Raw genomic sequence first — 55670 nt, forward strand, 5'->3', positions numbered from 1 at the left:
CGCCCGGACTGCTCAGGCTCTTGAATACGCTGCGGGTCTTGTGGGCCGGTAGCGGGTAGGGCGTTGGCTGCGCGGGGTTGTTCAGGCAACCGACGATCAACGGGTGATCCGGGTCGCCTTCCAGAAAGGTCACCAGCACTTCCATGCCGACCCGGGGCAGGCTGACGGCACCGTGACCCGGGCCGGCCCAGCCGGATGCCACTCGCAACCAGCAACTGCTGTGGGCAGCGGTTTCGTCCGAGCGGTCCCAGTGGAACTTGACCTTCACCCGACCATATTCGTCGCAGTGGATTTCTTCGCCGGGCGGGCCGCTGACGATGGCGGTCTGGGCATTCAGGCGACGGGATGCGCGTGCTTGCCGCGGCGGACGAAAGAACACATCCCACGGCGTGGCGAGAAAGCTATTGCGATAACCCTGGCGGAAGTCGCTGTCGGTACTGTTCGGGCTCGCCGCCGACTCTTCCAGCACCTGCGGCTGCTGGCCTTCGTGGACAAGCCGGGTCAACAGCCAGAGCGCGTTCCAGTCCGACTGCGGATGGTCGATCAGGGGCAGGAAATGTCCACTGGCCAGCCGTGGTTCATCGCTTTTGCCCGAGGCCTGGCGGTAGTCGCTTCGATGGCTTTCCAACCGGCGCCGGTTGTGCTGTCGACCATATTCGTCGCGCTTGTAGCGACCGGGGTAGTGGTAATCCTCAAGGTCTGGTTGCGGCAGGGAGTGGAACGTGCAGGCGCTGTTTTCCAGGCGCGCGCCGGGGTGTTCGAAGTCGTAGTCGCGCAAGGTCGCCCGGGTGCTGCGGGTTTCCAGGCGCAGGTCAAAGGCCTTGATGCTCGGAGTCGCGGCCACGGCGCCGCTGTCCGGCACATAGGGCACCGCATCGGGCAGTCGGCGAAAGAAGCTCTGGTCATCACCGAAGGCCAGGTGATGGCCCTGCGGATGGTGTTGGAAGTGATAGTGCAGACCGTCTTCGGCACACAGCCGCTGGATGAAATCCAGGTCGGACTCGTTGTACTGCACACAGTATTCGCGAGCGGGTAAGGGCTGGGCGAGGTTGAAGCTGAAGGCGTTGTCGAGAATGCCATGGTCCTTGAGCACCTGGGCGATGATCTGCGGCACGCTGCGGTTCTGGAAGATGCGCTGGTTGAAGCGATGGCTCAGATAGGTCAGCCGGGGTACGAGGGTGAGTTGATAATGCGTCCAGCGCTGGTCGGTATCGCCCTGGCCGATGCCATGGACCTGGCCGTGAATACCCGCGTTGCCGGCATCGAAGGCGAGAAAGCCCTGTTTGTGCAGCAACTCCTCAAGGTTCAGGTCCGGGTGCCGGCTGACCAGTTCCAGTTCGAAGCGGTAAGGTTGGCTGATGGCCTCCGTGCCCTTGAACGCCAGGACTTCCAGCTCCTGTTCGAAGCCTGGAAGGGTGAAGGTGAAGCGCGATTGATTCGCCGAGGTGAACATCCGTTGTTCCTCCTGCAAGGGGAAAATACGGAGTTTGGACCTGTTGGTAGTAGTGTTGAATGCTCGAAAAGAAAATCAGAATCAGGCTACAAGGTCTTATATTTGAGGGCTGTAGGGTGACGTAGGGGCAAAGGAGAAGGGCTTGAAGGAAGGCTGATCAGTTAAAAGGTAAAAGCTAGGCTGCTGGTAAACAGCTCTCTTCTGTCTGCCAAGAAAAAAGCTTCTCGATTCTGTTACAAGAAATTTCGAGCCGAGTACTTCTGGGTTGCAGTGCGTCCTACAAAAAAGATCCCCATCTAGAGCCGTTGTTATCAACGGTAGACTGCAAACATTGTGTGAACTATCTTACACGTAGAGTATTTTTGAAGAGCTAAAGTTCTTCAGTGCGTAACCCTCCTCGCGTTAAGAGGTTGACAAGAATGAAATCATTTATTTAGATTGAAAAACATTCGATTGTTTTTGGGTGGGATAAAAATACCCTTAATAAGGGCAATAAGAAATTTCATTCATGGCGGACCGATGTAGCTCTTCAAAAATAAAGGCGAAATCATGAGCTCGGAATCATTGCGAAGTCATTTCCAAATATTTGAGCAAAACAAGTCAAGCAAGTCGATGCACCAGTTTGGTGAGATTTTTATTGAAGCGTTAACCAGTTATCTCGGAAATTTAAAAATACCAGGTCGAGATATATTCGGCAACTTTCAGAGGGGGCCTCTATTTGCGCAGGTTGATCAAATAGCTGAGATTCAAAATGCGATGCACGAAGTACTTTGCCATCCGAGTACTCAAGAGGCACAGACCTACGCCGAAAATGCATTTAAAGCCTTTCTCAAAAAAGACAAGACAGATGTTGGTGTTTTGAAATTTTTCAATGGGTGGAATGAAACCCACAAGACAACTAGCTTAGTCTCCGCCAAAATTATCATGCGTTTATCTGCGGACGCTCTATCCGTATCTGCCGAAAGGCGAGCTGGATACCATAACGTTATGGCACACATGCATGAGGTTGCGAAAGATGATTTCGGCCTCGGACACAAAGGACATGATGGCATGTACGATTATATGACGGCTGCCTTTGGTGCGCCTGACTGGGTAGAAAGTCAGTATAAAGTTGATGCATGTGAGCTGTTCTCTGCATTCCTCTACGCTACTGGCGTAGCGGAACATAAATCCCCCATGAATTCTATTGAGCATAAACAATCCATCATGGATGCTATGATGGTCTCCATCGCTTCAGAGCTTTGGAACGGACGAGAATATAATTTTCTCGCTCAACACATTGAGAAAAAACTTCTTTCTTTTAACCCCTTATTGAGCAGCAACGTTCAGGATCTGCGAAATGCAAAAGGATATGTATTGGGCCATGCTGGAGAAGTAGAAAACAAGCACGGCCTACATGCTTTGGCTGCAGCACAAACCTATGGTCGAACGGTAGATCTAAGATTTGAGGTTGATCGCCTAAAAGAAATAATGTTGGATTATAATCAGCGTGTTGGAAAAGCATTCAATTCTTTGCATGTGGCTTTGACCTCGACAGGCTGATGTGTTGCTGGTACTCATCTTGTGTCCTCGTATATCCAAGTCCACAGTTTTTTATGCGGCTTTAAGTATGCTGGTCGATGTAGTGATTAATTTTCGTAGCGTCCCTATAGATGGGGTTTCATAGTGACTACTCAAGAACGCAAATCCTGATTGGATACTTTATATGGACTTTGAATACTCCGTGATTGCGTTAGGCTTCTTTGCTTTTTGCGGTGGCTTGATTGATGCGGCCGTTGGCGGAGGTGGGCTTGTGCAGCTGCCAGCACTTTTCCACGCTTTACCCCAATACAGTTTGGCTACGGTTTTTGGAACCAACAAGCTATCTGTTTTGGCGGGTAGCTTCTCTTCCATATTCACCTATCTCAAAAGAATAAAAATCATATGGAGACTTATGCTTCCAACTATGATTTCAGCTTTTATCTTTGCCTTCTTTGGCGCGCTCTCTGTTTCTCTCGTTCCAAAGAGGCTTATGGAGTATGTTGCTTTCTTTGTTTTAATAGTGATGGCTATTTATATTTTTCTAAAAAAAGACTTGGGTCGAGTCGGTTCTAATATTCAGGTCGGAAGGAAAGAAGTTCTGCTGGGGATTTTTTGGGGCGGATTAATCGGTTTTTATGATGGCGTGTTCGGGCCCGGTAGCGGCAGCCTTCTACTTTTTGTTTTTGTAAGATATTTTGGGTTCGACTTTCTAAATGCCTCAGCTTCAGCAAAACTGGTTAATTTAGGAACATTTAGCGCGGCGCTAATGTTTTTTATCCCCTCTGGTAACGTTTTGTGGGCAATAGGTGGCGTCGTTGCCGTATGCAATATTGCAGGCTCCATTGCTGGGGTTTTCTTAGCGCTGCGTTATGGAAGTGGCTGTATTCGAATATTCTTTTTGATTCTGCTTGTGTTCCTCATCGGAAGGATGGGGATGTCCATATTCTTATGATTCAAGCCGTTTGCAAGTGATTTTCTGAGTCAGTAATCCTCCCCACGCTCAGTAATATCCTTCTCTATCGGTGGCGCATTGGGATCCTGACCCGCCGGGAATTTTCCTTTGAGGTTCCAGGCAAAGGCGATGATCTCGGCGATGGTCCGGTACAGCTCCTCTGGAATACTGTCGCCCAGCTCCATCCGGGCCAGCAGTTTCACCAGCTCGGCATTCTCGTAGATCGGTACTTCATAGTCGCGGGCCAGTTTCAGAATGGCTTCGGCCAGTTCCTCGTCCCCCTTGGCGGTGAGGGTCGGGGCCTGTTGGCCGTCGTACTTGAGGGCAATGGCCTGGCGTGGGGTGTTGGGATTCTTCATGCGGTTTCGTCGACCCAGCGTTGTTCCAATCGGGTTTGCTTGCCCTGGGGCGGGGTGCCCTGATGGCAATCGAGGTCGCTGACGTTCAGGCCCGAGGCGCGCAAGCGCTCGCGCAGTTCGCCCAATTGGCTGGCGATCAGGCTGGCGGTGTATGGGCGTTCGGCCCACAACTGGCTGGACAGGCTGCCGCGCAGCCACTGTGCCTGGACTTGCAGCGGCCCCAGCGGCTCGAGGTCGAAGGCCAATTCCACCCGCCACAGTTGTTCCTTCTGCTCGCGTTGTTCGCGTTTCTCTTGTTGGGGCTGTTGCTCCCTTTCCTCATGCTGGATCTTGATCTGCAAGGGCACGATGTCTTGCAGGTTGCGCATGGGAATCTCCAGCTGCCAGGTGGTTTGCAGATTGCCTTCGGGGGTACGCCCGGTCTGTTCCAGGCTCGACAACTGATGGCTTTGCAGGCGTGAGACGGCGGCCGCGGCCAGGCGCAGGAGCCCCTCCAGGTCGCCCTCGCCGGCAAGGCTTTGCAGCAGCCGCGAGGGCAATGGAAAGCTGATCGGCTTGGCCGGCTCGCCAACCTGGCCGAGGGTGCCCAGGGCGCTGCGGACAAAGCCCGGCAGCGTGCGGGCGAGCAGGCTGGCGGCGGCCCCGGGATCAAAGTTCGGGCTGCCGGGTAGTTGCGGCATGATCTGGGCGATCAGGCGCAGCAGGTTGGCCTTGAGGTCCGGTGTCAGGGCCGGGTTTTGCCCCTGCAACAGGCTGGCTTCGAGGAACAGGCCGCTGTTCTGCAGGGCCTGGGCCAGGCCTTTGGGGGTGCTCAACTGGTTGATGTCGGGCAGGTCCGTCAGCAGGGTGTTGATGGCCGCGCGCAGGTCGGCGGGCAACTCGGTGTTTCGGGGCAGGTTCTGCAAGGTGTTGATCAGGCTGTCGAGCGAACCCTGCCGGCCTTGCTGGGTGACCAGTTGCTGGGCCACCGCCAGTTGGTCCTGGCGGGCGGCAAGCGGTACCAGGCTCAGGCTCTGCGCGCCCTGCACCTGGGCGCTGAGCAGGCTGCCGAGGCGCAGCGGCTGCGGGCTGTCGAGGGTCAGGGTGGTACCGCTCAGGACCGTGTTGAGCAGGGTCACCAGCGAGCGATAGACCGCCGGCTGTCCCGGGACTTGTGGCAGTACCTGGCTGGTCATGACCTTGCCTTGCAGCAGGGTGCCGAGCGGTAGTTGCGTGGTATCCAGGCGGGTCAGGGCGGCGACGCTGGCGCTCAGGGCCTGTTGCACGGTGATCGCCAGGTTGCCGGGTGACGGTTGGGTCACGGCGATGCTGGCGCCTTGTGGCAGCGGCAGGTTGCTGCTGGCCTGCACGGTGGTCTGGCGACCGCCGTCGGTGGTGACCTTGAGCAGCAACTGGAAGGTCTGGTCGGTTTGCTTGAGGGACAGGACCTCGGCCTCGGCACTCTGCCCGGGGGCGATCAGGCCTTCCAGGGGCGGTGTCAGCTGCAGCAACTCGCCGGCCAGCAGCAGCGGGCGGCTGTTGGCCGGGATCAGCTGGGGCAGAGGGGGGATGGTAAATTCGCCTGTCATTGGGTCGCAGCCTGTCGAAATAGCCCTCTTTAGAGTAAGGCATCACATGTATAATGCGGCGCCGTCTCCGAAAGTGTGTCCAAAATAGCGCAGAAATTGACACAGCTCTGTGGGACGAGCTGCAAAAGCATTTATTCTGCTTCACTTTAACGGCTGCGCCCGTGCCGACTTGAACTGTAAAAAGGCCTCGATTATTTGACCAGCCCTCTTCTAGAAGCCTTGGCGCTCAGCTGTGAGCGTGACGGACGGATGCTCTTCGAGCACCTCGAGTTACAGCTGCGCCCTGGCGACCTGTTGCAGATCAGCGGCCCCAACGGCAGCGGCAAGACCAGCCTGCTACGCCTGCTGGCCGGCCTGATGCAGCCGACCGCCGGCGAGGTAAGGCTCCACGGGCAGCCGCTGAGTGCCCAGCGCAGCGAGCTGGCGCGCACATTGTTGTGGATTGGTCACGCCGCCGGGATCAAGGATCTGCTCACCGCCGAAGAAAACCTGCGCTGGCTGTGTGCCTTGCATCAACCGGTCGGCCGCGAGGCGATCTGGCAAGCCCTGGCGGCGGTCGGGCTGCGCGGTTTCGAAGATGTCTCGTGCCATACCCTGTCCGCCGGACAGCAACGGCGCGTGGCCCTGGCCCGATTGCACCTGGACAGCCCGCCGCTGTGGATTCTCGACGAGCCGTTCACCGCCCTGGACAAACAGGGCGTCGCCGAGCTCGAGGAACACCTGGCCGGCCATTGCGAGCGCGGGGGCATGATCGTGCTGACCACTCACCACACCCTGACCCGCGTGCCGGCCGGCTACCGTGATATCGACCTGGGGCGGTGGACCGCATGAGTGTGTTCGGCCTGTTGTTCGCCCGCGAGGCGCGCCTGTTGTTTCGCCGTCCGGCGGAACTGGCCAATCCGCTGGTGTTCTTCGCCATTGTGATCGCGCTGTTCCCCTTGGCGGTCGGTCCCGAGACTAATATGTTGCAAACCTTGTCTCCGGGACTGGTCTGGGTGGCGGCCCTGTTGTCCGTCCTGCTCTCGCTGGACGGGCTTTTCCGCGGTGATTTCGAAGATGGATCCCTGGAACAGTGGGTCCTTTCGTCGCACCCCCTGGCCCTTCTGGTTTTGGCCAAGGTACTGGCACACTGGGTGTTTTCCGGGCTGGCGCTGGTCCTGCTCGCGCCGTTGCTGGCGCTGATGCTCGGATTACCCGGCGCCTGCTTGCCGGTGCTGCTGTTATCGCTACTCTTGGGTACGCCGGTACTGAGTCTGCTCGGTGCGGTGGGCGCGGCCCTGACGGTGGGGTTGAAACGTGGTGGCCTGTTACTGGCCCTGCTGATCCTGCCACTGTACATCCCGGTCCTGATTCTCGGCAGCGGGGCCTTGCAGGCCGCGTTGCAGGGCATGCCGGCCACGGGGTACCTGCTCTGGCTGGGCAGCCTGGCCGCCCTGGCGGTGACCCTGACACCTTTTGCAATAGCGGCTGGCCTGAAGATCAGCGTCGGCGAATAATGAGGTCTGGTCAGCTGATGACCAGCGAAGATCCTTGGATGTACCGTGATGAACTGGACTTGGTTTCATAAGCTGGGCTCGCCCAAATGGTTCTATGGCATCAGCGGACGCCTGCTGCCCTGGCTGAGCGTGGCCGCCGTGCTGCTGATCGGCGTCGGCGTGGTCTGGGGCCTGGCCTTCGCGCCGCCGGACTACCAGCAGGGCAACAGCTTTCGCATCATCTACATCCACGTGCCGGCGGCGATGCTGGCCCAGTCCTGCTATGTGATGCTGGCGGTCTGCGGTGCGGTGGGGCTGGTGTGGAAGATGAAGCTGGCCGACATCGCGCTGCAATGCGCGGCGCCGATCGGCGCCTGGATGACCGCCGTGGCGCTGGTCACCGGGGCGATCTGGGGCAAGCCGACCTGGGGCGCGTGGTGGGTCTGGGATGCGCGCCTGACCTCGATGCTGATCCTGCTGTTCCTCTATTTCGGCCTGATCGCCCTGGGCAACGCCATCAGCAATCGCGACAGCGCGGCCAAGGCCTGCGCGGTGCTGGCGATTGTCGGGGTGATCAATATCCCGATCATCAAATACTCGGTGGAATGGTGGAACACCCTGCACCAGGGGGTGACTTTCAGCCTGACCGAAAAGCCCGCGATGCCTGCTGAAATGTGGCTGCCGCTGCTGCTGACGGTGCTGGGCTTCTACTGTTTCTTCGGCGCCGTGGTACTGCTGCGCATGCGCCTCGAGGTGCTCAAGCGCGAGGCCCGGACCAGTTGGGTCAAGGCGCAGATCCTGAACGAACTGGAGGTGGCTCGATGAGTTTTGCCTCCTTCGGCGATTTTCTCGCCATGGGCCATCACGGCCTGTATGTCTGGTCGGCCTATGGCATCTGCCTGGCCGTGCTGGCTTTGAACGTCGCGGCGCCGATCCTGGCCCGGCGGCGTTACCTGCAACAAGAGGCGCGTCGTCTGCGCCGGGAGAATGCCAAGTGAACCCGTTGCGCAAAAAGCGCCTGATCATCATCCTCGCCATTCTGGTCGGCGTCGGCGCGGCCGTGGGCCTGGCCTTGAGCGCGCTGCAGGAAAATATCAACCTGTTCTACACGCCGACCCAGATCGCCAATGGCGAAGCGCCCCATGACACGCGGATCCGCGCCGGCGGCATGGTGGAGAAGGGCTCGCTGCAACGTTCCGCTGACTCGTTGGACGTGAAGTTCGTGGTCACCGATTTCAACAAGTCCGTCACCATTACCTATCGCGGCATCCTCCCGGACCTGTTCCGCGAAGGACAGGGCATCGTCGCCCTCGGCAAGCTGAACGCCGACGGCGTGGTGGTGGCCGATGAAGTCCTGGCCAAGCACGATGAGAAGTACATGCCACCAGAAGTCACCAAAGCGTTGAAAGACAGCGGTCAATCCGCTCCCACACCTGCCAAGGAGGGTTGAGCGATGGCTCCTGGACTCTTTATACCGGAGCTTGGCCAGTTGGCCATGATCCTCGCGCTATGCCTCGCCCTGGTGCAGGCCATCGTCCCGCTGTTCGGTGCCTGGCGCGGCGATCGCCTGTGGATGAGCCTGGCGCGACCGGCGGCCTGGGGGCAGTTCGCCTTCCTGGCGTTCGCCTTCGGGGTGTTGACCTATGCCTTCATGACCGATGACTTTTCCGTCAGCTATGTCGCCAACAACTCCAACAGCGCCTTGCCCTGGTACTTCAAGTTCAGCGCCGTGTGGGGCGCCCACGAGGGTTCGTTGCTGCTCTGGGCCTTGATCCTTGGCGGCTGGACCTTCGCCGTATCGGTATTCTCCCGGCAATTGCCGCAGGTCATGCTGGCACGGGTGCTGGCGGTGATGGGCATGATCAGCACCGGTTTCCTGCTGTTCCTGATCCTGACCTCCAACCCGTTCTCGCGGATCCTGCCGCAGATTCCAGCGGACGGTCGCGACCTCAACCCGCTGTTGCAGGACGTCGGCCTGATCGTCCACCCACCGATGCTCTACATGGGTTATGTCGGCTTCTCGGTGGCCTTCGCCTTCGCCATCGCCGCCTTGCTCGGCGGTCGTCTCGACGCGGCCTGGGCGCGCTGGTCGCGGCCCTGGACCATCGTCGCCTGGGCATTCCTGGGGATCGGTATCACCCTCGGTTCCTGGTGGGCCTACTACGAACTCGGCTGGGGCGGCTGGTGGTTCTGGGACCCGGTGGAAAACGCCTCGTTCATGCCCTGGCTGGTGGGCACGGCGCTGATCCACTCCCTGGCGGTCACGGAAAAGCGCGGGGTGTTCAAGAGCTGGACCGTGCTCCTGGCGATCGCGGCGTTTTCCCTGAGCCTGCTGGGGACCTTCCTGGTGCGTTCCGGGGTGTTGACCTCGGTGCACGCCTTCGCCTCCGACCCGGCGCGCGGGGTGTTCATTCTGATCTTCCTGCTGTTCGTGGTCGGCGGTTCGCTGACCCTGTTCGCCCTGCGCGCGCCGGTAGTGAAAAGCCATGTCGGCTTCAACCTGTGGTCGCGGGAAACCCTGCTGCTGGGCAACAACCTGGTGCTGGTGGTGGCGGCCTCGATGATCCTGCTGGGTACCTTGTACCCGCTGGTACTCGATGCCCTCAGCGGCGCCAAGCTGTCCGTCGGCCCGCCGTACTTCAATGCCTTGTTCATTCCGCTGATGGCCCTGCTGATGGTGGTGATGGCGATCGGCGTGCTGGTGCGCTGGAAAGACACCCCGGTGAAATGGCTGCTGGGCATGTTGACCCCGGTGCTGCTGGGCAGTGTCGCCCTGGCGGTGGTGGCCGGGCTGGTCTATGGCGATTTCAACTGGGCGGTGCTGGCGACCTTCCTGCTGGCGGCCTGGGTGCTGTTGGCCGGAGTTCGCGACATCCTCGACAAAACCCGTCACAAGGGTCTGATCAAGGGCCTGTCAAGCCTGACCCGCAGCTACTGGGGCATGCAACTGGCGCACCTGGGCATCGCGGTCTGCGCCCTCGGCGTGGTGCTGTCGAGCCAGGAGAGCGCCGAGCGCGACCTGCGCATGGCGCCGGGCGAGTCCATGGAACTGGCCGGTTACCACTTCGTCTTCGAAGGTGCCAAGCATTTCGAAGGGCCGAACTTCACCTCGGACAAGGGCACGATCCGGGTGATTGAAAACGGCAAGGAAGTCGCGCTGCTGCACCCCGAGAAGCGGCTGTATACCGTGCAGCAATCGATGATGACCGAAGCCGGTATCGACGCCGGCTTCACCCGTGACCTCTACGTCGCCCTCGGCGAGCCGCTGGAAAATGGCGCCTGGGCGGTGCGGGTGCACGTCAAGCCGTTCGTCCGCTGGATCTGGTTCGGTGGCCTGCTGACCGCGTTGGGCGGTGCGTTGGCGGCGTTGGACCGGCGCTATCGGGTCAAAGTGAAAAGCCGCGTGCGTGAAGCGCTGGGCATGAGTGGAGCGACTGCATGAAGCGTTGGTTGATGGTGTTGCCGCTGGCGGCGTTCCTGGTGATGGCGGTGTTCCTCTATCGCGGCCTGTACCTGGATCCGTCCGAGCTGCCGTCGGCGATGATCGGCAAGCCGTTCCCGGCCTTCTCGCTGCCCGAGGTACAAGGCGGCAAGACCCTGACCCCAGCCGACCTGCAGGGCAAGCCGGCATTGGTGAACGTCTGGGGCACCTGGTGCGTGTCCTGCCGGGTCGAGCACCCGGTGCTGAACAAGCTGGCCCAGCAGGGCGTGGTGATCTACGGCGTCAACTACAAGGATGACAACGCCGAGGCACTGAAGTGGCTGAAGGATTTCCACAACCCCTACCAGCTGAATATCCGCGACGAGCAAGGCTCCCTGGGGCTGGACCTGGGCGTGTATGGCGCGCCGGAGACGTTCTTCATCGACGCCAAGGGGGTGATTCGCTACAAGCACGTCGGCGTGATCGACGAGACCGTCTGGCGTGAACAGCTGGCGAGCGTGTATCAGTCGCTGGTGGACGAGGTTCGGCCATGAAGCGCTGGTTAGCCGCGGCCGCCCTGGGCCTGAGTCTGGTTGGCGCGGCTCATGCCGCCATCGACACCTATGAATTCGCCAATGATGCCGAGCGTGAACGCTTTCACGACCTGACCAAGGAACTGCGTTGTCCCAAGTGTCAGAACCAGGACATCGCCGACTCCAATGCGCCGATTGCCGCCGACCTGCGCCGGGAGATTTTCCGCATGCTCGGCGAGGGCAAGGACAATCAGCAGATCATCGACTTCATGGTCGACCGCTATGGCGACTTCGTGCGCTACAAACCGGCCCTGAGCGGCAAGACCGCCTTGCTCTGGTTCGGCCCGGTCGGCCTGTTGCTGGTCGGCTTTATCGTGATCGCCGTGATCGTTCGCCGTCGTCGCACCGAGGGCGACGCTGCCCCGGACGCGCTTTCCGCCGAGGAGCGCCAGCGCCTCGACCACCTGCTGGATAAGAAAACCGAATGATTGATTTCTGGCTCGCTACAGGTCTGTTGTTACTGATCGCCCTGAGTTTCCTGTTGATTCCGATCTTGCGTGAGCGTCGCGTGCAGCGCGAAGAAGATCGTACCGCGCTGAACGTCGCCCTCTACCAGGAGCGTGTCGCCGAGTTGCAGGCGCAACAGGCCGAAGGTGTGCTTGACGCCGACCAGATGGACAGCGGACGGGCGGAAGCGGCCCGCGAGTTGCTGGCCGATACCGAAGACGTGGCGCCCGCTCGGGTCTCGCGACTGGGCAAGCCGTTGCCGCTGCTGGCGGCGCTGCTGGTGCCGGTACTGGGATTGCTGCTGTACCTGCATTTCGGCGCCAGCGACAAGGTCGAACTGACCCGTGAGTTCGCCCAGGCGCCGCAGTCCGTGGAAGAGATGACCCGCCGTCTGGAACGGGCGGTGGCGGCTCAGCCGGATTCGGCCGAAGGCCTGTATTTCCTCGGGCGTGCCTATATGGCCCAGGATCGCGCGGCCGATGCGGCGAAGATGTTCGAGCGCACGGTCAAGGTAGCCGGGCGTCAGCCCGAGTTGCTCGGGCAGTGGGCCCAGGCGCGCTACTTTGCCGATGGCAAGCAGTGGTCGGCGCAGGTCCAGGCGCTGACCGACGAAGCCCTCAAGAGCGACCCGAAAGAGGTCACCAGTCTGGGCCTGCTGGGGATCGCGGCGTTTGAAGGGCAGCGTTACCAGGAAGCCATCGACTACTGGAAACGTCTGCTGGCGCAATTACCGCCGGACGATAATTCCCGTGCCGCGTTGCAGGGCGGTATCGACCGCGCCAGTGAGAAGCTGGTGGCCAGCGGCGGCAAGGTCATCGAGGCGCCCGTGGTCAAAGGTGCGCTGTTGAAAGTGCGGGTCGAGTTGGCGGCGGCGCTGAAGGCCAAGGTGCAGCCGGGCGACAGCGTCTTCATCTTCGCCCGGGCGACCCAGGGGCCGCCCGCGCCGTTGGCGGCCAAGCGCCTGACCGTCGCCGACCTGCCAGCGACAGTGGAGTTGGGCGACAGCGACGCGATGATGCCGCAATTGAAACTGTCGAACTTTCCTGAAGTCCAACTGGTTGCACGGATTTCCCGCGCTGGCCAACCGACGGCGGGCGAGTGGGTCGGGCGCAGCCAACCCTTGGCCAGCAGCACCTCCGCGCAGCAGAACCTGACCATCGACAGCCCTGATAAATAGAGAATTCGCCATGACCGCCATCGCTCGCCTCACCCTGTTAACGCTGGTCCTGGGGTTGAGCGCTTGTGCGGTCCATCGCCCGCCGACGCCGGGCGAGCCGACCATCCCGCCTTCCGGTCCGACCACCCAGCCTTATCCACCGGCCACGCCGGGTAAACCGATCCCCGCGAACAAACCGCGTCCGAGCTTCTCACCGACTTTTGCTCCGCCACCGGGGGGTAACAGTCATTGGGACGGACGGATGGGCGTTTATGTCCTCGACAACCAGACCAATACCTTCTATCGCCAGCGTACCTACTACCGCTGGAACAACGGCTGGAGCCGCTCCATCAGCCCCAGCGGGCCGTGGGAAGACACCGATATCCATGGCGTGCCACCGGGACTGAGCAAACAGTTCGGTCAGTGAGCGAAAACGGCGATCCCGACAGGTCGCCGTTTTTTTGGGTGCGCCAGGCATGGCGCGTAGCGCCGTGACTGGCGCTGTTCGGCTCACTGTGGTGGTGAAGTCGGACGACTTGGAGGTGAAAGTCCTCTACACACCCGGCAAGGGGAAGTGTTAGCCAGAGGCAAGGGTGTCGCGGGTGACTGCGAATCTGAAGGAAGCCCGAGGCAAAATGCTGGCCTGACGAACCCAAAGGCGGCACAAGACAACTGGGCATCCCCAGCGTCGTGGACCGCTTGATCCAGCAGGCACTGCTGCAACAGCTCACGCCGATCTTTGACCCGCTGTTCTCGGACTACAGCTACGGCTTCCGTCCAAACAGAAGCGCCCACCAAGCCATCGAAACAGCCCGTGGTCATGTGGCGGCGGGTCACCGCTGTCGCCGTTGCTGTCGAATATCACGCTCAATGAATTCGACCGCGAGTTAGAGCGGCGAGGTTACCGTTTCGTGCGCTATACCGACGATGCGAACATCTATGTGCGCAGTCGCCGTGCAGGCGAACGAGTAATGGCCCGCGTCGAGCGTTTCCTGAGCCAGCGTTTGAAATTGACGCTGAATCGGGAAAAGAGCCGCGTAGCACGGCCTTGGGTCTGCGATTATTTGGGTTATGGGATGAGTTGGCACAAGCAGCCAAAATCAGGAACTTTCGATCAAAAATTATTCGTTATCAGAAATTAAATTCTCCAGATATTGTCCGTTGGAGTTTATAACGGCCTTGTAAATACTGTAAGCCTCCATGTCACAAACTTTAGCCGATGCCAAAACTCCATCATGTAAGTGCATGAGCTCGCCGTTCGGAATGAACATCATGATAGGGGAATGAGTGGCGATAATAAATTGTGAACCCTGTTTGGACAACTCAACGATTCTAAGTACCAGGCTGAGTTGGCGAGAGGGGTGCAAGGAGGCTTCGGGCTCGTCCAATATGTAAATGCCATTGGCTTTGAATCTGTTTTGGTAAAGTGACTCCATTGCTTCGCCATGAGAGAGGGTATGTAGGTCCCGCCCTCCGTAATAGGACTTTATTTCAGGGTCGAAGCTACCCGCACTGTCCAATCGCCTCACTTCTGAGCTGAAATTATAAAAAGTTTCCGCCCGATAAAAGAAAAGATCTTTCTCTTTTCGATAGCCTTTGGAAATAATAATGTGGTTGTGCAGATCTGAGTGGGTGGATTCTGTATTGAATCTGAAGTTTTTACCTCCTCCCTCAGGGTTGCAGCCCAATTTGACGGCAATGGCCTCCAGAAGTGTGGATTTTCCTGCGCCGTTATCTCCAGCGATAACGGTTATGGGATGGTTCAGATCCAACGGAAAAATACCCGCGATTGGGTTAGCCGGAAACGTGTCAGCCTTGAGTCGTATGGATTTAACGAATAGATTGTTCATGAGTATAGTTGAAAACCCTGTGTAATGAATTTTTTGTTCCGATCAACGACAGCGCGATTTGTATGGAATGGTTGGCGCCAAGTGCAAACATTCCTATATATCCTAGGTAATAAATCAAATCAGCTCCGAGTGTTTTTGGAGAGAGTGTGGAAATAAGGAATAGTGATATGGCGATGATGATAGCTATGAAAATTTCAGGGCCGCTGCTGAGATAGATACTGATTTTTTCATATCGATATTTGGTGCCGATAGCGTTCTTTAGGTGATGATTGCTCATAATCATTTTATGATTGAAGTGGCGAAGACTTTCTGAAGAAGCTTGCTTTAGCTCAATAATAGAGGTTTTATATCGTTGTTCTTGTTCGATTTCGGTTGTGTACGCGTGTGTTATTTTTTTGGAGGAATGAGTTACATGGATATATGAGAAGGCGAAGAGTGCTAATAAGGGAGGTGCCATAAAGAGATTTTCAAGAATGAGCATGGAGAATGTAATTATAGTCAGACTGCTCGCGCCTGCCAGCTCAACGATTTGTATTGCGCTTGAAGCGATGCGTTCGGAGTCTTCTTTTATAAGTGTGGCCAGTTTTCCCTGGTCAGTTGACAGTATATTATCATAAATATATTCAATTATCAGGAGTCGTATTTTTGATTTTATATATTGATTTAGCGCTTCGGAGAAGCACTGTGTAACGCTTTTTAGCGAGAAAATCGCGATCAATAGCGCTATTGTTAAAAGAATCTGGTCAGGTTTTGAGATTTCCTTAATGTTTATGCTGATAATGTAAGGTATTAGAAATTGTAGTAGTGCTGTTGTCAACGATAGCACCAAGCTTGTAATGATGAGCGCTCGACAAGCTCTTATTATTTCAGTCATATGCGCCATCTCGTTTGTGTAATAGACGCACCCTTGAGTGTCTGTAAAAAGCTTCAGGGGTTGAAAAATATATTCCAACCAGAAATCTAAGTGGTATTAATATGCGATCAATATACATGGTTGACGCGATTAGCTCGCCTAGAGTTAAAGTATTGGCCGTTATGAGTGTGCTTCCGATATATAAAATCGCAGATAGGCCAATCAGCGAAGATAATCCGGAAATTGCATTTAAAGATGATATGTTTAACTGTGTGCACCATAGTGTGTGAAGTACGAGTGCTTTATGTTTTTTGAATCTTGTAAAAAGAGGTCTGTCTTTGGTTTTTGTTCTAGATAATATTTTGCTGATGAGAGATGTGTTTTCTTCTATGTATTTTCCATAAGCCGTCTTCATTTTTTCCTGAGTCAAAAAACAAATTAAAGAGGCGAATAAAATAGCCGCAGTTGGCGCTATGGAAAGCGAGGGCTGATAGCTAAATATTGCGATGAAGGCAATGATTATTGCGGTGAGGCTCGTACTAACGTCATAATATAGGCTGTGATGCAGGTAGATGGAGTTGTCCGTGTCGTTATCAATGTACTCGATAATATCCCCCTCTGATGGGGAGTTTTTATTATGCTTAATCAGGATCTCTAGAGACTTTTGTTTTAGTTTCATTCTTGTTGAAGAATTGGTGTGCGCTAAATAAATGTTGTTGACTAATTTTAAGCTGGGCGCGAGGATAAGACCGCTGCAGGCCATTAAAAGATAGGAAAGTTGTAGTTGGTTGTGTGCGTGATAGTAGTCGATAAGTTTTCCCAAAAGAAAAGGGGTGCTCAAGTTTATGCACGCAGCGACACCGCCAAGACCGATAAAACGGAAATTTTGAATCATTATTGTAAGTAGTCCATTTGGTGGATGAGAAAAGGAAATTTAAACGATTCATTTAAAACCCCGTGAGCACCTAAAATGGCACCCGTTTTACCCACCCATAGGCCTAATGGATCGGCCGCTCTTGTGCGTAGCTCTCTTGTGTCGTGCTCTGCTAAGAGAGATATATTTAGCCAGGTGTAAACCCTTTGATCGAGCAGTGACGGAGGGTAGACGCTCTTAATAATATTGAGTAGGCCATAGGCGCCATGGCAAATCGAGTCATTGATAGGGCGCTTCCGCTGACGCAGGTTTTCGTAGCTGAAAAAGGAGCATGGTGGATTGTTTCTAATGAACTCCAATGCCTCCGGGACATGATGCTCCGAAAAATATTGGAGAATAAGATAGTTTCCTGGTAGTCCATGGCTCCAAGAGAACTCTCCATTTGTTGACTCTGATCTTCTGCGATAGTCCGGCCAGTTCTTAATATTTTTATCATATTGTTGCAACTCCCAGTCCAGAAAGTCTACAAAGGTACTGTAGGTTTTTTGATTCTTTGAAATGGTTCTGTAAAAATAAAATATTGAATAGGCGCAGCCCATGACACCATGAGAAAGCCCCGAAAGAAGTGAGTCGTTACGAGTTGTAATTGATCTGTCAAATTGTACAAGACGTTTGCCGTTTAGTAGTACTAGCTCTGAATCGATTTTTTTGTATAAGTTACATGCTAGTTCACGAAAGTCATTGTCTTTAGTTAGTTCGTATAGCTTGGTCAAAACACTAAGAGTGCCATACATTCCTGAAAGGAGGTCCGCCCCCCAAAAATACTTTTGCCACCAATCTTCTGAGATCGCACTATGGAAGTAGCTTTTGTATTGCGACAACAATTCGTCGTGCCGGTTGTCCTCGAAATATTTTAGGGTTATGATCAGCGGGAGAACTGAAGATGAGAGGCCGAAATGTGAGCCACCTAAGTGTGTGCCTCTATTTTGAAGCTTTTTGTTAACCCGATTGTATGCTTCATTCAATGTATGCAAAATGCTTTCTTTTGGAATGGGTTTGTTTTGATGTATCATTGCTAAACCATAAGCCATCCCCGATAGACCATAATACAGATCCTCTCCAAGCTCAGAGTACTCGATATATCCACCTGGTGATGCATGAAATCCATACCAGAGGCCATTATTTGAAAGCTCATATGAGATTTTTTTTATTAAGAAATCTATGTTTGAATTTTGGGCGGATCTTATATCTTCAAATTTTTCTTGAATAGAGGAACACGTATCGTTGATATTGTCTTCTTTTCTAAAAGTATACGTTGTTAGCTTGCGATCATGCTCGTACATATACCGCATGGCGGTTAGCGTGTTGCTTATTTGTGATATCTCGAAACGGTGTCTGGCCTCCGTAAAGTTTTCAATATAGCTAATGCTATTTGAAAGCCCGTCCAGATAGCTACCGGGCGGCAAGTGCCCTTTTCCTGAGTAATGGGGTTCGGAAAATGAAAGTTCCCCAACGCAGCTTTTTGCGTAAGGAATATCAATATTCAACAGTGCATTGACTTCCGCAGGTAAAAAACCCACTGCCGGCGCATTATCGTTATCAAGGATTTTCGTCAGAAAGGCTTTTCGTTTTTCCGTTGAACACATCAGGGACGCATGAAGCGAACACTGAATTGCATAATGGTAAGTGGCAGTAGGTCGGGGGACGTAGCGGCACGTAAGCCCTTTGAATGATTGAATTTTTTTTGATGACTTACGTCTGATGTTTCTTTAACGTTTCGAAGAAGCAAGTGAAACCTTCCTGGATTTCTCTTTCATATTCCCACGGGCTGACGATGCAGCCATTAAGGTATAAGACGTTTTTTCCAGGATATATTTTTACGCCGTCCGTGCCAAAACGCCCATTATCCTTATCATCTTCCAAGTGTTGATACAAGTTGAGGCTTACATATTGTTCTTTTAATCCGCCCAAAGCGCTTAAGTCTACCCCTATGCCATCTGTACCCTTCCATGTCCAATTGGGAAGAATGCTGGTTTGGGCGCTATTCCAGCGAACTTCCTTGGGAATGCTACTAATGTTCAATACGCAATAAAAAATGGTTTCTAGATCGATAGGGATAGGGTTGCTTGTATTGCAAATCAGATTGTCGCATGTAATGTCGGATGTTGTGAATGCCGTACAGTATCCTAATAAAAAACCGGCCCGTCTATAATAAGTCTGCACGTCCGCAATATCGTTGGCGGGCAATTGTGGAAAATATTTGGCCCAGCGGTGTGTTGGATGAACTATGTATAAAGGGATTTTCCATTCTGAATAGTGACTGTCAGCTTTTTTTGAAAGGTACTCCAGAAGCATTGAGGCGCGGTTTTCAATGTCAAGATTTCGCGGCTTGTAAACGACCTTGCTACCATTTGTAAATGTTAAAGTGCAGGCGGTGAGCGAGCCATTATGGGTTTCCCCCTCGGAGGGGGTGCACTCAAGGAGTAAGTGAGCGGAGCTCAAACTGGTTAAAGCTTTGAATCCAGGCTTGTCCTCTGTTAGTCGCAGGGCTAGTAGGTAAGTCTGATCGATGAAGTTATCGGTTATTTTTTGTAGAGTTCGCGTTAATTCTGGATATGACTCAAGAATATCAAGAAGGTATTCGTTGTTTTTTCTAAGTATTGCGTAATGCTCGAGTACGCCAAGTTTGTGGGGTTTAATTGTTTGATTTAATATGTCTCGTTCGACAGATAGTACATTCTGCGCGGTGTTCGTAATGCGAGTTGAGAGGTTGCCGACGTAACCATTTATAATGGCCTTGCCTTCTTCGTGATCGAGCTTCTCTATTTGAATCAGGTTTTTTTTGGTTTTCTCTACGTAGTAAGCTAGAAATGGCCAAACAGGGCAGTCAGTAGTTAGATTTTCTGCGGAGGAATTAAGCGTTAAGAAATCTATGGCTGCCGAGGCGGCAGCACCTTGAGCATCGTTCATATTGGGATACCTTAATGGTTCTGGTCGGCAGCGACAACGCCGCCGCCGACTCAACTTGACCAGCCTCAGGAATAGGTCGCATTGCAGCAGGTGTTCCAGCATTGAGTGCAACAGCTTGTGCACGGTAGGGTTCCACTGCTCGCGGCGGTTAGATTGCTATACGCTTGAATAACGAGCGCGGATATTGGCGCAATTGCTTCAAGCACTACGTTTCTATTGTTTTTAATTGTTTCAAGATCGATTTGCATGGCATGTCTCAATTAGTATGATCCAGAATACCCACTCAATCGGGTATTGCACTCCGTCCGTTGTTGATTTTCGTGGGGTGATGCTGACTGGTTGGGTAAGTGAAATTATGATGTGTCCATTTGAATAGTCCTTTTTTGTTAGGTGCGCGGTTTTTTCGCTGATTTAATAATTTCCCTCATCGCTCATTTAGTCAATTGCCTCATTTCCGGTTTTATCTGTAGTCTTTTATTTTTTGGATTGAAGGCTGATTCCTACAAAGCTTTCGTGTTCTTCAGGGGTTGTAAGTTAGGAGAGGCTTTGATGTGAGGTATTTCTTTCTAGATGTGGGGCAGGACAGTTTTAATGATTTGGTACTGCCGGCAACGCCGCCAAGATCGAGCCGATCTCCCAGGAACGAATATTTAAAGTTCTTCACGGAGTCTCGGGAAAGACACAAACAAGAACGCCGATTTGATGGATGATTTTCGTGCGAGCAAACATATCTACAAACCGGCGTTCTTATGCACGATATTAATAAGTTTCGTGCGCTATATCGACGATGCGAACATCTATGTACGCAGTTGCCGTGCAGGCGAACGAGTAATGGCCAGCGTCGAGCGTTTCCTGAGCCAGCGTTTGAAATTGACGCTGAATCGGGAAAAGAGCCGTGTAGCACGGCCTTGGGTCTGCGATTACTTAGGTTATGGGATGAGTTGGCACAAGCAGCCAAAACTGAGGGTGGCGAGCATGAGCCTGCACCGCCGTATACGGAACCGTACGTACGGTGGTGAGAGGACGGCGGCTGTGAAGCCGCCTCCTGCTCGATGGGACGTTATTTCGCGATGCCTGGAAACAGGCCCTTCGAGGGCTGGGGGAAACCGTAAGGACGATATTTCATTCGCGAATCCTGCGATCGGCGCTATAACAGTCCTGTTGAATTGAGAACCGTTCACCTCCCATCCAAGGAACCTGACGTCCCATGAATTCGATTTTCAGCAAGTTGGCCGGCCGCGGTGCGTTGGCCTCGGCGATGAGTCTGGCGGTATTGATGTCTGTCGGTATTGCGCGGGCTGCCGATGCGCCGGCCCAACGGGTTGCGGTGCGTGGCGAGATCACGGCGGTCGAGGCGGACGCGCTCAAGGTGCATACCCTCGCGAACGAAGACGTTACGGTCGGCCTGACCAAGGACGCCCAGGTCCGCGGCGTGACCCTCGCGAAGCTCTCGGATATCAAGCCCGGCAGCTACATCGGCACGGCGGCGATGCCGGGCCCGGACGGTACGCTGACGGCGATGGAAGTGCATGTCTTTCCGCCCGAGATGGCCGGCACCGGGGATGGTCACCGGCCTTTCGACCTGGCGCAGGGCAGCACCATGACCAATGGCCGCGTGGGTGAGTTGAAGGTCGCCAATGGGCGGACCCTGACCCTGAGCTACAAGGGCGGTGAGAAGACGGTCGTGGTTCCGGAGGGTGTGCCCATCGTCAACCTGGTACCCAGCGATCGCAGCTTGCTCAAGCCGGGGGTGAAGGTGGTGCTGTTTGCCCAGCAGGGGGCGGATGGCAAGCTGACGGCGGCGGGGGTTTCCGCGGGTGAGAATGGGCTCAAGCCGCCGATGTGAGAGACGGGGGCGTTATTTTGCAAACACCACCGATCCGTAGGAGCGGCCGGTCGACGTTCGGTTGCCGGCGATGAGGCCCTGGCGTCTCGCATTGATCTTGCGGGCGCCATCGCCAGCAAGCTGGCTCCTACGGGTGGGCGGTGTTTTCAATAGCGCATGGTGACGATTACTTGCCGTTATAGATCTGATCGAACACGCCACCGTCATTGAAGTGGGTCTTCTGTACCGTGCGCCAGTCGCCGAAGGTCTTCTCCACCGAGAGGAAGTCGACTTTCGGGAAACGGTCGGTGAACTTGGCCAGCACCTGCGGATCACGCGGGCGCAGGTAGTTGTTGGCGGCGATTTCCTGGCCTTCCGGTGACCACAGGTACTTCAGGTATTCCTCGGCCAGCGCCCGGCTGCCTTTCTTGTCGACCACCTTGTCCACCACGCTCACCGGCGGCTCGGCCTCGGCGGATACGCTCGGGTAGACCACTTCGAACTGGTCGCGACCGAATTCGCGGGCAATCATTTCCGCTTCGTTCTCGAAGGTCACCAGCACGTCGCCGATCTGGTTGGTCATGAATGTGGTCGTAGCGGCACGACCGCCGGTATCGAGCACCGGGGCCTGTTTGAACAGCTTGCCGACAAAGTCCTTGGCCTTGCTCTCGTCACCGCCGTTCTTGAGCACATAACCCCAGGCCGACAGGTAGGTGTAGCGGCCGTTACCCGAGGTCTTGGGGTTGGGCACGATCACCTGGACACCGTCCTTGAGCAGGTCCGGCCAGTCTTTCAGAGCCTTGGGATTGCCCTTGCGCACGATGAACACGGTGGCGGAGGTGAACGGCGCGCTGTTGTCCGGCAGGCGCGTGACCCAGTTGTCCGGCACCAGCTTGCCGTTGTCCACCAGGGCGTTGATATCGGTGGCCATGTTCATGGTGATGACGTCTGCTGGCAGGCCGTCGATGACCGAACGCGCCTGTTTGCTGGAGCCGCCGAAGGACATCTGCAAGGTGATGTTTTCATGGTGCTCGGCCTGCCAGTGCTTCTGGAATGCCACGTTGTAGTCTTTGTAGAAGTCGCGCATCACATCGTAGGACACGTTCAGCAGGGTCGGTGCAGCCTGAGCCAGGCTGGCAAAGGCCAGGCCAGCGGCGAGAAGTGAGGCGCCAAAGAGTTTTTTCACTGCGCAGTCCTTGTTTCAGCTGAGAGAGGGGCAATTTGCCGGCAACTATAACGGTGCTCACATAGTCACTTAAAGATTAAAAAATACTTTGCTTATTCTATTTTCTTGTATAACGCATTCCCGCAGCGAGCGCAGAAAGAGGCTTCCGGCTCGTGACTGTTTTTCCCGCAGACCGGGCAGTCGTGCTTGAGTGAATCGCCGCGCATGGCGCTGGCCAGTTCCGCGGTGAAAATCCCGGTGGGCACGGCGATGATCGAGTAACCGGTGATCATCACCAGGGATGAAATCACCTGGCCCAGAACGGTCTTGGGCACGATGTCGCCATAGCCCACCGTGGTGAGGGTGACGATAGCCCAGTAGATCCCCTTGGGGATGCTGGTAAAGCCATGTTCCGGGCCTTCGACCACGTACATCAGGGTGCCGAACACGGTCACCAGGGTGCAGACGCTGAGCAGGAACACCAGGATCTTCTGCTTGCTGCCGCGCAAGGCATCGAGCAGGTAATGGGCCTGTTTCAGGTAGGGGCCGAGCTTGAGTACCCGGAAGATCCGCAGCATGCGGATGATACGGATGATCAGCAGGTATTGCGCGTCGCTGTAGTACAGCGCGAGGATCCCCGGGACGATGGCCAGCAGGTCCACCAGGCCGTAGAAACTGAAGGCGTAGCGTAGCGGCCTGGGCGAGCAGTACAGGCGCACCAGGTACTCGATGGCGAAGATGAGGGTGAAGCCCCATTCGATATAGGCCAGGACATCGGCGAAGTTCTGATGGACGCTCTCGATGCTGTCGAGGATCACGATCACCAGGCTGGCGAGGATGATCAGCAGGAGGATTTTGTCGAAGCGTCTGCCGGCGACGGTGTCGGTTTGGAAAACCATGACGTAGAGCCGTTGGCGCCAGTCGTTGTTGCTGTTCATGAGGTGTTGCCCAAGCGGTCGATACGGGAAGCGTGGGGGATTGCCGAGCAATGCGCAAGCCAGCGGGCGTCGCGCGTTACAACCGGACACGATCCTTTGTAGGCGCCGGCTTGCCGGCGATAAGGCCAGTGAGGCATGCAATGTCCGTGCGGACGCCATCGCCAGCAAGCTGGCTCCTACAGTTGAGCGTGTCCAGCCCAAATCGACCGGTAAGGGGTTGTGCCCTAGCGCTCGCGAATCGAAAAATTCGCCATGTGTTCCAGGCCCTTGATCAGCGCCGAATGATCCCACTGGCTGCCGCCGATGGCCGCGCAAGTGCTGAATACCTGTTGGGCATTGGCGGTATTCGGCAGGTTGATATTCAGTTCGCGGGCACCGGCCAGGGCCAGGTTCAGGTCCTTCTGGTGCAGGCTGATACGGAAGCCCGGATCGAAGGTGCCCTTGATCATGCGCTCGCCATGCACTTCGAGGATTTTCGACGAGGCAAAGCCGCCCATCAGTGCTTCACGGACCTTGGCCGGGTCGGCGCCGTTCTTCGCGGCGAACAACAAGGCCTCGGCCACCGCCTGGATATTCAGGGCGACGATGATCTGGTTGGCCACCTTGGCGGTCTGGCCGTCACCGTTGCCGCCCACCAGGGTGATGTTCCCGCCCATGTGCTGGAACAGTGGCAGGGCGCGGGCGAAGGCCTGGGCGTCGCCGCCGACCATGATACTCAGGGTCGCGGCCTTGGCCCCGACTTCACCGCCGGACACCGGGGCGTCGAGGTACTGCGCGCCGGTTTCATTGAGACGGGCCGCGAATGCCTTGGTGGCGGTGGGGGAGATCGAGCTCATGTCGATGACGATTTTGCCCGGGCCGATGCCAGCGGCTATCCCGTCGGTACGGAACAGTACGTCCTCGACCTGCGGGGTGTCCGGCAGCATGACGATGATGAATTCGGCTTCCTGGGCGACTTCCTTCGGGTTCGCCAGGGCAATGGCCCCGGCGCTGACCAGATCGAGCGGAGCGGCGTCGTGGTGATTGGACAGGAACAGGCTGTGACCTGCCTTTTGCAGATTGGCGGCCATGGGGTGGCCCATGATGCCGGTGCCGATAAAACCGATTTTAGCCATGACCAGGTCCTCTTTTTCTTATATCGCGTTATGGGTTTGCAACCAGCCCAGCCCGGCGTCGGTGCTGGTCAGCGGCTTGTACTCGCAGCCGACCCAGCCCTGGTAACCGATGCGGTCCAGATGTTCGAACAGGAACCGGTAGTTGATTTCCCCAGTCCCCGGCTCATGCCGCCCGGGGTTGTCGGCCAGTTGCACATGGTTGATCGCGGCCAGGTGTGCGGACAGGGTCCGCGCCAGGTCACCCTCCATGATCTGCATGTGGTAGATGTCGTATTGCAGGAATAGGTTGGCGCTGCCCACCTGCTGGCGAATCGACAGGGCCTGGGCCGTGGTGTTCAGGTAGAAACCGGGAATGTCGCGGGTGTTGATCGCCTCCATCACCAAGCGGATACCGAGCGCTTCCAGCTTTCCGGCGGCGTACCTGAGATTGTCGACGAAGGTCTGTTCCAGAAAGGCCGCGTCGAAGCCTTCGGGGCGGATGCCGGCCAGGCAGTTGATCTGGGTATTACCCAACACCTGGGCATAGGCGATGGCCAGGTCGACTCCGGCGCGGAACTCCTCGACCCGGTCCGGATGGCAGGCAATTCCGCGCTCACCCTTGGCCCAGTCGCCAGCTGGCAGGTTGAACAACACCTGGGTCAGGCCGTGGGCGTCGAGTTGCGCCTTGATCTCGACCGAGCTGAAGTCATACGGGAACAGGTATTCCACACCGCTGAAACCGGCATCGGCGGCGGCCTTGAAGCGGGTCAGGAAGTCCTGTTCGGTGAACAGCATGGACAGGTTGGCGGCAAAGCGTGGCATGGGGGGCTCCTTGCGGATGGATGCGAAGCGTTTGAACCGGCTGCAGGCGCCGCGATAGTGCTGGCGGAACCGAGAGCGCCAGCACCTGGCGGTGGTGTTGCTGCCGGGGTGGATCAGTCGAGCAGCGAAATCGCCGTCGGTGCATCGTTGCCGACCAGCGCCAGGTCTTCGAATTCGTTGATGGCGTTGATCTCGGTACCCATGGAGATATTGGTCACCCGTTCGAGGATGATCTCGACGATCACCGGCACCCGGAATGCCTCGATCAGCGCCTGGGCCCGGCGCAACGCGCCCTGGATCTGCCCCGGCTCGAACACTCGCAGGGCCTTGCACCCCAGGCCCTCGGCGACGGCCACGTGGTCCACGCCATAACCGTTGAGCTCGGGCGCGTTGAGGTTGTCGAAGGACAATTGCACGCAGTAGTCCATGTCGAAGCCGCGCTGGGCCTGACGGATCAATCCCAGGTAGGCGTTGTTCACCACCACGTGGATGTACGGCAGCTTGAACTGCGCGCCCACCGCCAGTTCCTCGATCATGAACTGGAAGTCATAGTCGCCGGACAGGGCCACCACCTTACGGCTCGGGTCGGCCTTGACCACCCCCAGCGCGGCCGGAATGGTCCAGCCCAGGGGGCCGGCCTGACCGCAGTTGATCCAGTGTCGTGGCTTGTAGACGTGGAGGAACTGCGCGCCGGCAATCTGCGACAGGCCGATGGTGCTGACGTAGCAGGTGTCCTTGCCGAACACCTGGTTCATCTCTTCATAGACGCGCTGTGGCTTGACCGGCACGTTGTCGAAGTGGGTCTTGCGCTGCAGGCTGGCCTTGCGCTGCTGGCAATCCTCGAGCCAGGCGCTGCGATCCTTCAGCTTGCCGGCGGCCTGCCAGTCACGGGCCACTTCGATAAACATGTTCAGGGCCGCGGCGGCATCGGAAACGATGCCCAGGTCCGGGGTGAACACGCGACCGATCTGGGTCGGCTCGATGTCTACATGGATGAAGGTGCGACCTTCGGTGTAGACCTCCACGGAGCCGGTGTGGCGGTTGGCCCAGCGGTTGCCGATGCCCAGCACCGCATCGGATTTGAGCAGCGTGGCGTTGCCATAGCGGTGGGAGGTTTGCAGCCCGACCATGCCGGCCATCAGCGGGTGGTCGTCGGCGATCGTGCCCCAGCCCATCAGGGTCGGGATCACCGGAATGCCGGTCAGTTCGGCGAACTCCACCAACAACGCGCTGGCATCGGCATTGAGGATGCCGCCACCGGCCACCAACAACGGGCGTTCGGCCTGGTCGAGCAGGGCCAGGGCCTTTTCGACCTGGATGCGGGTGGCGCCTGGCTTGGCCAATGGCAGCGGCTGGTAAGCATCGATATCGAATTCGATCTGGGCCATCTGCACGTCGAACGGCAGGTCGATCAGTACCGGGCCGGGGCGGCCAGAGCGCATTTCATAAAAGGCTTTCTGGAAGGCGTAGGGCACCTGGCCGGGTTCGAGCACGGTGGTCGCCCACTTGGTCACCGGCTTGACGATGCTGGTGATATCCACGGCCTGGAAGTCTTCCTTGTGCAGCCGCGCCCGCGGTGCCTGGCCGGTGATGCAGAGGATCGCAATCGAATCGGCGCTGGCGCTATAGAGGCCGGTGACCATATCGGTGCCGGCCGGGCCCGAGGTGCCGATGCACACGCCGATATTGCCGGCCTTGGCGCGGCTGTAGCCCTCGGCCATGTGCGAGGCGCCTTCGACATGACGAGCGAGGACGTGATCGATACCGCCTAGCTTTTGCAACGCGCTGTACAGCGGGTTGATCGCGGCACCGGGAATGCCGAAGGCGGTGTCCACCCCTTCGCGACGCATCACCAGGACGGCGGCTTCGATTGCTCTCATTTTGCTCATTATTTTGTGCCTCTTGCGTTTTATAATTGTATACAAGTTGCTCGGTTTCGAGTGTATTCACGCTGGGCCATACTGGTCAATGCCTTTTCTGGAATGATTTCAAAATCCGTTTCAGGGCTGTTTCTTGAACGGCTCAGTTATTATTAATGGGATTTACGGTATTTTTGTATACAAAAATAATAGTTATTGTGCTCTATTTGTTTGGCGCGGAAGCTCCTGAAACGGAGCGCCAACGCTTCTTCCCTCACTCGATAAGGACGGCACCATGAGCGTTTTAACCTTGAACATCGCCGTCAGCCTGACCAGCCAGGCGATTGCTGCCGGTCGGGCCATTTCGGCGGCGCCCCTGACCATTGCGGTGCTGGATGGCGGTGGGCACCTGGTCACGTTGCAGCGTGAGGACGGGGCGAGCCTGCTGCGTCCGCAGATCGCCATCGGCAAGGCCTGGGGGGCGATCGCCCTGGGCAAGGGCTCACGCTTGCTGGCGCTGGATGCGCAGCAGCGGCCAGCGTTCGTGGCGGCGTTGAACAGCCTGGGGCAGGGCAGCGTGGTACCGGCACCGGGTGGGGTGTTGATTCGCGATCAGGCCGGGAAGGTGATCGGCGCCATTGGGATCACCGGCGATACTTCGGATATCGACGAGCAGTGTGCGATCAGTGCGGTCGAGGCATTGGGGTTGGTGGCGGATGCCGGGGTGTCAGTCTGATTTTGGTTGTTTGGGCGGACGCTTTCGCGGGCAAGCTCCGCTCCCGCAGGTTCTCGGTCGCACGCAAAGTTGAGGTGCGACGCGAATTACTGCGGGAGCGGAGCTTGCCCGCGAATGGCGCGCCGCGGTCTAGCGGTCCGGCTCGCAGCCCTTGAGCACCAGCCGCACGATGGTCTGTGCCGCCGCTTCATAGTCGACATCTTCCAGCTTGGCCTTGCCGGTGATCGAGGCAATCTGCCAGTCGAAGTCGGCATAGGTCTGGGTCGCGGCCCAGATGCTGAACATCAGGTGATGGGGATCGAGCGGGGCGATCAGGCCGCGGTCGATCCAGGTCTGGATGCAGGCGATATTGTGCCGGGCCTGGGCGTTGAGTTGTTCCACCTGCTCGGGACTCAGGTGTGGCGCGCCGTGCATGATTTCGCTGGCGAAAACCTTGGAGGCGAAAGGCAGGTCGCGGGAGATCCGGATCTTCGAGCGGATATAGCCGGCCAGCACTTCAGCGGGTACGCCCGCGGGGTTGAAGGGCGTCGAGGCCTGGAGGATCGGCTCGATGATGCTTTCCAGCACCTCGCGATAGAGGTTGTCCTTGGATTTGAAGTAGTAGTAGACGTTGGGCTTGGGCAGGCCGGCCTTGGCGGCGATATCGCTGGTCTTGGTGGCGGCGAAGCCCTTGTCGGCGAACTCTTCGCTGGCGGCGCGCAGAATCAGTTCTCGGTTGCGTTCGCGGATGGTGCTCATAAACCAGGTTTTTCCTTGCCGGCCCGGGCGGTTGGGCATGGTAGCACCGGGTTCGCGCAGCGCTCAAGAATGCCCCTTGCCCATGGGGCGTGGACAAATTGCCGGAGCGGCCAGTCAGGTCCTGGAGCCTTGCTCTGTCCCAGCGGCCGCCATCGCCAGCAAGCCAGCTCTGATAGATAAAAATATAAACTATTGATTTTTAATCTATTTTTCAGGATCGACCTGGCGCCCCAGCCAGTTCTTTGCGCGACAGCGCGCTACCGTGGCGGGGCATCTCCTACAGGCTGTGCATTCCCATGCACTGTCGGCATGCCCAACCCCGGTAGCTAGCAATAGCAGTACTCGATCCACCACCGGTCTCAGTTGGTCCGTGCTCCTTGGTTGATCCAGGCACCGATCAGATCACGCTCCTGTTGGGTCATCTGGGTGATGTTGCCCAGCGGCATGATCTGGCTGGCGACGGCCTGGGCCTGGATACGCGGGGCCAGTTGCTGGATCTGTTGCGCGGTATCGAAGATCACCCCTGCCGGTGCCGAGCTGAACAGCGGGCTGGTGGGCTGGGCCGAATGGCATACCGCGCAGCGCTCCTGGATCACGCTGTGCACCCTGTCGAAGCTGACGTCGGCGACCCTGGTTGTTGGCGTTGTCGCGGTTGGCGCTGGTGCTGGAGCGGTTGCCGCCGGGGTAACGGTGGGCGCCGTGGGGGGCGCTGGCACCGCTTCGGCTGGCTTGCCGCCCAACGCGGTTTCCGGCAGCGGCTGGTACTCGATCTTCGCCGGTGCCTTGGCTTCCGGGGGCGCGCTCGGGGTCGACGCCGGGCCGGTGACATAAGCCAGGCAAATCATCCCCAGGGCTGCGACCGGCAAGGCCCAGGCGAACTTGTGGCTGTTGTGGCGGGTGTTGAAATAGTGCCGCACCAGCACCGCCAGTACCGCGATGCCGGCCAGGATCAGCCAGTTGTACGGGCTGCCATAGGTACTCGGGAAGTGGTTGCTGATCATGATGAACAGCACCGGCAGGGTGAAGTAGTTGTTGTGCCGCGAACGCAGCAGGCCCTTGGCCGGCAGCGCCGGATCCGGCGTGCGGTGTTCGGCGATGGCCGCCACCAGGGCGCGCTGGGCCGGCATGATGATGCGGAACACGTTGCCAACCATGATGGTGCCGATGATCGCACCGACGTGCAGGTAGGCGCCGCGACCGCTGAACACCTTGCTGAAACCGTAGGCGGCGGCAATCAGCAGCACGAACAGGATGACGCCGAGCAGGGCCGGGCGCTTGCCCAGGGCCGAATCACAGAGCCAGTCGTAGACGAACCAGCCGGCAATCAGCGCGCCGATACCGATGGCCACGCCCTCGGGGCCGCTCAGGCCGCTGCCGGGGGCCACCAGGTAGAGCATGGGGTTGGAATAGAACACCACGCACAGCAGCGCGACCCCCGACAGCCAGGTGGAGTAGGCTTCCCATTTGAACCAGTGCAGGTTGTCCGGCATGGTCGGAGGGGCCAGTTTGTATTTTTCCAGGTGATAGATACCGCCGCCGTGGATCGCCCACAGGTCGCCCGCCAAACCGTCCTTGGGGTTGACCCGGTTGAGGTTGTTTTCCAGCCAGACGAAGTAGAATGACGCACCGATCCAGGCCACGCCGGTGATCATGTGAATCCAGCGCACGCTCAGGTTCAGCCATTCCATCAGATGTGCTTGCACAGTCTTTACCTCTCGCCTGTCACTCTTTTTCGGGAGTGATCAGACCTTCTCTTATTGGTGGGGGGGCGAGGATCAGGCACTCATCCTCTTTGAAGAAATGCTCATCGCAGTTGTTGCCGGAGCCACTGCGATCAACCACCAGGAAGTCATCCCGCTTTTCGATCGTCAGCACCGGGTGGTGCCAGACGCCGCGATGGTAATTGATGCCCTGCCTGCCATTGCTGACAAAGGCGCGGACCAGACCTGATAGCGGTGCATCGCCAAGGGGCGCGACCACGATCAGAAAGGGGTTGCCGAGCAGCGGGATAAACGCCTGGCTGCCCAGCGGATGGCGCTCGAGCATGCGCACGGTCAAGGGCATTTCCAGCGCGTCGGCGCGGAAGATGCTGATGATCGCCTGATCGTCCGGCGTGGCGGTTTGCACCGTCGCCAGGCGATGGAAGCGCTGGGTCGAACCGTTGTTGATCATGAAGTGATCGCTGCCGTCGGTTTCGATCACGTCACCGAAAGGGGCGAAGGCTTCTTTGCTCAGCGGTTCAATCGTCAGTGTGCGCATGCGGGTCTTCTGTTCTCGAATTCGTGAATGGCCATGCCACTATCCTGTGGGCGTGGAGCCTTTGTGGGAGCTGAGTTTGTGTGGGGACTGAGTTTGCTCCCACAAGGTTGTGCATTACCTTTATTTGGCAACCTTACCCAGTACCCGCAGGCGGCTTACGCCCCCATCCGGGAACACGTTCAGGCGGATATGGGTGATAGGCCCCAGCGCCTTGATCTGTTCGGCGAAGCTGTGTTCCTGGTGCATTTCCAGCTTCTGGCTGGGTAGCAGCTCGCGCCAGAACAGGCTTTGGGTCTCGATCTGGCTGTCGGTGCCGCCCTTGACGAAGGCGCCCTGGATCGAGCAACTGTCCGGGTAGTTGCCCTTGAAGTGCAAGGTGTCGACGATGATCTGCTCGACCACGCCCGGATGCCCCAGGGCGATGATTACCCAGTCATTGCCCGGGGTACGCCGCCGCGCGGTTTCCCAGCCGTCGCCCATGTTGACGCCACGGCCCGGGTTGAGGATGTTGCTCATGCGCCCGAAATGTTCGTCCGAGCAGGCCAGGGCCCGGCCGCCATTGAGGGCGGAGGCCAGGTCGACCTGTTCGTTGTCGCCCACCGCCGACCAGTCGCGGAACGGAATACCATGGACCCGCAAGCGTGCCACGCCACCGTCCGGATAGATGTTGAAACGCAGGTGGCTGAAGTGCTGCTCGTTGCTGATCTCGTGGTAGTGATGGCTGTTGCCTTGCAACTCGACAGCGGACAGCACTTCGACCCACTGGGTGTTTTCGTCCGGGTCGCCCTGGTTCAGGAAGCAGGCTTCCAGCGAGGCCGACGGTGGATAGTTGCCGGTGAAGAATGAGGTGTCGATGTCCACGCCCTTGATCGAACCGGGCACGCCGAGGCGGATCACCGCGCTGTCGTAGCCTTCGAAACGCTTGCGGCGCGATTCCCAGCCGTCCATCCATTTGCCGTTGTCGTCGAACACGCCTTCCTTCCATACCGCCGGGGTCGGTTGGAACAGGCGGTTGGCGTCGGCGAACCAATCGTCGGTGACCGAGATGATCCTGGTACCCAGGCGCGCGTCGGCCAGGTTGACGAACTTCTCGAAAGGTGCGGCGTAAGCTTTCATGCTTTTTGTCTGCCTTTTAATAAGTGGCTGGGGGGGGCTTGCCGGGTTCAGGCGCGGCTCGCTACAGGGTCAGTAAGCGGAACAGGGCGATCTTGTTGATCTCGGCCAGCGCGCACTGGAACTCGCTGTCCAGCGGGTTGTGGAGGCGTGCTTCGAAGGCTTTGATGATCTGATGCCGGTTGCTGCCTTTTACCGCCATGATGAAGGGAAACTTGAACTTGGCCTTATAGGCCTCGTTCAGTTCGGTGAAGCGTTGGAACTCCTCGCTCGAGCATTGGTGAATACCGGCACCGGCCTGTTCGTGGGTGCTGGCCGCGGTGAGCTGGCCCTGGACGGCGGCTTTGCCTGCCAGGTCCGGGTGGGCGTTGATCAGGGCCAACTGGCTGGCGTGATCGGCGCTCAGGAGGATCTCGCTCATGCGCTGATGCAGGCGCTCGACGTCGTCGAGACCGGCGTCCTGGCCCAGGTCGAAAGCCTTTTCGGCAACCCAGGGCGAATGTTCGTAGATATCGGCGAACGTCCGGACAAAGTCCGCACGGCTCAAGGTCGATGGCTTGAGGGTCCGGAAGGCGCTCATTTCGTGGCCCCCTGGAACGGCTGAGTCGCGTGCCAGTGGCGGGCGATGTCGACCCGGCGGCTGAACCAGACCCGCTCATGGCTCTTGGCGTACTCGATGAAACGCTGGAGGGCGGCCAGGCGCGCCGGGCGACCGATCAGGCGGCAGTGCAAGCCGATGGAGAGCATTTTCGGCGCCTCGGCGCCTTCGGCGTAGAGTACATCGAAGGCGTCCTTGAGGTACTGGTAGAAATCATCGCCGGTGTTGAACCCCTGTACCTGAGTGAAGCGCATGTCGTTGGTGTCGAGGGTGTAGGGGATCACCAGGTGCGGCTTGCCGGTGGGGGTATTGGGTTCCCAGTAGGGCAGGTCGTCGTCGTAGGTGTCCGAATCATAGAGGAAGCCACCTTCTTCCATTACCAGCTTGCGGGTGTTCGGCCCGGTGCGTCCGGTGTACCAGCCCAGCGGACGTTCGCCGCTGATTTCAGTGAGGATACGAATGGCTTCGAGCAGGTGCTCGCGTTCCTGGGCCTCGTCCATATATTGGTAATCGATCCAGCGGTAGCCGTGGCTGCAGATCTCGTGGCCGGCCTCGACCATGGCGCGGATCACCTCCGGGTGGCGCTGTGCGGCCATGGCCACGGCGAAGACGGTCAAGGGAATGTCGAAGCGCTTGAACAGCTTGAGAATCCGCCAGACGCCAGCCCGGCTGCCATACTCGTAAAGCGACTCCATGCTCATGTTGCGCGCGCCTTGCAGGGGTTGCGCGGCGACCATTTCCGAAAGGAAGGCTTCGGATTCCTGGTCGCCATGGAGGATGTTGCGTTCACTGCCTTCTTCGTAGTTGAGCACGAAGGACAGGGCGATGCGGGCGTTGTCCGGCCAGTGGGGGTGAGGCGGGTTGCTGCCGTAACCGATCAGGTCGCGTGGGTAGTCGGCGCTCACTGCAGTCTTCCTTCTTGTTCGTGATAACGGTTGCGTGGTGCCCCGTCGAAACCGGGTGGCGTCACGGCGATGGAGTGATTGTATACAACTTTATATTGGTTTTGTAAGCCCGTTTTTTTGCATCTCTCTCTGCGCCATGGCCTCACCCGTCACCCCGGGAAACCCTGCAAGAAACTTGCCTGTTCGGTCAGTTAATGCTTTGCGGATCTTTTGTCGGCAAGCGATTGGGGCACATTCACGCTCGACAGACCTGGAGTGTGCGGGTCGGGAAAAAGCTTGAATTTATTGTGTACAATATTTTTTAAAAGTGTCTTAATCATTTCCGGGTCGCGCCGGCTCGTGCTTCGCCAGGGCGCGGCTTCTCCTTTATTCACTGACTCCGGGAGGCGCGCGGCCTGATCCGCCTGATAGGCGGGCCGGCCCGTAGAATCAATGGGACGTTTGACTACACATGTTTTGGATGCCGCGCATGGCTGCCCCGGGAGCTCGATCAAGGTCGAGCTGTATCGGGTCGAAGGCGCGCGGCTGGAACTGGTCGCCAGTGCCCTGACCAACAGTGACGGGCGCTGTGATGCGCCGTTGCTGCAAGGGGCCGATTACCATTCCGGGGTCTATCAGTTGCAGTTCCAGGCGGGCGACTACTATCGGGCTCGCGGGGTGACGCTGCCGGAGCCGGCGTTCCTCGACGTGGTGGTGCTGCGTTTCGGTATCAGTGCCGAGCAGGACCACTATCACGTGCCGTTGTTGATTTCGCCCTACAGCTATTCGACCTATCGAGGCAGCTAGATTCTTCAAGCATCCGCGCAAAAGCTTCCTTGGTCATTGGCCCGCTCTCACGGCGGGCTTTTTTATGTCCCATGATTGGGGTTGCAGGCGCTACACATCTAGCGGCTCAACAACGATGCCGCGCCCGCGCCACTGAACAACCCGGCACTGATCCGATTGAACCAGCTCTGCCCCTTGCCGCTGCGCAGGTAACCGGCCGCGCCATGGGCGCCGAGACCGTAGGCCAGCTTGCACAGCAGGTCCAGCACGGTCCAGGTGGCGATCATCAGCAGCAACTGGCCGAGGAGCGGCAGGTCGGCCTTGAGAAACTGCGGCAGGAACGCGGCGAAGAACAGGATGTCCTTCGGGTTGCTCGCGCCGAGCACGAAGGCGCGCCCAAACAGGGCACGAAAGCGCGGGATCGCCGCGCTTTCGGGCACATTCGCCGCCCGCGCCGGTTGCCGCGATTGTTGCCAGCTCTGCCAGGCGAGATAGAACAGGTACAGCGCGCCGACGATCTTCAGTGCGCTGAACAACTGCTCCGAGGCCAGCAGCAAGGCGCCGAGACCCAGGGCCGAAGCGCTCAACAGGCAGATCGAGGCGCTGACACCACCGAGAAAGGCCGGGTATGAGCGACGCAATCCATAGTTCAGGCTGTTGCTGATCATCAGCAGCGACAGCGGTCCGGGGATCAGGATCACCACCAGGGCGGCACCGCTGAACAACAACCAGGTTTCCAGACTCATCAGGTTTTCTCCCTTCGTACAAAAGCCCCACCGCGATGGGGCTGGTCAGTACCACTCAAGTGCTCTTACAGGAAGATGAACTTGGCGATAAAAATGGCGCAGAGCACCCACAGGCTGACGGAAATATCCTTGAACTTGCCGGTCCCCGCCTTCAGCGCCACATAGGTGATAAAACCCAGGGCGATACCATCGGCCACCGAGAAGGTCAGCGGCATCATGATCGCGGTGACGATCGCCGGAATGCTCTCCGTGGCATCGTCCCAGCCAATATGCGCCATGCCACTCATCATCAGCATCGCCACGTAAATCAGCGCGCCGGCGGTCGCGTACGCAGGGATCGTGCCAGCCAGCGGGGCGAAGAACATGGCCGCGACAAATAGTATGCCTACAGTAACAGCGGTCAGACCAGTCCTACCACCAGAGGCGACGCCCGCGGCACTTTCCACGTAGCTGGTAACCGGCGGCACACCGACCACCGCGCCGAATACGCTGGAGATGCTGTCAGCTTTCATCGCCCGGGACAGGTTCTCGATACGCCCCTCGGCGTTTACCAGGCCGGCGCGCTGGGCGACGCCCATCAGGGTGCCGGCGGTGTCGAACATGTGCACGAAGAGGAAGGCCAGGACCACGCTGATCATGCTGACATCGAACACGCCCGTCAGGTCCATGGCCATCCAGGTCGGGGCCAGGCTCGGTGGGGTGGAAAGGATTCCGTGGTATTGCACCAGGCCCAGGCCCCAACCCGCGAGGGTCACGCTGATGATGCTGATCAGGATGGCGCCGAATACCCGGTGGTAGCTGAGGATCGCGATCATCAGGAAACAGATGGCGGCCAGTAGCGGGCCGGGCTCATGCAGGGCGCCGAGCCGGATCAGGGTGGCGGGGCTGGCGACGACGATCCCGGCGGTTTTCAGGCCGATGACCCCGAGAAACAGCCCGACCCCGGCACCCATCGCATGGCGCAGGCTGACGGGGATGCTATTGAGCAGCCATTCGCGGATTCTCGACAGGGTCAGGGCCATGAACAGGACACCGGAGATAAAGACCGCGCCGAGGGCGGTTTCCCAGTGATAGCCCAGGGTGCCGACCACTGTGTAGGTGAAGAACGCGTTCAGGCCCATGCCCGGTGCCAGGCCCACCGGCCAGTTGGCATACAGGCCCATCAGCAGGCAGCCGAGGGCGGCGGCGATGCAGGTGGCGACAAAGGCCGCGCCATGGTCGATGCCGGCGTCGGCCATGATGTTCGGGTTGACGAAGATGATATAGGCCATGGTGATGAAGGTGGTTACACCGGCGATCAGTTCGGTTTGCACCGTGGTGCCATGCAGCCTGAGCTTGAACAGGCGTTCCAGCGGACCGGAACTCGACGGCGGCGACAGGTCCAGCAAGGGGGCTTCGGATTTGCGGCTTTCCACAGCGAGTACTCCTCAAGAGTTTTATTGTTGTTGCCAGAGCCGGACGCGAGGGGGCGGGTGGCGGCTGTTTGAGGCAGTACGGGTTTGTTGACTATAAAGTCAGGAACTCGCACGAAGCGAATTATGCTTTTGTATACAAATAAAGCAAATAATGTTTTTTTGTTTGTGTGCGATAGGCGCGGTTGAAAGGTGAAAGCAGGTTGACCCTTTGTGGTGAGCGGGCTTGCCCTGACTCCTGTCAGTTAAGTAAGGAGTCTTGAAGTCAGGCGCGCTCTTGTGGTGAGCGGGCTTGCCCGCGCTGGGTTGCGAAGCGGCCCCAGAATCAGCGACTTCATTGTGTCAGGCAGAACGCAGTCACAGGATTTACGGCTGCTTCGCAGCCGAGCGCGGGCAAGCCCGCTCGCCACAGGTGGTGGTGTTCATCAAGGAGGGGGGATCAGGAAGGACGGTGTTTTCCCAGTGCCAGGTTCACCGCCAGCCAGCCGTCCACCGCGGCTTCGCCGGCCTGGGCAAAGGCTTTCTGCAATAACTTGACCTGCTCACGGCGCAACGACGCCTCCAACTGCTCACCCTCCGTCGTCAGCCGCAGCAGGCGCTTGCGCTTGTCGGTCTCGGAGGCAACGCTGCGCACCAGGTCCATTTCCGTCAACTGGCGCAACGGCATGTTCAGCGCCTGCTTGCTGACACCCAGCAAGGCCAGCAACTCCTTGATGCTCACCTCGGGATAACGCGCGATAAAAAACACGATGCGCTGGTGCACCCGGCTCAAGCCGCGTCGTTCGAGCATTTCGTCGGCCTTGGCGGTGAATGCCTGGTAACCGAAGAAGAACGCCTGCATGGCATCTTGCTGGGCATTCGAATTTTTAAGGTCAAGCATATTGACGTATTGGCTCCCGGCGTCGTAATTTCGGTCAAGCAGTTTGACGTATTTTCCGTTCATTTAGCTACCGGTGACCTCCCATGGCCTTCTCCGAACGCGTGACCCGTCTGAAAAGCTCCCTGATTCGTGAAATCCTCGCGGCCGCCCAGCGTCCGGAAGTGATGTCCTTTGCCGGCGGCCTGCCGTCCGAGGCCATGTTGCCCACGCTTGAATGGGAGGGCTTGCCGGTCGCCTTCGGCCAGTACGGCATGAGTGAGGGCGAGCCGGCGTTGCGCGAGGCCCTGGCCGCCGAGGCGCGGGCGTTGGGTATCGCCTGCCAGGCCAGCCAGGTGCTGGTGGTCAGCGGGTCCCAGCAGGCCCTGGACCTGGTCGCCAAGTTGCACATCGACAAAGGTAGCGAGATTCTTCTCGAGGGACCGACCTACCTCGCGGCCTTGCAGATCTTCCAGTTGTTCGGCGCCGATTGCCTGAGCATTCCCCTGGAGCAGGACGGCCCCGACCTGGTGCAACTGCGTGCGCGCCTGGCAAACCACCGGCCGGCCTTTGTCTACCTGATTCCGACGTTCCAGAACCCTTCCGCCGTGCGCTACAGCGAAGCCAAGCGCGAGGCCGTCGCGACCTTGCTCGACGAATTCGGCGTGACCTTGATCGAAGATGAGCCTTATCGCGAACTGACCTACGATGAAGGCCGCGCCCGGCCGATTGTCAGTCGCTTGCACAAAAGCAGCTGGATCTACACCGGCACCGTTTCCAAGACCCTCGCGCCGGGGCTGCGGGTCGGCTACCTGATCGCCAGTCCGGACCTGTTCGCGCATCTGCTCAAGCTCAAGCAGTCAGCGGACCTGCACACCAATCGCATCGGCCAGTGGCAGGCCTTGCAGTGGATCGGCACGGAAAAATACCGTCAACACCTGGCGCAACTGCGGGACTTCTACCGAGTCCGAAGAGATGCCTTTCAACAGGCGTTGGAGCGCCACTTCGCTGACCTGGCCGATTGGCAGGTGCCGCAGGGCGGTTTGTTCTTCTGGCTGACCCTCAAGCAGCCGCTGGACACCCGTACCTTGCTCGCCGAGGCGTTGAGTCGTGATGTCGCATTTATGCCCGGCGAACCTTTTTTTGCCGAACCGGAGCGTAATCCGGGTAATCTTCGTCTTAATTTCAGTCATATCGCACCGGAGCGCCTGGACGAAGGTCTCAAGCGCCTGGCCGCGGTCATCCGTCATGCACAGGCCGCACAGGCGGCTTAAGGGGAGGGCCATGTACAAGGTTTATGGCGATTACCAGTCGGGCAATTGCTACAAGATCAAGCTGATGCTGCACCTGTTGGGCCAGGAATATCGCTGGCACCCGGTGGACATCCTCAAGGGCGACACCGAGACACCGGAGTTCCTGGCGAAGAATCCCAACGGCAAGGTACCGGTGCTGGAGCTGGAAGACGGCACCTGCCTGTGGGAGTCCAACGCGATTCTCAACTTCCTCGCCGACGGCAGTGAATTCCTGCCCACCGAACCGCGTTTGCGCACCCAGGTGTTGCAGTGGCAGTTCTTCGAGCAATACAGCCATGAACCCTATATCGCGGTGGCGCGGTTTATCGAGTTCTACCTGGGCTTGCCGGAGGAGCGTCGCGAGGAATACCTCAAGCTGCAGAAACGTGGGCACAAGGCATTGAAGGTGATGGAGAAGCAGCTGCAGCAAACCCCGTACCTGGTGGGTGAGCACTATTCGATCGCCGACATCGCGTTGTATGCCTATACCCATGTTGCCCATCAGGGCGGCTTCGACCTGAGCGCCTACCCGGGCATCCAGGCCTGGTTGCAGCGGGTGGCCAGCCATCCGAAGCATGTCGGCATGCTCGATTGACGATCCGGCGCATGACGCGAGTTTCTGGATGACGAGAGTCGCCCTGTAGGAGCCAGCTGGCTGGCGATAGCGGTTTATCAGGCGACAGAGATGTCGACTGTTGGCTCGCCATCGCCAGCCAGCTGGCTCCTGCAAGAGGTACGTCATCTTATTCACCGAACAAGGAGTGCCCTATGAGTTATCCCCTGTTGGCCTTTTTGGCGCTGACTGTCCTGGGCTTGGCCACGGGCGCGCAGGCGGCCGATAACTGCGATGCCAACCAGGCGTCGATGAATGAATGTGCGGGCAAGGCGTTCAGGAAGGCCGATGACGACCTGAACCAATACTACAAGGCCCAGATGGGCTACCTGAAGACCCCGGCCAACAAGGCGGCACTCAAGGACGCCCAGCGCAAGTGGCTGGCCTTCCGCGACGCCGATTGCCTGTATCGAAATGGCAAACCGGCGGATGGCGGCTCGATCTGGCCGATGCTCGACCTGCAGTGCAAGACTGAACTGACCAGGCAGCGTGCGGCACAGTTGAAGACTTATACCGAATGTCGCGATGAAACCAGCGGTTGCCGTCAATAACGGCGATTGGCTTCAGGCAGCGGCAAAGCGCTTGTGCAGATACTCGATGATCACCTTGGATTCGTACATCCAGGTGGTCTGGCCGTTTTCTTCGATACGCAGGCACGGCACCTTGATTTTGCCGCCTTGCTCGAGCAGGGTCTGGCGATCCTGTTCGTTGTTCTTCGCGTCTCGTAGCGCCACCGGTACGTTCAGGCGGCGCAGGGTGCGGCGGGTCTTCACGCAGAATGGGCAGGCGTGGAATTGATACAGGGTCAGGTCCTTGGCGGCGGCATCGACCTTGGCCTGGTCTGGCGCGGAGCGCTTTTGTTTGCTTGGGCGGGTCAGGAAATCGATGAAGATAATGAGTTGGCCCAGGCCGACTCGAAGTGCTTTGACGAACACGGTGTATAGCCTCGCTGGTAGTAGATGAAGGAGTGCGTACCTGGCAGTGGGGGCGGTGTTTGTGTGGAGTGATGCCTGGCGGTGGGGGCGGTGCGTATGTGGAGTGATGTCTGGTATGGGGTGATGTGTATGTGGGAGCACCGCTCCCACAACCCACGCCCACAAAAACGGCACCGCTCCATCGGAGCCTTACTTGATCAGCGCCAGGAACTCGCTGCGGGTCGCCGCGTTTTCACGGAACTCACCAAGCATCACCGAGGTAATCATCGATGAATTCTGTTTCTCCACTCCGCGCATCATCATGCACATGTGCTTGGCTTCGATCACCACGGCCACGCCCAGGGCGCCCGTCACCTGCTGGACCGCATCGGCGATCTGGCGACTGAGGTTTTCCTGGATCTGCAGGCGCCGGGCATACATGTCGACGATGCGGGCGACCTTGGACAGGCCCAGCACCTTGCCGCTCGGAATGTAGGCCACGTGGGCCTTGCCGATGAAGGGCAGCAGGTGGTGTTCGCACAGCGAGTAGAGCTCGATGTCCTTGACCAGCACCATTTCGCTGTTGTCGGAGCTGAACAAGGCACCATTGGTGACTTCTTCCAGGCTCTGTTCGTAGCCGCGGCAGAGGTACTGCATGGCTTTGGCGGCGCGCTTGGGCGTGTCCAGCAGGCCCTCACGGGAGACGTCTTCGCCGAGTTGGCCGAGGATCTCGGTGTAATTCTGTTCCAGGGACATGAAGCTACCTGTGGGAGTCTACGCAAAGGAGCAAGGATACGGCGGCTGGCAGCCGCCTGCAAATTCGATGACGCACCGGTTACTCGTCGCGGCCTTCCATCATGGTGCGCTTGAGCATCACATACACCGCGCCCGCGCCGCCATGTTTCGGCTGGCAGGAGGTGAAACCCAGGACCTGGGCGTGCTGGCGCAGCCAGGTGTTGACGTGGCTCTTGATCATTGGGCGTTTGCCGTCCAGGCGCACGGCCTTGCCGTGGGTGACGCGCACGCAGCGGATCTCGAACCTGGTTGCCTCGGCGAGAAACGCCCAGAGGGTTTCCCGGGCTTTTTCCACGTTCATGCCGTGCAGGTCGAGGCTGCCCTCGAAGGGGATCTGGCCGATCTTGAGCTTGCGCATCTGGCTTTCCTGGACCCCGTCACGGGCCCAGTGCAGCTCGTCTTCCGGACCGACGTCGATGACGAACTGGTCGGACAGCCCGTCTACCGCGGTGTCCTGCACCCGCACCGTGGCCGCCTGGCGCAGCTTGGCCAGTTGCGCACGGTCGGACTTGGGCTTGCCGGTGTCGGCGCGGTCATGCTTGATCGGCTTGACACCGCGGATCTCGCTTTTGAACAGGGAAAAGTCGTCGTCTTGCATGTCAGCCTCCGCAGGGGCGGGCAGTTTACCCAAGTCCCCCGGGTGTCGTCACAGCCGATTGCGCGCAGGCGCTTGATCAATCGTGCTTTTTCATCAGGTGGGGCGCGATGTTCAGGCCGTGGCCGTGGCGCATCCGGCGTCGGCTGCGGCGCCACAGCCAGACGCCGAACCAGAGCGTCAGCAGGCCCACGCCCAAGGCCACCGCCGAGCCGACCGGCGTGGCATTCAGATCCCCCAGCGCCGGCGCGTGGCCGAGCAGGCTGGCCGCGCCGGCCATGATCAACAGCACCCCGAAGGTTGCCAACAGCGCCGCGAAGGCGGCGCTCAAACGCGAGCGCCAGTTGCTCCGGCCCTTGGGGCGCAGTCGGCGAGCGTCAAAACCATCGGATATCTTCATTCCGATTTCCTCTATGAGTATCGGGCCTTCGACCGGGAGATGGTCGGCTTGTTCCTGAGGTGTCCGGGAAATCGGAAAATGAGACGCCATGGACAGGAGTAACGGATGGGCGGTCGTCGGGATCGCCCATCGAAGCCGCTAGCCGATCAGGTCTTTGGTCTGGGCAAGGGTGGCGAAATTGTCCGCCATGATCGCCATTTCCGTGCGCTGGACCTGGGCGGCGCTGATGATTTCACCTTTGTAGGGCAGGTCGCGGGTCGCGCAGGCATCTTCCACCAGGGTGCAACGGAACCCCAGGTTCTTCGCCGCGCGCACCGTGGTGCTGACGCTGGAGTGGCTCATGAAGCCGCAGACGATCAGGTCCAGGGAGCCGAGGTCCTGCAGGTGTTTCTCCAGGCCGGTGCCATGAAAGGCGCTGGGCAACAGCTTGCCGATCAGGGTTTCGTCGCCCTGGGGCTCCAGTCCCGGAATGAACTCGCCACGCTCGCCCTGGGGGTCGAACAGGCCACCGACGGTGCCCAGGTGGCGGATGTGCACGATGGGGCGTCCGGCTTGGCGGGCGGCGGCGACCAACTGCTTGATATTGTCGACAGCGGCGCCCATGCCGGACAGGGCCAGCGGACCGCTGAGATATTCTTTCTGCGCGTCGATGATCAACAGGCTGGCATGGTTCAGATTGGCCGCTGCATAGCCACGACCGCTGAGTTGAAACATCGTCTTTGGAACAGGCATTCGGGGCTCCTTTGAGTGGGGCTTTTACCGCATTGTCCTCCGGCTGAGCGCTTATGTGAATCGCTACCCGTGCAGGCGGCGTGGTTACTGGCCTGTAGCCGTGTCAAGGATTGTTTGTCGAAGGCGGATACGGTGAACGATGATGCCTTTTTGCCTTATTTTCGCCGGGTGCCGGTTTGGCTGTTAGAATCGCCCGTCGTTTTTTCAGGAGCCTTCCCGTGATCAATTCCCGCCTGCGCACGCTGCGCGATCATATTCGTTGGGCTGTCAGCCGTTTTCATGGCGAGGATCTGTTTTTCGGTCATGGCACTGACAATGCCTGGGACGAGGCGCGCCAGTTGGTGCTGGGGGCCTTGCACCTGCCTTGGGAGATCGCCGACAGCTATCTCGACTGTCGCCTGGAAGACGATGAACTGAGTCATGTGCAGCACCTGCTCAAGCGCCGCATCGAAGACCGCGTGCCAACCGCCTACCTGCTGGGTGAGGCCTGGTTCTGCGGCTTGTCGTTCATTGTCGACGAGCGGGTGCTGATACCGCGCTCGCCGATTGGCGAGTTGATCGAAGGGCGTTTCGCGCCTTGGCTGGCGAACGAGCCGGCGCGGATTCTCGACCTGTGTACCGGTTCCGGCTGTATCGGCATCGCCTGTGCCTATGAGTTCGAGCAGGCGGAAGTGGTGTTGGCCGACCTGTCTTTCCAGGCGCTGGAGGTGGCCAACCAGAACATCGAGCGGCATGGCGTCGACGAGCGGGTGTTCACGGTCCAGGGCGATGGCTTCGATGGTCTGCCTGGCCAGCGTTTCGACCTGATCGTGTCCAACCCGCCTTATGTGGATGCCGAGGATTTTGCCGACATGCCGGACGAGTACCAGCATGAGCCCAAGCTGGGCCTGGCGTGCGGCGACGACGGCCTGAACCTGGTGCGGCGGATGCTGGCCGAGGCGGCGGATCATCTGACCGAGAAGGGCTTGCTGATTGTCGAGGTCGGCAACAGCCAGGTGCACGTCGAGGCGTTGTACCCCGAGGTGGACTTTGCCTGGCTGGACTTCGAACGTGGTGGGCACGGGGTGTTCATGCTCACGGCCGAGCAATGCCGGACGCATCAGGCGCTGTTTGCCGCGAAGATCTGAAGAGCGCACCGACCTGTAGGAGCAGGGTTTTGTGGGGTTCTGGCGATCGCGGACGCTTGCGCGATCCTTGCGAGCAGATTCCGACGAGTGAATCGTTTAAGTCGCCAGGCCCAGCCGGCAAGGAGGGCCGGAGGCAGACCTTCACTCGATTATCTGCAAAGCCCGCCATGGAGAGGCGTGCAACGGCATTTCCAGATAAATAAATCTCCCTTTTTTCGCCAATTCCGGTATAGTGCGCGCCGGCCTTTAACCGGGCCGCGTTTAGGTAATGCAATTCCCCGAAGCCAGCTTCGGCTGCTGTCCGCCCTGCGGACTATCCTTGACGATTCTTTCATTCAATCGTTTTCGCAAATCCCCGCCGACAAAGCTGCCAGGGTGACTCTCAGAGTCTTACAAGGCATGCGCAGCTTTGGAGCATGGGTCTTTGCGGATGCACTTAGAGGCAGACCCATGACCCAGGAAATCGGCGGCTTCGCCGCTTTTAATCTTAATCCGAATATTCTTGCAGCCGTCACCGCGACTGGCTACGAAGAGCCTTCGGCTATCCAGCAGCAATCGATCCCGATCATCATGGCCGGCCACGACATGATTGGCCAGGCGCAAACCGGTACGGGTAAAACCGCTGCGTTCGCCCTGCCGATCCTGCATCGTATCGATCCTGCAAAGCGCGAACCGCAAGCCCTGATCCTGGCGCCAACCCGTGAGTTGGCGTTGCAAGTAGCAACCGCTTTCGAAACCTACGCCAAGCAAATGCCCGGCGTTACCGTTGTGGCCGTTTACGGCGGCGCGCCCATGGGCCCGCAACTGAAAGCAATCCGTAATGGCGCACAGATTGTGGTCGCCACGCCGGGCCGTCTGTGCGACCACCTGCGTCGCGATGAAAAAGTCCTCGCCACCGTGAACCACCTGGTTCTCGATGAAGCGGACGAAATGCTCAAGCTCGGCTTCATGGATGACCTGGAAGTCATCTTCAAGGCCTTGCCGGCAACCCGTCAGACCGTTTTGTTCTCGGCGACCCTGCCGCAGTCGATCCGCGCCATTGCCGAACGCCACCTGCGCGATCCGCAGCACGTCAAGATCCAGACCAAGACCCAGACCGTTACCGCGATCGAACAGGCTCACCTGTTGGTTCACGCCGACCAGAAGACCTCGGCTGTGCTGAGCCTGCTGGAAGTCGAGGATTTCGACGCCCTGATCATGTTCGTGCGCACCAAGCAAGCGACCCTGGACCTGGCCAGTGCCCTGGAAGCCAAAGGCTACAAGGCTGCCGCACTGAACGGCGACATCGCCCAGAACCAGCGTGAGCGCGTGATCGACTCCCTCAAGGATGGCCGTCTGGATATCGTTGTGGCGACCGACGTGGCCGCGCGTGGCCTGGACGTTCCGCGCATCACCCACGTGTTCAACGTCGACATGCCGTACGATCCCGAGTCCTACGTGCACCGTATCGGCCGTACCGGCCGTGCCGGTCGCGAAGGTCGTGCGCTGCTGCTGGTGACTCCGCGTGAGCGCCGCATGCTGCAAGTGATCGAGCGTGTCACCGGGCAGAAGGTTGCCGAAGTCCGCCTGCCGGATGCCCAGGCTGTTCTCGATGCACGCATCAAGAAGCTGACCAACAGCCTGTCGCCACTGGTGGCCGAGGCTGAATCGACCCATGGTGACCTGTTGGATCGCCTGACCGCCGATATCGGTTGCAGCCCGCGCGCCCTGGCCGCGGCCCTGCTGTGCAAGGCCACCAATGGCCAGGCGCTGACTCTGGCGGCGATCGAGAAAGAGCGTCCGCTGGTGCCGAACAATGCGCCACGTGGTGATCGTCCGGAGCGTTCCGGCGACCGTCCTGAGCGTAGTGATCGTGAGCGTCGCGCACCGGTGCCGTTGGCTGAAGGTCGCGCCCGTTGCCGTACCGCGCTGGGTGCGCGTGACGGTATCGCCGCCAAGAACCTGCTGGGCGCCATCCTCAACGAAGGTGGCCTGGCCCGTGAAGCCATTGGTCGCATCCAGGTACGTGACAGCTTCAGCCTGGTGGAACTGCCGGAAGATGGTCTGGAGCGTCTGCTGACCAAACTGAAGGACACCCGCGTGGCTGGCAAGCAGCTCAAGCTGCGTCGCTACCGCGAAGATTGATCAACCCCCGGGTTGATTGATCGATAAAAAAATCCCCGACTGGTTCGGGGATTTTTTTTGTCTGCTGTAGGCGCGAGCTTGGTCCAGGCGGCGTTCCGACGATGGGCGTCAACGATAACGCCGGGCACCTGATGCCCTGCGGTGCCTGAGCCATCATCGCGAGCAATCGAGCCTCGACCGGCTGCTCCTGCAGGGGATTGCTGGTCGTCAGTCGAAACGATAGATGTCCATGCCCAGCGCGCCCATGGTGAACCCCTGGTGGGCGATGCTCATCTGGCCGCCGGCACCACGGGCGAAGTACAGCGGCAGCAAGTGCTCGTCACTGGGGTGGCTGCGCACGGCGTTGGGCGCCTGCTTGCGGTAGTCGTGCAGGGCGGCTTCGTCATTGGCGGCGAGCTTGTCGACCATCCAGTCGCGAAAGGCCTTGGCCCACGGCTCGATGCTGTTCGGGCCGGCATGCCAGTCCAATTCGCCGAGGTTATGGGTAATGCTGCCGGAACCGATCAGCAGGATTCCCTGTGCCCGCAGGCCGCTGAGCACATGCCCGACGCGCGTCTGCAGCGCCGGACCCTGGCGGCTCGGCAGCGACACCTGGACCACCGGGATGTCGGCTTGCGGGTACATCAGCGACAGCGGCACCCAGACACCATGGTCGAGTGGACGTTGGTCGTCGAGCCGGGCCGGCAGGCCGGCGGCGTTCAGCAGTGCGGCCACCTCGGCGGCGAGCTTCGGCTCGCCGGGGGCCGGGTACTGCACGGCGAACAGCTCCTTCGGAAAACCACCGAAGTCGTGCCAGGTTTCCGGTTGCGGGTTGCTGCTGACCCGCAGATCCTGGCTTTCCCAATGCGCCGAGACGATGACAATGGCCTTCGGGCGCGGCAGCTCCGCGGCCAGGCGTGCCAGGGCCGGGCCACTGGCGCCGGGGTCCAGGGCCAGCATGGGCGAACCGTGGGAGATGAACAGGCTGGGGAGCATAATGAAAGTCCTGGCGGCGAGTTAAGATGAGAGCATCTTCAATCAGATCATTGATCTAAATCTAATATAAGTTTTAGTGCTTTTTGATCGAATTTTTCAAGGTGAGCCTATGCAACCGGAATTTTGGCACAAGCGTTGGGAACACAATCAGATCGGCTTTCACCTGGAGCAGGTCAACCCCCATCTGCAGCGGTTCTGGCCCGACCTGGCATTGCCGGTCGGGGCGCGGGTGCTGGTGCCTTTGTGTGGCAAGAGCCTCGATCTGGCATGGCTGGCGGCTCAAGGCCTGCGGGTCCTGGGGGTGGAGTTGTCGGAGAAGGCCGTGGAGGCTTTCTTTGCCGAGCAGCAGCTCAAGCCGCTGATCCGTCAGCAGGGCGTTTTCATCATCTATGAGGCGGGCCCGCTGGAGCTCTGGTGTGGGGATTTCTTCGCCTTGACGACCGCGGATGTTGCCGATTGCGTCGGGTTGTATGACCGAGCCGCGCTGATCGCCCTGCCGCCGCCGATGCGCGAGCGTTATACGGCGCATTTGAGCGAGATACTGGCGGTCGGTACCCAGGGCCTGTTGATCACCCTCGACTACGAGCAGGCCCAGCTCGACGGACCACCGTTCGCCTTGCTCGATGGCGAGGTGCGGCGCTTGCTGGAGCCACGCTGGCAGCTTCAGGTGGAGGATGAGCAGGATGTGCTCGGTGAAAGCTGGAAGTTTCTCCAGGCCGGTGTCACCCGGCTCGCCGAGCGGGTTTACCGGCTGGAGAAGGTTTCGTAGGAAACAGCCAAGCCTGCGATGGTTAGAGCAGGAGACAGGCTGGTGATGACTCCGAAAACACCGCGCTGTTGGCTGCTGTGGGGGCGGAGCTTGCCCGCGAAGGCGTCTGTGAGGACGCCAAAAGCTTCGCGGGCAAGCTCCGCTCCCACAACAACAGAGTGGTTATCAGCCGCGCCGACGCAGGGCTTCGATACGCTCTTCCAGCGGCGGGTGGCTCATGAACATCTTCGCCAGGCCTTGTTTCAGGCCGCCGTTGATGCCGAAGGCGTTCAGGGTGTCCGGCATGTGCACCGGCAGGCCCTGTTCGGAGCGCAGGCGTTGCAGCGCACCGATCATCGCGGCGGTACCGGCCAGGCTGGCGCCGGCTTCGTCGGCGCGGAATTCACGCTTGCGCGAGAACCACATGACGATGGCGCTGGCCAGGAAACCCAGGACCAGTTCGGCGAAGATGGTCGCCACGTAGTAGGCGATGCCCTGGCCTTCTTCGTTCTTGAAGATGACCTTGTCGACGAAGTTGCCGATGATCCGCGCGAAGAACATCACGAAGGTGTTCACCACGCCCTGGATCAGCGCCAGGGTAACCATGTCACCGTTGGCGACGTGGCCGATCTCGTGGGCCAGCACGGCCTTCACTTCATCCGGCGAGAACCGCTCCAGCAGGCCCTGGCTGACCGCGACCAGCGCGTCGTTCTTGTTCCAGCCGGTGGCGAAGGCATTCGCCTCGTAGGCCGGGAAGATACCCACCTCGGGCATCTTGATCCCGGCTTCGCGGGACAGTTGCTCGACGGTCTGCAGCAGCCACTGTTCATGGCGGGTGCGAGGCTGGGTAATGAGTTGGGTGCCGGTGCTCATCTTCGCCATCCACTTGGAGATGAACAGCGAGAACAGGGAACCCGCGAAACCAAAGACCGCACAGAAGACCAGCAGCTGATTGAGGTTGAGGTCAACCCCGTTGGCCGCCATGAACCCGTTGAAGCCGAACAGGCTCAGGGTGATGCTGGCAATCAGCACGACCGCCAGGTTAGTGGCCAAGAACAGCAGGATGCGCATCATGGTTGAAAGTTTCTCCTCAGCTAAAGATGTAGCGTCATGCGGGGTATATAAGGTGCGCCTCCGACCTATTCAACCGGGTGACTATTTCAAACTGTGTCCTACAGCTTGATTCTAGACGTTTGCCAGTCATTTCCTAATAGGCCGGATCGCCTCTTGCGGCCTTACGGCCCCGCCGGCCCCTTTGAAACCGCTGTGTACGCCCGCGAAGAGGACGTTTCCCTGGTGGGCGAAATGCTGACGCAAAGACATACAAAAAGAAATGCGAGGAAAGCGCCTTCCTGCGACTCGCGGATGAGTCGCAGGAAGGTGTAGGAAATTACTGGCGGTAGGTTTTCAGGAACGAGCCGATACGCCCGATGGCCTGTTCCAGATCATCCACCCGGGGCAGGGTGACCACGCGGAAGTGATCGGGCCAAGGCCAGTTGAACGCGGTGCCCTGGACCACCAGCAGCTTTTCCGAGAGCAACAGGTCGAGGACGAACTTCTCGTCATTGTGGATCGGACAGATCTTCGGGTCGATCCGCGGGAAGGCGTAGAGCGCGCCCATGGGTTTCACGCAACTGACTCCGGGAATGTCGTTGAGCAGTTCCCAGGTGCGGCTGCGCTGCTCCAGCAGGCGACCGGGCGGCAGCACCAGGTCGTTGATGCTCTGGTAGCCGCCGAGGGCGGTCTGGATGGCGTGCTGGGCCGGCACGTTGGCGCACAGGCGCATATTGGCCAGGATATCGAGGCCTTCGATGTAGCTCTGGGCGTTGTGCTTGGGACCGGAGAGCGCCACCCAGCCGGAGCGGAAGCCCGCGACCCGATAGGACTTGGACAGGCCGTTGAAGGTCAGGCAGAGCAGGTCTGGTGCCAGCGATGCGGTGCAGATGTGCATGGCATCGTCGTAGAGGATCTTGTCGTAGATCTCGTCGGAAAAGACCACGAGATTGTGCTGGCGCGCCAGTTCCAGCATGCCCAGCAGGACTTCCCTGGAATACACCGCGCCCGTCGGGTTGTTCGGGTTGATGATCACCAGGGCCTTGGTATTGGGGGTGATCTTGGCCTTGATGTCGGCCAGGTCCGGCCACCAGTTGGCCTGTTCGTCGCACAGGTAGTGCACCGGGTTGCCACCGGCCAGGCTCACGGCGGCGGTCCACAGCGGATAGTCCGGTGCCGGGATCAGCACTTCGTCGCCATTGTTGAGCAGGGCTTGCATCGACATCACGATCAGTTCGGACACGCCGTTGCCCAGGTAGATGTCCTCGATGCCGATACCTTCGACCTGCTTCTGCTGGTAGTACTGCATGACCGCCTTGCGGGCGCTGTACAGGCCCTTGGAGTCACTGTAGCCCTGTGCGGTCGGCAGGTTGCGGATCACGTCCAGGAGGATTTCGTCCGGGGCTTCGAAACCGAAGGGCGCCGGGTTGCCGATGTTCAGCTTGAGGATGCGATGGCCTTCCTCTTCCAGGCGTTTGGCGTGCTTGAGCACCGGGCCGCGAATGTCGTAGCAGACGTTGGCGAGCTTGTTCGATTTGCTGACCTGCATGGCGATGTGATCCTGAAGATGGACGATCCAGACGGTCTCGTCGAGGCCGCTGTGGCAGTACTGCGTTTTCACCTCGTCCCGTGGTCCCCGGCCGCCGCCCTGGAAAATCCGTTTGAATGCGTCGGACGCGGGTGCCAGACTGGCGTTTGACGAGGCGCAATCATACGTGCCGCCCGATCCGTGGAAAAGAGACAGATCGGGGTTTTTCAGCCGCCGAGGTGTAACGATGGAAAAGTTGCAAAAGACCCTGGAAGAATGGCGCGCCATGCTCGACCCAGAGCAGTACAACGTGTGCCGGCTCAAAGGCACCGAACGGCCGTTTTCGGGTAAGTACAATGGCACCAGGACCGATGGGGTCTACCATTGCATCTGCTGTAACGCGGCGCTGTTCGACTCCCGGGCCAAGTTCGACTCCGGCTGCGGCTGGCCGAGTTTCTACCAGCCCATCGGTGCCAGCGCGATGGTCGAGATCCGCGATGTCAGCCACGGCATGGTCCGCACCGAAGTGGTCTGCGCCAAATGCAACGCGCACCTGGGGCATGTGTTTCCCGACGGCCCGCCGCCGACCGGGCTGCGCTACTGCATCAACTCCGTGTGCCTGGACCTGGTTCCGCGTGCCTGACCCCGGTTTCGGAGAACCCTTGTAGGAGCGTCGACCGGCTGCTCCTACAGGTACGGGGGATGGGCGTGCTGTCATGGGTTATGAAAGATCATCAGTCCTGGTTATTAAATTGTGTGCAATTCAATTGCTCGCTATCTTGTTCGACATTCATTGGAGGAACTGTCATGAGCGATAACCTGCTGAACATCCCGTGCACCACCATCAAGGGTGAGCAGAAGACCCTGGCCGATTTCGCCGGCAAGGCGATCCTGGTGGTCAACACCGCCAGCAAATGCGGTTTTACCCCACAGTACAAGGGACTTGAGCAACTCTGGCAGGACTACAAGGACCAGGGCCTGGTGGTGCTCGGGTTCCCTTGCAACCAGTTCGGCAAGCAGGAGCCGGGCAACGAAGGGGCCATTTCCGAGTTCTGCGAGCTGAACTACGGCGTCAGCTTCCCGTTGTTCAAGAAGATCGATGTCAACGGCGAAGGCGCCCACCCGCTGTTCGTCCAACTGAAGAAGCGTGCGCCGGGCCTGCTCTGGTCCCAGGGCATCAAGTGGAACTTCACCAAGTTCCTGATTGGCAAGGACGGTCGCCTGGTGAAGCGCTTCGCGCCCACCACCAAGCCCGAGAACCTGACCCGCGAGATCGAAGCCCTGCTTAAATGAATGACCTGTCCAGCGATTCGCTGAGTCTCGACAGCCAGCTCTGCTTCAAGCTCTACGCCGCTTCACGGGCGGTCATCCGAGGCTACAAGCCGATGCTGGAGCAGTTGGGCCTGACCTATCCGCAGTACCTGGTGATGCTGGTGCTGTGGGAGTGGCACGACACTGCGCCAGCGCAGCCCACGGTCAAGGCCCTGGGCGAACGCCTGCTGCTGGATTCGGGGACACTGACGCCGCTGCTCAAACGCCTCGAACAGATGGCTTTGGTGCAGCGCTGCCGTTCGGCCCTCGACGAGCGGGAAGTCCACCTGAGCCTGAGCCCCGTCGGAGTGGCCTTGCGCGCCGAGGTGCTGCCGATCAGGACCCGTCTGCTCTGCGACAGCGGCGTGGACCTGATCCATCTGGACGCCCTGCGCGACGGCCTCGATCGGTTGCTGGCGCGGCTCGGAGCGTTGTAGCGCTCAGGCTACCGTGGCGGGGACCCAATGTTCGAGCAGGGCCATCAGTTCTTCGCGGCGGAAGGGCTTGGCCAGGTAATCGTTCATGCCCGCGGCCCGGCAGCGTTCTCGCTCTTCGGGCATGGCGTTGGCCGTCAGGGCGACGATCGGCAGGTTCGGCCAGCGCCCGCTGCGGCGTATCTGCCGGCTGGCTTCGTAACCGTCCATGACCGGCATGTTGCAATCCATCAACACCAGGTCGAACACCTGCTGTTCCAACTGGCTCAGGGCCTCGCCGCCATGAGCCGCGATCGTCACTTCGCAGCCCAGTTTGCCGAGCATGCCCTTGGCCACCAGTTGATTGACCGGATTGTCTTCCACCAACAGGATGCGCGCGCGCCGTGACGGCGGCAGGTCCCGGGGCTGATCGTTGAGTTCGGCCAGGTCATGGGGGAGCAGGATGCGCGCCAGCGTCTGGTACAGCGCGTTGCGGGCCAGGGGCCGGGCCTGCTGTTGCAAGGGGGCCAGGGCGCTGGCTTGTTCACTGGGCATGAAGTTGCCATAGGCGGTGACCAGCAGGATCGGCGCGTTGATCGCTGGTCGCAGTCCAAACAGGCATTCGGGGCAGTCGGTGATCAACAGGTCGGGGTTGAGGCCGGCCAGGCTTTCGTCCAGTCCGAAGCGCTGGTAGGTCAGGCCCCAGGCGGGAAGCTGGTTGCCGAGCAGCTCGCTCAGGCCGCTGGTACTTGGCGTGACGGCGATAATCTTGCCTGTGAGTGGTTTTTGCCGCAGCGCTGGCGTGTGCGCGGGCAGCGGCAGTTCGGCGCAGAACTGGCTGCCGAAGCCGACTTCGGAGTTGATGGTCAGGCGGCCTTTCATCGCCTCGCAGAGGTTGTAGGTCAGGGTCAGTCCGAGGCCGGTGCCGCCGAACTGGCGGGTGATGCCGGCACCGGCCTGGGTGAAGGGTTGGAAGATCTTGGCCTGGGCCTCCTGGGCAATGCCGATGCCGGTGTCGCAGACTTCGATACGCACGGTGTTGTCGCGCGTGCTCAGGCGCACATCGACCCGGCCGAAGCGGGTGAACTTCAGGGCATTGGACAGCAGGTTGCTGACGATCTGTCGTACCCGCGTCGGGTCTCCCAGCACCAGGGCCGGGAATTGCGGGTCGATCAGGCAGGCCAGTTCGACGCTGGGGGCGGCGTTTTGCGAGAGCAGGTTGGCGGTGTCCTCGACCAGGGCGCCGAGGTCGAAAGGGATGCGCTCGAGCTCCAACTGCCCAGCGTCGAATTTCGACAGGTCGAGGATGTCGTTGAGCAGTTCCACCAGGACTTTTCCGGAGTCGTGGGCAATCGACAACTGCTGGCGTTGCTCGGCGTTCAGCGGACTGTCCAGGCACAGCGCGATCATGCCGAGCAGGCCGTTCAGGGGCGTGCGGATCTCATGGCTCATGTTGGCCAGGAACGCCGAGCGGGCCTGGGCCATGTTCAACGCGGTGCTGCGCGCCGCTTCCAGTTCTTCGTTGGACTGGCTCAGGCGCGCGTTGCTGGCCTTGAGCTCGGTGGTGCGCGCCGAGACGATGTTTTCCAACTGGCCCAGGTAGTCGGTCAGGCGGTTTTCGGCGCTGCGGCGCTGCTGGATCTCGGTGTTCATGTTTTCGAACTGCTGATTGGCGACTTTCACCAGCACGCCGATTTCATCGTGTTCGTGGCCCGGCGGGAACGCCAGTCGCGCCTGCTTCGGCTGGCCTGGCGGTGCGCTGCTGAGGGCCTGGATCACCCGCACCAGGGGTTTGGTCAGCATCACGTAGAACAGCACGAGGAGGATGAGACTCAGGACCAGGCTGCGGACAAAACCATTGAGCAGGGTGATCTCGGCCCGGTGCAGGAAACGGATGCCGAAGGTGTAGGTGTCGATATCAAGGTGCAGGGTGCCCAGGGATTCACCCGGCAGATGGCTGAGAAAAAGCCTGTCCTCGAAGGTGCGACTGGCGCCGAACAGCCAATCGCTGAGCAGGCGATAGTTACCCTCCAGGCGCGGTCGTTCGACGCTGGCCAGGACCATGCTGTTGTTGTCGATCAATTGCGCGCGCAGTACGGCTGGCGAGCGCAGCAGTCCCAGGGCCAATTCCTGCGCGAGCTCGGCGTCGATGTTGTAGGCGATCCTCGACGCCGGGTTGTGGCTGATTTCCAGCAGGGAGAGGATTTCACGGTTGATCGAGGCGCTTTCGCTGGCATAATCGATACCGATTTGCAGCAGACTGAGCAGCGTTCCCAGAATGAAGCCGACCAGCACCGTCAACCTGGCTTGTTTGTAAGACAAGCGGTGGGTGAATTTTATATCCATGGGGTGGTGTACCACTTTCCTTTCCCTTCGCCCGGCAAGCATAGCTGATCCGATGCGTGCGCTGGCAGTGGGGGACTCGATATGTGGTTTGCGCAGTCTGCCGGAGCTTGCGGGCGCTCGACGGCGTCAGCGCGACATCATATGTGTGGAACTTGCCTGAGGAAACGTCGTGGATGCTCGATTGAATGCCTTTCTTGAACGTGCCGATGCGGTGCTTGCCCGTCTTGAACCGCTGTTGCCCGCGCCGCGCCAAGCCATCGATTGGAATGGTTGCCTGGCGGCGCGCTGGCAGCGCGAAGGGCGCGCTGGGTATCTGTTGCCGCTGGAAGTCAGTCTGGACATGCGCCTGTCCGACCTGATCGGGGTCGACAAGCAACGCGAGCAGTTGGCGCGCAACACCCGGCAGTTCCTCGACGGCTTGCCGGCCAACCACGCCTTGCTCTGGGGTTCGCGCGGTACCGGCAAGTCTTCGCTGGTGCGTGCCCTGCTCGCCGAACACGCGCAAGCGGGCTTGCGCCTGATCGAGATCGAACGCGATCACCTGGCGGACCTGCCGCGGGTGGTCGAGCAGTTGCAAAAGCTTCCCCAGCGTTTCGTGCTGTTTTGCGATGACCTGTCCTTCGAGGCCGGCGAGGGCGACTACCGTGTGCTCAAGAGTGTGCTCGACGGCTCCCTCGAACAGGCCCCGGACAACGTCCTGCTGTATGCCACCTCGAACCGTCGGCACCTGGTGCCGGAGAAAGAGAGCGACAACGAAAACTGGACGCGTGTCGACGGCGAGTTGCACCCCAGCGAAGCCGTGGAGGACAAGATCGCCCTGTCCGACCGTTTCGGCCTGTGGCTGTCGTTCTACCCCTTCACCCAGGAGCACTTCCTCAGCGTGGTCGAGCATTGGGTCGGCGAGTTGGCGCGCAAGGCCGGCCTGAACTGGCGGCGTGACGGGGAACTGGATATCCAGGCGGTCCGCTGGGCAACCGGGCGAGGTAATCGCAATGGGCGCTGCGCCTATCAGTTTGCGCGCTATTGGGTGGGATTGAAGCTGTTGGAGCAGGCGCCATGATCGATTTGCAGAGCGCCGGCAGTGGCCTGGACGGCTACCGGTTGTTGCACGCGCAGTTGGAATCGCTGCTGGCGGACGAGCGCGATTTCATCGCCAATGCCGCGCAGTTCTCGGCTTTCCTGTTCAATCAGCTGGATGAGCTGAACTGGGCCGGTTTCTACCTCAATCGCGATGAGCAACTGGTGCTCGGGCCGTTTCAGGGCCAGATCGCCTGCGTGCGCATCCCCTTCGGCCGCGGTGTCTGCGGCACGGCCGCGGCGACCCGGCAGACCCAGCGGGTCGAGGACGTGCATGCGTTTGCCGGGCATATCGCCTGCGACA

At 59.1% G+C, this 55670-nt stretch carries 57 protein-coding genes and 2 pseudogenes (2 of these 59 running past the window's edge); 28 read left to right on the forward strand and 31 right to left on the reverse strand.

The genetic code is table 11. The features are described 5' to 3' along the window. Nucleotides 1-1453: the 5' portion of a type VI secretion system tip protein TssI/VgrG gene (gene tssI, locus PFEN_RS08990; protein WP_191486490.1), read on the reverse strand. Its footprint begins 575 nt before the window's first position; only the first 1453 of its 2028 coding nucleotides appear in the window; the start codon lies at nt 1451-1453; its stop codon lies beyond the left edge, outside the window. A gap of 549 nt (nt 1454-2002) precedes the next feature. On the opposite strand from tssI, the gene PFEN_RS08995 reads away from it, so the two are divergent. Further along, complete coding sequence (locus PFEN_RS08995; protein WP_224770932.1) at nt 2003-2995, forward strand: hypothetical protein; 993 nt, start codon at nt 2003-2005, stop codon at nt 2993-2995. Between the two features lie 163 nt (nt 2996-3158). Further along, nucleotides 3159-3926: a sulfite exporter TauE/SafE family protein gene (locus PFEN_RS09000; RefSeq protein WP_191486491.1), complete on the forward strand. Its 768-nt coding sequence runs from the start codon at nt 3159-3161 to the stop codon at nt 3924-3926. Between the two features lie 29 nt (nt 3927-3955). Here the strand turns inward: PFEN_RS09000 and PFEN_RS09005 are convergent, their stop codons facing one another. Together PFEN_RS09005 and PFEN_RS09010 are read right to left on the reverse strand one after the other, a co-directional pair. Next, nucleotides 3956-4285, reverse strand: a complete 330-nt coding sequence (locus PFEN_RS09005; RefSeq protein ID WP_191486492.1) for an EscU/YscU/HrcU family type III secretion system export apparatus switch protein — start codon at nt 4283-4285, stop codon at nt 3956-3958. Further along, nucleotides 4282-5853, reverse strand: coding sequence for a flagellar hook-length control protein FliK (locus tag PFEN_RS09010; RefSeq protein WP_191486493.1), 1572 nt, complete (start codon nt 5851-5853; stop codon nt 4282-4284). Before PFEN_RS09010 ends, PFEN_RS09005 begins: the two co-directional genes overlap by 4 nt. 249 nt (nt 5854-6102) lie before the next feature. Here PFEN_RS09010 and ccmA point away from each other — a divergent pair, with 249 nt between their 5' ends. The 11 genes and pseudogenes from ccmA to PFEN_RS09065 all read left to right on the forward strand — a co-directional run. Further along, complete coding sequence (gene ccmA, locus PFEN_RS09015) at nt 6103-6684, forward strand: cytochrome c biogenesis heme-transporting ATPase CcmA (protein WP_263596602.1); 582 nt, start codon at nt 6103-6105, stop codon at nt 6682-6684. After that, a complete protein-coding gene (gene ccmB / locus PFEN_RS09020; RefSeq protein WP_191486495.1) occupies nt 6681-7349 on the forward strand; it encodes a heme exporter protein CcmB in 669 nt (222 codons plus the stop codon). Before ccmA ends, ccmB begins: the two co-directional genes overlap by 4 nt. A 45-nt stretch (nt 7350-7394) precedes the next feature. Then, a complete protein-coding gene (locus PFEN_RS09025) occupies nt 7395-8153 on the forward strand; it encodes a heme ABC transporter permease (protein ID WP_191486496.1) in 759 nt (252 codons plus the stop codon). Further along, a complete protein-coding gene (gene ccmD / locus PFEN_RS09030) occupies nt 8150-8326 on the forward strand; it encodes a heme exporter protein CcmD (protein ID WP_040065763.1) in 177 nt (58 codons plus the stop codon). Before PFEN_RS09025 ends, ccmD begins: the two co-directional genes overlap by 4 nt. After that, nucleotides 8323-8778, forward strand: a complete 456-nt coding sequence (ccmE, locus tag PFEN_RS09035; protein ID WP_191486497.1) for a cytochrome c maturation protein CcmE — start codon at nt 8323-8325, stop codon at nt 8776-8778. Before ccmD ends, ccmE begins: the two co-directional genes overlap by 4 nt. Before the next feature lie 3 nt (nt 8779-8781). Beyond that, on the forward strand, nt 8782-10770 hold the full coding sequence (locus PFEN_RS09040; RefSeq protein WP_191486498.1) for a heme lyase CcmF/NrfE family subunit: 1989 nt from the start codon (nt 8782-8784) through the stop codon (nt 10768-10770). Further along, complete coding sequence (locus PFEN_RS09045; protein ID WP_191486499.1) at nt 10767-11303, forward strand: DsbE family thiol:disulfide interchange protein; 537 nt, start codon at nt 10767-10769, stop codon at nt 11301-11303. Before PFEN_RS09040 ends, PFEN_RS09045 begins: the two co-directional genes overlap by 4 nt. After that, entirely contained in the window at nt 11300-11770 is a 471-nt protein-coding gene (locus PFEN_RS09050; protein ID WP_191486500.1) for a cytochrome c-type biogenesis protein, read from the forward strand. Before PFEN_RS09045 ends, PFEN_RS09050 begins: the two co-directional genes overlap by 4 nt. Continuing rightward, nucleotides 11767-12966, forward strand: coding sequence for a c-type cytochrome biogenesis protein CcmI (gene ccmI, locus PFEN_RS09055; protein WP_191486501.1), 1200 nt, complete (start codon nt 11767-11769; stop codon nt 12964-12966). The genes PFEN_RS09050 and ccmI overlap by 4 nt, the downstream gene beginning before the upstream one ends. Nucleotides 12967-12976: 10 nt before the next feature. Next, the gene (locus PFEN_RS09060) at nt 12977-13372 is read left to right on the forward strand and encodes a hypothetical protein (protein ID WP_191486502.1); all 396 of its coding nucleotides are present in this window, start codon (nt 12977-12979) and stop codon (nt 13370-13372) included. Nucleotides 13373-13593: 221 nt separating this feature from the next. Then, a pseudogene (locus tag PFEN_RS09065) lies at nt 13594-14045 on the forward strand (reverse transcriptase domain-containing protein); the annotation flags it as partial. Nucleotides 14046-14066: 21 nt separating this feature from the next. On the opposite strand, the gene PFEN_RS09070 reads toward PFEN_RS09065, so the two are convergent. From PFEN_RS09070 to PFEN_RS09090, 5 genes are read right to left on the reverse strand one after another with little or no spacing between them, the layout of a single operon-like run. Beyond that, nucleotides 14067-14795 carry an AAA family ATPase gene (locus tag PFEN_RS09070; protein ID WP_191486503.1) on the reverse strand — a complete coding sequence of 243 codons (729 nt, stop codon included), beginning with the start codon at nt 14793-14795 and terminating at the stop codon, nt 14067-14069. Further along, entirely contained in the window at nt 14776-15669 is an 894-nt protein-coding gene (locus tag PFEN_RS09075) for an ABC transporter ATP-binding protein (RefSeq protein ID WP_191486504.1), read from the reverse strand. The genes PFEN_RS09070 and PFEN_RS09075 overlap by 20 nt, the downstream gene beginning before the upstream one ends. After that, nucleotides 15662-16543, reverse strand: a complete 882-nt coding sequence (locus tag PFEN_RS09080) for an ABC transporter ATP-binding protein (RefSeq protein WP_191486505.1) — start codon at nt 16541-16543, stop codon at nt 15662-15664. Before PFEN_RS09080 ends, PFEN_RS09075 begins: the two co-directional genes overlap by 8 nt. Continuing rightward, a complete protein-coding gene (locus tag PFEN_RS09085) occupies nt 16543-18285 on the reverse strand; it encodes a lanthionine synthetase LanC family protein (protein ID WP_318192836.1) in 1743 nt (580 codons plus the stop codon). Before PFEN_RS09085 ends, PFEN_RS09080 begins: the two co-directional genes overlap by 1 nt. Next, entirely contained in the window at nt 18275-19492 is a 1218-nt protein-coding gene (locus PFEN_RS09090; protein ID WP_191486507.1) for a DUF4135 domain-containing protein, read from the reverse strand. The genes PFEN_RS09085 and PFEN_RS09090 overlap by 11 nt, the downstream gene beginning before the upstream one ends. A gap of 768 nt (nt 19493-20260) precedes the next feature. Between PFEN_RS09090 and PFEN_RS30575 the strand changes: the two are divergent. Together PFEN_RS30575 and PFEN_RS09095 are read left to right on the forward strand one after the other, a co-directional pair. Beyond that, nucleotides 20261-20497, forward strand: a pseudogene (locus PFEN_RS30575) (group II intron reverse transcriptase/maturase); the annotation flags it as partial. Nucleotides 20498-20699: 202 nt separating this feature from the next. Then, nucleotides 20700-21338: a hypothetical protein gene (locus tag PFEN_RS09095; RefSeq protein ID WP_191486508.1), complete on the forward strand. Its 639-nt coding sequence runs from the start codon at nt 20700-20702 to the stop codon at nt 21336-21338. A gap of 166 nt (nt 21339-21504) precedes the next feature. Here PFEN_RS09095 and PFEN_RS09100 read toward each other — a convergent pair whose 3' ends face one another. The 5 genes from PFEN_RS09100 to gcl form a co-directional block, all read right to left on the reverse strand. After that, entirely contained in the window at nt 21505-22503 is a 999-nt protein-coding gene (locus tag PFEN_RS09100) for a sulfate ABC transporter substrate-binding protein (RefSeq protein ID WP_191486509.1), read from the reverse strand. Nucleotides 22504-22595: 92 nt separating this feature from the next. Further along, nucleotides 22596-23420, reverse strand: a complete 825-nt coding sequence (locus tag PFEN_RS09105) for an ion transporter (RefSeq protein ID WP_191486510.1) — start codon at nt 23418-23420, stop codon at nt 22596-22598. Between the two features lie 224 nt (nt 23421-23644). Then, nucleotides 23645-24535: a 2-hydroxy-3-oxopropionate reductase gene (locus PFEN_RS09110; RefSeq protein WP_191486511.1), complete on the reverse strand. Its 891-nt coding sequence runs from the start codon at nt 24533-24535 to the stop codon at nt 23645-23647. Between the two features lie 18 nt (nt 24536-24553). Continuing rightward, nucleotides 24554-25336 (reverse strand): hydroxypyruvate isomerase, encoded by a 783-nt coding sequence (hyi, locus tag PFEN_RS09115; protein WP_191486512.1) that lies wholly within the window; start codon nt 25334-25336, stop codon nt 24554-24556. A 113-nt stretch (nt 25337-25449) separates the two neighbouring features. After that, nucleotides 25450-27225: a glyoxylate carboligase gene (gene gcl / locus PFEN_RS09120; RefSeq protein WP_191486513.1), complete on the reverse strand. Its 1776-nt coding sequence runs from the start codon at nt 27223-27225 to the stop codon at nt 25450-25452. A 265-nt stretch (nt 27226-27490) separates the two neighbouring features. On the opposite strand from gcl, the gene PFEN_RS09125 reads away from it, so the two are divergent. Next, entirely contained in the window at nt 27491-27931 is a 441-nt protein-coding gene (locus PFEN_RS09125; protein WP_191486514.1) for a GlcG/HbpS family heme-binding protein, read from the forward strand. A gap of 129 nt (nt 27932-28060) precedes the next feature. On the opposite strand, the gene PFEN_RS09130 is transcribed toward PFEN_RS09125, so the two are convergent. From PFEN_RS09130 to puuE, 6 genes are all read right to left on the reverse strand, one after another. After that, entirely contained in the window at nt 28061-28669 is a 609-nt protein-coding gene (locus PFEN_RS09130) for a TetR/AcrR family transcriptional regulator (protein ID WP_191486515.1), read from the reverse strand. A 359-nt stretch (nt 28670-29028) separates the two neighbouring features. Further along, nucleotides 29029-30372 carry a urate hydroxylase PuuD gene (locus tag PFEN_RS09135; protein ID WP_191486516.1) on the reverse strand — a complete coding sequence of 448 codons (1344 nt, stop codon included), beginning with the start codon at nt 30370-30372 and terminating at the stop codon, nt 29029-29031. A gap of 19 nt (nt 30373-30391) precedes the next feature. Next, on the reverse strand, nt 30392-30928 hold the full coding sequence (locus PFEN_RS09140) for an ureidoglycolate lyase (RefSeq protein ID WP_191486517.1): 537 nt from the start codon (nt 30926-30928) through the stop codon (nt 30392-30394). 120 nt (nt 30929-31048) lie between these two features. Then, nucleotides 31049-32044 (reverse strand): allantoicase, encoded by a 996-nt coding sequence (gene alc, locus PFEN_RS09145; protein ID WP_191486518.1) that lies wholly within the window; start codon nt 32042-32044, stop codon nt 31049-31051. 61 nt (nt 32045-32105) lie between these two features. Continuing rightward, on the reverse strand, nt 32106-32621 hold the full coding sequence (uraD, locus tag PFEN_RS09150) for a 2-oxo-4-hydroxy-4-carboxy-5-ureidoimidazoline decarboxylase (RefSeq protein ID WP_191486519.1): 516 nt from the start codon (nt 32619-32621) through the stop codon (nt 32106-32108). After that, on the reverse strand, nt 32618-33544 hold the full coding sequence (gene puuE / locus PFEN_RS09155; RefSeq protein WP_191486520.1) for an allantoinase PuuE: 927 nt from the start codon (nt 33542-33544) through the stop codon (nt 32618-32620). The genes uraD and puuE overlap by 4 nt, the downstream gene beginning before the upstream one ends. A gap of 432 nt (nt 33545-33976) precedes the next feature. Between puuE and uraH the strand changes: the two genes are divergently transcribed. Next, nucleotides 33977-34330, forward strand: a complete 354-nt coding sequence (gene uraH / locus PFEN_RS09160) for a hydroxyisourate hydrolase (protein WP_191486521.1) — start codon at nt 33977-33979, stop codon at nt 34328-34330. A gap of 98 nt (nt 34331-34428) precedes the next feature. Here uraH and PFEN_RS09165 read toward each other — a convergent pair whose 3' ends face one another. The 3 genes from PFEN_RS09165 to PFEN_RS09175 form a co-directional block, all read right to left on the reverse strand. Next, nucleotides 34429-35055, reverse strand: coding sequence for a LysE family translocator (locus PFEN_RS09165; protein ID WP_191486522.1), 627 nt, complete (start codon nt 35053-35055; stop codon nt 34429-34431). A 65-nt stretch (nt 35056-35120) separates the two neighbouring features. After that, the gene (locus PFEN_RS09170; protein ID WP_191486523.1) at nt 35121-36470 is read right to left on the reverse strand and encodes an NCS2 family permease; all 1350 of its coding nucleotides are present in this window, start codon (nt 36468-36470) and stop codon (nt 35121-35123) included. A 436-nt stretch (nt 36471-36906) separates the two neighbouring features. Continuing rightward, nucleotides 36907-37347: a MarR family winged helix-turn-helix transcriptional regulator gene (locus tag PFEN_RS09175; RefSeq protein ID WP_191486524.1), complete on the reverse strand. Its 441-nt coding sequence runs from the start codon at nt 37345-37347 to the stop codon at nt 36907-36909. 83 nt (nt 37348-37430) lie between these two features. On the opposite strand from PFEN_RS09175, the gene PFEN_RS09180 reads away from it, so the two are divergent. The 3 genes from PFEN_RS09180 (at nt 37431) to PFEN_RS09190 (ending at nt 39779) form a co-directional block, all read left to right on the forward strand. Beyond that, nucleotides 37431-38597 carry a PLP-dependent aminotransferase family protein gene (locus tag PFEN_RS09180; RefSeq protein WP_191486525.1) on the forward strand — a complete coding sequence of 389 codons (1167 nt, stop codon included), beginning with the start codon at nt 37431-37433 and terminating at the stop codon, nt 38595-38597. Between the two features lie 10 nt (nt 38598-38607). Next, nucleotides 38608-39210, forward strand: a complete 603-nt coding sequence (locus PFEN_RS09185; protein ID WP_191486526.1) for a glutathione S-transferase family protein — start codon at nt 38608-38610, stop codon at nt 39208-39210. 173 nt (nt 39211-39383) lie between these two features. Beyond that, nucleotides 39384-39779: a lysozyme inhibitor LprI family protein gene (locus tag PFEN_RS09190; protein ID WP_191486527.1), complete on the forward strand. Its 396-nt coding sequence runs from the start codon at nt 39384-39386 to the stop codon at nt 39777-39779. Between the two features lie 12 nt (nt 39780-39791). On the opposite strand, the gene PFEN_RS09195 is transcribed toward PFEN_RS09190, so the two are convergent. The 5 genes from PFEN_RS09195 to PFEN_RS09215 all read right to left on the reverse strand — a co-directional run bounded on the left by PFEN_RS09195 (nt 39792) and on the right by PFEN_RS09215 (nt 42664). Next, complete coding sequence (locus PFEN_RS09195) at nt 39792-40163, reverse strand: glutathione S-transferase N-terminal domain-containing protein (protein ID WP_191486528.1); 372 nt, start codon at nt 40161-40163, stop codon at nt 39792-39794. 189 nt (nt 40164-40352) lie between these two features. Then, nucleotides 40353-40898, reverse strand: coding sequence for a GTP cyclohydrolase I FolE (gene folE / locus PFEN_RS09200; protein WP_100940621.1), 546 nt, complete (start codon nt 40896-40898; stop codon nt 40353-40355). A gap of 79 nt (nt 40899-40977) precedes the next feature. Further along, nucleotides 40978-41535 carry a Smr/MutS family protein gene (locus tag PFEN_RS09205; protein ID WP_191486529.1) on the reverse strand — a complete coding sequence of 186 codons (558 nt, stop codon included), beginning with the start codon at nt 41533-41535 and terminating at the stop codon, nt 40978-40980. A 76-nt stretch (nt 41536-41611) separates the two neighbouring features. After that, nucleotides 41612-41932: a hypothetical protein gene (locus tag PFEN_RS09210; protein ID WP_191486530.1), complete on the reverse strand. Its 321-nt coding sequence runs from the start codon at nt 41930-41932 to the stop codon at nt 41612-41614. 138 nt (nt 41933-42070) lie between these two features. After that, nucleotides 42071-42664 carry a cysteine hydrolase family protein gene (locus tag PFEN_RS09215; protein ID WP_191486531.1) on the reverse strand — a complete coding sequence of 198 codons (594 nt, stop codon included), beginning with the start codon at nt 42662-42664 and terminating at the stop codon, nt 42071-42073. Nucleotides 42665-42882: 218 nt separating this feature from the next. Between PFEN_RS09215 and prmB the strand changes: the two genes are divergently transcribed. Further along, complete coding sequence (prmB, locus tag PFEN_RS09220) at nt 42883-43791, forward strand: 50S ribosomal protein L3 N(5)-glutamine methyltransferase (RefSeq protein ID WP_191486532.1); 909 nt, start codon at nt 42883-42885, stop codon at nt 43789-43791. Nucleotides 43792-44241: 450 nt separating this feature from the next. Continuing rightward, nucleotides 44242-45915, forward strand: a complete 1674-nt coding sequence (locus tag PFEN_RS09225; RefSeq protein WP_191486533.1) for a DEAD/DEAH box helicase — start codon at nt 44242-44244, stop codon at nt 45913-45915. Nucleotides 45916-46122: 207 nt separating this feature from the next. Here the strand turns inward: PFEN_RS09225 and PFEN_RS09230 are convergent, their stop codons facing one another. After that, nucleotides 46123-46890 carry a DODA-type extradiol aromatic ring-opening family dioxygenase gene (locus PFEN_RS09230; protein ID WP_191486534.1) on the reverse strand — a complete coding sequence of 256 codons (768 nt, stop codon included), beginning with the start codon at nt 46888-46890 and terminating at the stop codon, nt 46123-46125. A gap of 109 nt (nt 46891-46999) precedes the next feature. On the opposite strand from PFEN_RS09230, the gene PFEN_RS09235 reads away from it, so the two are divergent. Next, nucleotides 47000-47659 (forward strand): thiopurine S-methyltransferase, encoded by a 660-nt coding sequence (locus PFEN_RS09235; RefSeq protein WP_191486535.1) that lies wholly within the window; start codon nt 47000-47002, stop codon nt 47657-47659. 165 nt (nt 47660-47824) lie between these two features. Here PFEN_RS09235 and htpX read toward each other — a convergent pair whose 3' ends face one another. Continuing rightward, on the reverse strand, nt 47825-48712 hold the full coding sequence (gene htpX / locus PFEN_RS09240; protein ID WP_191486536.1) for a protease HtpX: 888 nt from the start codon (nt 48710-48712) through the stop codon (nt 47825-47827). 316 nt (nt 48713-49028) lie between these two features. Next, complete coding sequence (locus PFEN_RS09245; RefSeq protein WP_191486988.1) at nt 49029-50240, reverse strand: pyridoxal phosphate-dependent aminotransferase; 1212 nt, start codon at nt 50238-50240, stop codon at nt 49029-49031. A 226-nt stretch (nt 50241-50466) separates the two neighbouring features. Between PFEN_RS09245 and msrB the strand changes: the two genes are divergently transcribed. The 3 genes from msrB (at nt 50467) to PFEN_RS09260 (ending at nt 51967) form a co-directional block, all read left to right on the forward strand. Then, complete coding sequence (msrB, locus tag PFEN_RS09250) at nt 50467-50862, forward strand: peptide-methionine (R)-S-oxide reductase MsrB (protein WP_191486537.1); 396 nt, start codon at nt 50467-50469, stop codon at nt 50860-50862. Nucleotides 50863-51026: 164 nt separating this feature from the next. Continuing rightward, nucleotides 51027-51512 (forward strand): glutathione peroxidase, encoded by a 486-nt coding sequence (locus PFEN_RS09255; RefSeq protein WP_191486538.1) that lies wholly within the window; start codon nt 51027-51029, stop codon nt 51510-51512. After that, nucleotides 51509-51967, forward strand: coding sequence for a MarR family winged helix-turn-helix transcriptional regulator (locus PFEN_RS09260; RefSeq protein ID WP_191486539.1), 459 nt, complete (start codon nt 51509-51511; stop codon nt 51965-51967). The genes PFEN_RS09255 and PFEN_RS09260 overlap by 4 nt, the downstream gene beginning before the upstream one ends. 3 nt (nt 51968-51970) lie before the next feature. Here PFEN_RS09260 and PFEN_RS09265 read toward each other — a convergent pair whose 3' ends face one another. Beyond that, nucleotides 51971-54289, reverse strand: a complete 2319-nt coding sequence (locus PFEN_RS09265; protein WP_318192834.1) for a response regulator — start codon at nt 54287-54289, stop codon at nt 51971-51973. A gap of 169 nt (nt 54290-54458) precedes the next feature. Here PFEN_RS09265 and PFEN_RS09270 point away from each other — a divergent pair, with 169 nt between their 5' ends. After that, nucleotides 54459-55349, forward strand: a complete 891-nt coding sequence (locus PFEN_RS09270; protein WP_191486541.1) for an ATP-binding protein — start codon at nt 54459-54461, stop codon at nt 55347-55349. Beyond that, nucleotides 55346-55670 carry the 5' portion of a GAF domain-containing protein gene (locus PFEN_RS09275; protein ID WP_191486542.1) on the forward strand. The gene runs 158 nt beyond the window's last position, so only the first 325 of its 483 coding nucleotides appear in the window; its start codon is at nt 55346-55348; the stop codon falls past the right edge of the window. The genes PFEN_RS09270 and PFEN_RS09275 overlap by 4 nt, the downstream gene beginning before the upstream one ends.

Origin of the sequence: Pseudomonas sp. FEN (genome assembly GCF_904067045.1) — a bacterium.
GTDB lineage: Bacteria > Pseudomonadota > Gammaproteobacteria > Pseudomonadales > Pseudomonadaceae > Aquipseudomonas.

Bases quoted from the DNA above. Each gene is read 5' to 3' on its own strand.
- PFEN_RS09235 (WP_191486535.1), top strand. From the start codon at position 47,000: ATGCAACCGGAATTTTGGCACAAGCGTTGGGAACACAATCAGATCGGC.
- PFEN_RS09090 (WP_191486507.1), bottom strand. From the start codon at position 19,492: ATGAACGATGCTCAAGGTGCTGCCGCCTCGGCAGCCATAGATTTCTTA.
- PFEN_RS09045 (WP_191486499.1), top strand. From the start codon at position 10,767: ATGAAGCGTTGGTTGATGGTGTTGCCGCTGGCGGCGTTCCTGGTGATG.
- PFEN_RS09070 (WP_191486503.1), bottom strand. From the start codon at position 14,795: ATGAACAATCTATTCGTTAAATCCATACGACTCAAGGCTGACACGTTT.
- PFEN_RS09130 (WP_191486515.1), bottom strand. From the start codon at position 28,669: ATGAGCACCATCCGCGAACGCAACCGAGAACTGATTCTGCGCGCCGCC.
- gcl (WP_191486513.1), bottom strand. From the start codon at position 27,225: ATGAGCAAAATGAGAGCAATCGAAGCCGCCGTCCTGGTGATGCGTCGC.
- uraH (WP_191486521.1), top strand. From the start codon at position 33,977: ATGGGACGTTTGACTACACATGTTTTGGATGCCGCGCATGGCTGCCCC.
- PFEN_RS09095 (WP_191486508.1), top strand. From the start codon at position 20,700: ATGAATTCGATTTTCAGCAAGTTGGCCGGCCGCGGTGCGTTGGCCTCG.
- ccmA (WP_263596602.1), top strand. From the start codon at position 6,103: ATGCTCTTCGAGCACCTCGAGTTACAGCTGCGCCCTGGCGACCTGTTG.
- PFEN_RS09190 (WP_191486527.1), top strand. From the start codon at position 39,384: ATGAGTTATCCCCTGTTGGCCTTTTTGGCGCTGACTGTCCTGGGCTTG.
- PFEN_RS09215 (WP_191486531.1), bottom strand. From the start codon at position 42,664: ATGCCTGTTCCAAAGACGATGTTTCAACTCAGCGGTCGTGGCTATGCA.
- folE (WP_100940621.1), bottom strand. From the start codon at position 40,898: ATGTCCCTGGAACAGAATTACACCGAGATCCTCGGCCAACTCGGCGAA.
- PFEN_RS09080 (WP_191486505.1), bottom strand. From the start codon at position 16,543: ATGATTCAAAATTTCCGTTTTATCGGTCTTGGCGGTGTCGCTGCGTGC.
- ccmI (WP_191486501.1), top strand. From the start codon at position 11,767: ATGATTGATTTCTGGCTCGCTACAGGTCTGTTGTTACTGATCGCCCTG.
- PFEN_RS09060 (WP_191486502.1), top strand. From the start codon at position 12,977: ATGACCGCCATCGCTCGCCTCACCCTGTTAACGCTGGTCCTGGGGTTG.
- PFEN_RS09165 (WP_191486522.1), bottom strand. From the start codon at position 35,055: ATGAGTCTGGAAACCTGGTTGTTGTTCAGCGGTGCCGCCCTGGTGGTG.
- hyi (WP_191486512.1), bottom strand. From the start codon at position 25,336: ATGCCACGCTTTGCCGCCAACCTGTCCATGCTGTTCACCGAACAGGAC.
- PFEN_RS09260 (WP_191486539.1), top strand. From the start codon at position 51,509: ATGAATGACCTGTCCAGCGATTCGCTGAGTCTCGACAGCCAGCTCTGC.
- ccmD (WP_040065763.1), top strand. From the start codon at position 8,150: ATGAGTTTTGCCTCCTTCGGCGATTTTCTCGCCATGGGCCATCACGGC.
- uraD (WP_191486519.1), bottom strand. From the start codon at position 32,621: ATGAGCGCCTTCCGGACCCTCAAGCCATCGACCTTGAGCCGTGCGGAC.
- PFEN_RS09105 (WP_191486510.1), bottom strand. From the start codon at position 23,420: ATGAACAGCAACAACGACTGGCGCCAACGGCTCTACGTCATGGTTTTC.
- PFEN_RS09075 (WP_191486504.1), bottom strand. From the start codon at position 15,669: ATGACTGAAATAATAAGAGCTTGTCGAGCGCTCATCATTACAAGCTTG.
- PFEN_RS09000 (WP_191486491.1), top strand. From the start codon at position 3,159: ATGGACTTTGAATACTCCGTGATTGCGTTAGGCTTCTTTGCTTTTTGC.
- htpX (WP_191486536.1), bottom strand. From the start codon at position 48,712: ATGATGCGCATCCTGCTGTTCTTGGCCACTAACCTGGCGGTCGTGCTG.
- PFEN_RS09040 (WP_191486498.1), top strand. From the start codon at position 8,782: ATGGCTCCTGGACTCTTTATACCGGAGCTTGGCCAGTTGGCCATGATC.
- PFEN_RS09225 (WP_191486533.1), top strand. From the start codon at position 44,242: ATGACCCAGGAAATCGGCGGCTTCGCCGCTTTTAATCTTAATCCGAAT.
- PFEN_RS09050 (WP_191486500.1), top strand. From the start codon at position 11,300: ATGAAGCGCTGGTTAGCCGCGGCCGCCCTGGGCCTGAGTCTGGTTGGC.
- msrB (WP_191486537.1), top strand. From the start codon at position 50,467: ATGGAAAAGTTGCAAAAGACCCTGGAAGAATGGCGCGCCATGCTCGAC.
- PFEN_RS09255 (WP_191486538.1), top strand. From the start codon at position 51,027: ATGAGCGATAACCTGCTGAACATCCCGTGCACCACCATCAAGGGTGAG.
- PFEN_RS09180 (WP_191486525.1), top strand. From the start codon at position 37,431: ATGGCCTTCTCCGAACGCGTGACCCGTCTGAAAAGCTCCCTGATTCGT.
- PFEN_RS09175 (WP_191486524.1), bottom strand. From the start codon at position 37,347: ATGCTTGACCTTAAAAATTCGAATGCCCAGCAAGATGCCATGCAGGCG.
- PFEN_RS09140 (WP_191486517.1), bottom strand. From the start codon at position 30,928: ATGCGCACACTGACGATTGAACCGCTGAGCAAAGAAGCCTTCGCCCCT.
- PFEN_RS09005 (WP_191486492.1), bottom strand. From the start codon at position 4,285: ATGAAGAATCCCAACACCCCACGCCAGGCCATTGCCCTCAAGTACGAC.
- PFEN_RS09210 (WP_191486530.1), bottom strand. From the start codon at position 41,932: ATGAAGATATCCGATGGTTTTGACGCTCGCCGACTGCGCCCCAAGGGC.
- PFEN_RS08995 (WP_224770932.1), top strand. From the start codon at position 2,003: ATGAGCTCGGAATCATTGCGAAGTCATTTCCAAATATTTGAGCAAAAC.
- PFEN_RS09185 (WP_191486526.1), top strand. From the start codon at position 38,608: ATGTACAAGGTTTATGGCGATTACCAGTCGGGCAATTGCTACAAGATC.
- alc (WP_191486518.1), bottom strand. From the start codon at position 32,044: ATGAAAGCTTACGCCGCACCTTTCGAGAAGTTCGTCAACCTGGCCGAC.
- PFEN_RS09125 (WP_191486514.1), top strand. From the start codon at position 27,491: ATGAGCGTTTTAACCTTGAACATCGCCGTCAGCCTGACCAGCCAGGCG.
- PFEN_RS09205 (WP_191486529.1), bottom strand. From the start codon at position 41,535: ATGCAAGACGACGACTTTTCCCTGTTCAAAAGCGAGATCCGCGGTGTC.
- ccmB (WP_191486495.1), top strand. From the start codon at position 6,681: ATGAGTGTGTTCGGCCTGTTGTTCGCCCGCGAGGCGCGCCTGTTGTTT.
- PFEN_RS09230 (WP_191486534.1), bottom strand. From the start codon at position 46,890: ATGCTCCCCAGCCTGTTCATCTCCCACGGTTCGCCCATGCTGGCCCTG.
- PFEN_RS09010 (WP_191486493.1), bottom strand. From the start codon at position 5,853: ATGACAGGCGAATTTACCATCCCCCCTCTGCCCCAGCTGATCCCGGCC.
- PFEN_RS09245 (WP_191486988.1), bottom strand. From the start codon at position 50,240: ATGCAGGTCAGCAAATCGAACAAGCTCGCCAACGTCTGCTACGACATT.
- PFEN_RS09265 (WP_318192834.1), bottom strand. From the start codon at position 54,289: ATGGATATAAAATTCACCCACCGCTTGTCTTACAAACAAGCCAGGTTG.
- PFEN_RS09110 (WP_191486511.1), bottom strand. From the start codon at position 24,535: ATGGCTAAAATCGGTTTTATCGGCACCGGCATCATGGGCCACCCCATG.